The sequence below is a fragment of the Ruminococcus sp. BSD2780120874_150323_B10 genome, from assembly GCF_015553695.1.
Lineage (GTDB): Bacteria > Bacillota > Clostridia > Oscillospirales > Acutalibacteraceae > Ruminococcoides > Ruminococcoides intestinale_A.
Genome location: NZ_JADNHD010000003.1, coordinates 144,636 through 202,306, shown reverse-complemented (window position 1 = coordinate 202,306; position 57,671 = coordinate 144,636). Strand labels below are relative to the sequence as shown.

The 57,671-nt window shown below is 38.7% G+C and carries 60 protein-coding genes and 1 pseudogene (1 of these 61 only partly in view); 26 read left to right on the top strand and 35 right to left on the bottom strand.

All coding sequences use genetic code 11. From position 1 onward, the window contains the following. On the bottom strand, positions 1-57 hold the 5' end (the start) of the coding sequence (gene lepA / locus I2E21_RS03610; RefSeq protein ID WP_243240582.1) for a translation elongation factor 4. The gene continues 1,755 nt to the left of window position 1, outside the view; only the first 57 of its 1,812 coding nucleotides appear in the window; the start codon lies at positions 55-57; its stop codon lies off the left edge, out of view. Positions 58-407: 350 nt separating this feature from the next. After that, on the bottom strand, positions 408-686 hold the full coding sequence (locus I2E21_RS03605) for a hypothetical protein (RefSeq protein ID WP_195410445.1): 279 nt from the start codon (positions 684-686) through the stop codon (positions 408-410). A 455-nt stretch (positions 687-1,141) separates the two neighbouring features. Here I2E21_RS03605 and I2E21_RS03600 point away from each other — a divergent pair, with 455 nt between their 5' ends. Then, entirely contained in the window at positions 1,142-2,023 is an 882-nt protein-coding gene (locus I2E21_RS03600; protein WP_195410444.1) for a hypothetical protein, read from the top strand. 259 nt (positions 2,024-2,282) lie between these two features. Here I2E21_RS03600 and I2E21_RS03595 read toward each other — a convergent pair whose 3' ends face one another. From I2E21_RS03595 to I2E21_RS03580, 4 genes are all read right to left on the bottom strand, one after another. Continuing rightward, positions 2,283-2,750: a hypothetical protein gene (locus I2E21_RS03595; RefSeq protein WP_195410443.1), complete on the bottom strand. Its 468-nt coding sequence runs from the start codon at positions 2,748-2,750 to the stop codon at positions 2,283-2,285. 230 nt (positions 2,751-2,980) lie between these two features. Continuing rightward, positions 2,981-4,309, bottom strand: a complete 1,329-nt coding sequence (locus I2E21_RS03590; protein WP_195410442.1) for an MATE family efflux transporter — start codon at positions 4,307-4,309, stop codon at positions 2,981-2,983. Positions 4,310-4,538: 229 nt separating this feature from the next. Next, the gene (locus tag I2E21_RS03585; RefSeq protein WP_022234327.1) at positions 4,539-4,706 is read right to left on the bottom strand and encodes a hypothetical protein; all 168 of its coding nucleotides are present in this window, start codon (positions 4,704-4,706) and stop codon (positions 4,539-4,541) included. A 138-nt stretch (positions 4,707-4,844) separates the two neighbouring features. Then, a complete protein-coding gene (locus I2E21_RS03580; RefSeq protein WP_195410441.1) occupies positions 4,845-5,798 on the bottom strand; it encodes an L-lactate dehydrogenase in 954 nt (317 codons plus the stop codon). A gap of 290 nt (positions 5,799-6,088) precedes the next feature. Between I2E21_RS03580 and I2E21_RS03575 the strand changes: the two genes are divergently transcribed. Together I2E21_RS03575 and gltA are read left to right on the top strand one after the other, a co-directional pair. Next, positions 6,089-6,931, top strand: coding sequence for a sulfide/dihydroorotate dehydrogenase-like FAD/NAD-binding protein (locus I2E21_RS03575; protein ID WP_022234329.1), 843 nt, complete (start codon positions 6,089-6,091; stop codon positions 6,929-6,931). 2 nt (positions 6,932-6,933) lie between these two features. Then, positions 6,934-8,325, top strand: a complete 1,392-nt coding sequence (gene gltA / locus I2E21_RS03570; protein WP_195410440.1) for an NADPH-dependent glutamate synthase — start codon at positions 6,934-6,936, stop codon at positions 8,323-8,325. A gap of 678 nt (positions 8,326-9,003) precedes the next feature. On the opposite strand, the gene I2E21_RS03565 is transcribed toward gltA, so the two are convergent. The 17 genes from I2E21_RS03565 to I2E21_RS03485 all read right to left on the bottom strand — a co-directional run bounded on the left by I2E21_RS03565 (position 9,004) and on the right by I2E21_RS03485 (position 25,315). After that, positions 9,004-9,834 carry a hypothetical protein gene (locus I2E21_RS03565; RefSeq protein WP_195410439.1) on the bottom strand — a complete coding sequence of 277 codons (831 nt, stop codon included), beginning with the start codon at positions 9,832-9,834 and terminating at the stop codon, positions 9,004-9,006. A 2-nt stretch (positions 9,835-9,836) separates the two neighbouring features. Continuing rightward, positions 9,837-10,541: a class D sortase gene (locus I2E21_RS03560; protein ID WP_178586761.1), complete on the bottom strand. Its 705-nt coding sequence runs from the start codon at positions 10,539-10,541 to the stop codon at positions 9,837-9,839. A 6-nt stretch (positions 10,542-10,547) separates the two neighbouring features. Continuing rightward, positions 10,548-11,144 (bottom strand): hypothetical protein, encoded by a 597-nt coding sequence (locus tag I2E21_RS03555; RefSeq protein ID WP_195410438.1) that lies wholly within the window; start codon positions 11,142-11,144, stop codon positions 10,548-10,550. A 198-nt stretch (positions 11,145-11,342) separates the two neighbouring features. Continuing rightward, a complete protein-coding gene (gene argF, locus I2E21_RS03550; RefSeq protein WP_195410437.1) occupies positions 11,343-12,269 on the bottom strand; it encodes an ornithine carbamoyltransferase in 927 nt (308 codons plus the stop codon). A 1-nt stretch (position 12,270) separates the two neighbouring features. Continuing rightward, complete coding sequence (locus I2E21_RS03545) at positions 12,271-13,443, bottom strand: aspartate aminotransferase family protein (protein WP_195410436.1); 1,173 nt, start codon at positions 13,441-13,443, stop codon at positions 12,271-12,273. Positions 13,444-13,451: 8 nt separating this feature from the next. Next, the gene (locus I2E21_RS03540; RefSeq protein ID WP_022234335.1) at positions 13,452-13,883 is read right to left on the bottom strand and encodes a GNAT family N-acetyltransferase; all 432 of its coding nucleotides are present in this window, start codon (positions 13,881-13,883) and stop codon (positions 13,452-13,454) included. 49 nt (positions 13,884-13,932) lie between these two features. After that, positions 13,933-14,784, bottom strand: a complete 852-nt coding sequence (argB, locus tag I2E21_RS03535) for an acetylglutamate kinase (RefSeq protein WP_022234336.1) — start codon at positions 14,782-14,784, stop codon at positions 13,933-13,935. Between the two features lie 73 nt (positions 14,785-14,857). Continuing rightward, positions 14,858-16,084, bottom strand: coding sequence for a bifunctional glutamate N-acetyltransferase/amino-acid acetyltransferase ArgJ (gene argJ / locus I2E21_RS03530; RefSeq protein ID WP_195410435.1), 1,227 nt, complete (start codon positions 16,082-16,084; stop codon positions 14,858-14,860). Positions 16,085-16,122: 38 nt separating this feature from the next. Further along, positions 16,123-17,157: an N-acetyl-gamma-glutamyl-phosphate reductase gene (gene argC, locus I2E21_RS03525; RefSeq protein WP_195410434.1), complete on the bottom strand. Its 1,035-nt coding sequence runs from the start codon at positions 17,155-17,157 to the stop codon at positions 16,123-16,125. A gap of 303 nt (positions 17,158-17,460) precedes the next feature. After that, positions 17,461-18,837, bottom strand: coding sequence for an argininosuccinate lyase (argH, locus tag I2E21_RS03520; protein WP_022234339.1), 1,377 nt, complete (start codon positions 18,835-18,837; stop codon positions 17,461-17,463). A gap of 162 nt (positions 18,838-18,999) precedes the next feature. After that, positions 19,000-20,223: an argininosuccinate synthase gene (locus I2E21_RS03515; protein ID WP_176781229.1), complete on the bottom strand. Its 1,224-nt coding sequence runs from the start codon at positions 20,221-20,223 to the stop codon at positions 19,000-19,002. 528 nt (positions 20,224-20,751) lie between these two features. After that, the gene (locus tag I2E21_RS03510) at positions 20,752-21,915 is read right to left on the bottom strand and encodes a glycoside hydrolase family 3 N-terminal domain-containing protein (RefSeq protein WP_195410433.1); all 1,164 of its coding nucleotides are present in this window, start codon (positions 21,913-21,915) and stop codon (positions 20,752-20,754) included. 8 nt (positions 21,916-21,923) lie between these two features. Beyond that, entirely contained in the window at positions 21,924-22,214 is a 291-nt protein-coding gene (locus I2E21_RS03505) for an antibiotic biosynthesis monooxygenase family protein (RefSeq protein ID WP_195410432.1), read from the bottom strand. Further along, on the bottom strand, positions 22,211-22,408 hold the full coding sequence (locus I2E21_RS03500; RefSeq protein WP_195410431.1) for a DUF6198 family protein: 198 nt from the start codon (positions 22,406-22,408) through the stop codon (positions 22,211-22,213). Before I2E21_RS03500 ends, I2E21_RS03505 begins: the two co-directional genes overlap by 4 nt. A gap of 322 nt (positions 22,409-22,730) precedes the next feature. Further along, positions 22,731-23,594 carry a dockerin type I repeat-containing protein gene (locus I2E21_RS03495; RefSeq protein ID WP_195410430.1) on the bottom strand — a complete coding sequence of 288 codons (864 nt, stop codon included), beginning with the start codon at positions 23,592-23,594 and terminating at the stop codon, positions 22,731-22,733. Positions 23,595-23,611: 17 nt separating this feature from the next. After that, positions 23,612-24,424, bottom strand: a complete 813-nt coding sequence (locus I2E21_RS03490) for a dockerin type I repeat-containing protein (RefSeq protein WP_195410429.1) — start codon at positions 24,422-24,424, stop codon at positions 23,612-23,614. 33 nt (positions 24,425-24,457) lie between these two features. After that, complete coding sequence (locus I2E21_RS03485; RefSeq protein WP_195410428.1) at positions 24,458-25,315, bottom strand: dockerin type I repeat-containing protein; 858 nt, start codon at positions 25,313-25,315, stop codon at positions 24,458-24,460. Positions 25,316-25,533: 218 nt separating this feature from the next. On the opposite strand from I2E21_RS03485, the gene I2E21_RS03480 reads away from it, so the two are divergent. From I2E21_RS03480 to I2E21_RS03415, 15 genes and pseudogenes are all read left to right on the top strand, one after another. Further along, positions 25,534-26,349: a putative RNA methyltransferase gene (locus tag I2E21_RS03480; RefSeq protein ID WP_195410427.1), complete on the top strand. Its 816-nt coding sequence runs from the start codon at positions 25,534-25,536 to the stop codon at positions 26,347-26,349. 192 nt (positions 26,350-26,541) lie between these two features. After that, positions 26,542-26,970, top strand: a complete 429-nt coding sequence (rplM, locus tag I2E21_RS03475) for a 50S ribosomal protein L13 (RefSeq protein ID WP_022234347.1) — start codon at positions 26,542-26,544, stop codon at positions 26,968-26,970. A 20-nt stretch (positions 26,971-26,990) separates the two neighbouring features. After that, positions 26,991-27,392, top strand: a complete 402-nt coding sequence (gene rpsI, locus I2E21_RS03470; RefSeq protein WP_022234348.1) for a 30S ribosomal protein S9 — start codon at positions 26,991-26,993, stop codon at positions 27,390-27,392. A 330-nt stretch (positions 27,393-27,722) separates the two neighbouring features. Continuing rightward, a complete protein-coding gene (locus I2E21_RS03465; RefSeq protein WP_186936139.1) occupies positions 27,723-28,304 on the top strand; it encodes a xanthine phosphoribosyltransferase in 582 nt (193 codons plus the stop codon). A gap of 158 nt (positions 28,305-28,462) precedes the next feature. Then, positions 28,463-28,954 (top strand): pyridoxamine 5'-phosphate oxidase family protein, encoded by a 492-nt coding sequence (locus I2E21_RS03460; protein WP_195410426.1) that lies wholly within the window; start codon positions 28,463-28,465, stop codon positions 28,952-28,954. 224 nt (positions 28,955-29,178) lie between these two features. Continuing rightward, positions 29,179-30,201 (top strand): hypothetical protein, encoded by a 1,023-nt coding sequence (locus I2E21_RS03455; RefSeq protein ID WP_195410425.1) that lies wholly within the window; start codon positions 29,179-29,181, stop codon positions 30,199-30,201. Positions 30,202-30,226: 25 nt separating this feature from the next. Beyond that, the gene (locus tag I2E21_RS03450; RefSeq protein ID WP_195410424.1) at positions 30,227-30,853 is read left to right on the top strand and encodes a hypothetical protein; all 627 of its coding nucleotides are present in this window, start codon (positions 30,227-30,229) and stop codon (positions 30,851-30,853) included. A gap of 548 nt (positions 30,854-31,401) precedes the next feature. Beyond that, positions 31,402-31,860, top strand: a complete 459-nt coding sequence (locus I2E21_RS03445; protein WP_195410423.1) for a signal peptidase I — start codon at positions 31,402-31,404, stop codon at positions 31,858-31,860. Positions 31,861-31,981: 121 nt separating this feature from the next. Continuing rightward, entirely contained in the window at positions 31,982-32,458 is a 477-nt protein-coding gene (locus I2E21_RS03440; RefSeq protein WP_022233816.1) for a hypothetical protein, read from the top strand. A 12-nt stretch (positions 32,459-32,470) separates the two neighbouring features. After that, positions 32,471-32,644 (top strand): annotated as a pseudogene (locus tag I2E21_RS12530) (SAP domain-containing protein); the annotation flags it as partial. Between the two features lie 12 nt (positions 32,645-32,656). Then, positions 32,657-33,049 carry a DUF6434 domain-containing protein gene (locus tag I2E21_RS03435; RefSeq protein ID WP_347708275.1) on the top strand — a complete coding sequence of 131 codons (393 nt, stop codon included), beginning with the start codon at positions 32,657-32,659 and terminating at the stop codon, positions 33,047-33,049. Between the two features lie 8 nt (positions 33,050-33,057). Further along, positions 33,058-33,687, top strand: a complete 630-nt coding sequence (locus I2E21_RS03430; RefSeq protein WP_195410422.1) for a hypothetical protein — start codon at positions 33,058-33,060, stop codon at positions 33,685-33,687. Between the two features lie 144 nt (positions 33,688-33,831). After that, positions 33,832-34,593, top strand: coding sequence for a tRNA1(Val) (adenine(37)-N6)-methyltransferase (locus tag I2E21_RS03425; RefSeq protein WP_195410421.1), 762 nt, complete (start codon positions 33,832-33,834; stop codon positions 34,591-34,593). Then, a complete protein-coding gene (gene rsmI / locus I2E21_RS03420) occupies positions 34,590-35,414 on the top strand; it encodes a 16S rRNA (cytidine(1402)-2'-O)-methyltransferase (RefSeq protein WP_195410420.1) in 825 nt (274 codons plus the stop codon). Before I2E21_RS03425 ends, rsmI begins: the two co-directional genes overlap by 4 nt. Next, positions 35,414-36,697, top strand: a complete 1,284-nt coding sequence (locus tag I2E21_RS03415) for a folylpolyglutamate synthase/dihydrofolate synthase family protein (RefSeq protein ID WP_022233821.1) — start codon at positions 35,414-35,416, stop codon at positions 36,695-36,697. The genes rsmI and I2E21_RS03415 overlap by 1 nt, the downstream gene beginning before the upstream one ends. Positions 36,698-36,745: 48 nt before the next feature. Here the strand turns inward: I2E21_RS03415 and I2E21_RS03410 are convergent, their stop codons facing one another. Further along, positions 36,746-36,931 (bottom strand): DUF4250 family protein, encoded by a 186-nt coding sequence (locus I2E21_RS03410; RefSeq protein ID WP_022233822.1) that lies wholly within the window; start codon positions 36,929-36,931, stop codon positions 36,746-36,748. Between the two features lie 12 nt (positions 36,932-36,943). Beyond that, a complete protein-coding gene (locus I2E21_RS03405; protein ID WP_022233823.1) occupies positions 36,944-37,801 on the bottom strand; it encodes a helix-turn-helix transcriptional regulator in 858 nt (285 codons plus the stop codon). A gap of 404 nt (positions 37,802-38,205) precedes the next feature. On the opposite strand from I2E21_RS03405, the gene I2E21_RS03400 reads away from it, so the two are divergent. Then, complete coding sequence (locus I2E21_RS03400) at positions 38,206-38,727, top strand: type III toxin-antitoxin system ToxN/AbiQ family toxin (protein ID WP_195410419.1); 522 nt, start codon at positions 38,206-38,208, stop codon at positions 38,725-38,727. A gap of 67 nt (positions 38,728-38,794) precedes the next feature. Here I2E21_RS03400 and I2E21_RS03395 read toward each other — a convergent pair whose 3' ends face one another. After that, the gene (locus I2E21_RS03395; RefSeq protein WP_195410418.1) at positions 38,795-40,705 is read right to left on the bottom strand and encodes a TIM-barrel domain-containing protein; all 1,911 of its coding nucleotides are present in this window, start codon (positions 40,703-40,705) and stop codon (positions 38,795-38,797) included. 194 nt (positions 40,706-40,899) lie between these two features. Next, positions 40,900-41,307, bottom strand: coding sequence for a DUF6465 family protein (locus I2E21_RS03390; protein WP_022234566.1), 408 nt, complete (start codon positions 41,305-41,307; stop codon positions 40,900-40,902). Positions 41,308-41,646: 339 nt separating this feature from the next. Here I2E21_RS03390 and I2E21_RS03385 point away from each other — a divergent pair, with 339 nt between their 5' ends. The 3 genes from I2E21_RS03385 (at position 41,647) to I2E21_RS03375 (ending at position 44,797) form a co-directional block, all read left to right on the top strand. Continuing rightward, a complete protein-coding gene (locus I2E21_RS03385) occupies positions 41,647-42,573 on the top strand; it encodes an AEC family transporter (RefSeq protein ID WP_022234565.1) in 927 nt (308 codons plus the stop codon). A gap of 12 nt (positions 42,574-42,585) precedes the next feature. Next, on the top strand, positions 42,586-43,602 hold the full coding sequence (locus I2E21_RS03380; RefSeq protein ID WP_195410417.1) for a WYL domain-containing protein: 1,017 nt from the start codon (positions 42,586-42,588) through the stop codon (positions 43,600-43,602). Positions 43,603-43,933: 331 nt separating this feature from the next. Beyond that, complete coding sequence (locus tag I2E21_RS03375; RefSeq protein WP_195410416.1) at positions 43,934-44,797, top strand: AraC family transcriptional regulator; 864 nt, start codon at positions 43,934-43,936, stop codon at positions 44,795-44,797. A 410-nt stretch (positions 44,798-45,207) separates the two neighbouring features. On the opposite strand, the gene I2E21_RS03370 is transcribed toward I2E21_RS03375, so the two are convergent. From I2E21_RS03370 to I2E21_RS03355, 4 genes are all read right to left on the bottom strand, one after another. Continuing rightward, positions 45,208-45,912: a DUF421 domain-containing protein gene (locus I2E21_RS03370; protein ID WP_186936111.1), complete on the bottom strand. Its 705-nt coding sequence runs from the start codon at positions 45,910-45,912 to the stop codon at positions 45,208-45,210. A gap of 157 nt (positions 45,913-46,069) precedes the next feature. After that, the gene (locus I2E21_RS03365) at positions 46,070-46,981 is read right to left on the bottom strand and encodes a dihydroorotate dehydrogenase (protein ID WP_195410415.1); all 912 of its coding nucleotides are present in this window, start codon (positions 46,979-46,981) and stop codon (positions 46,070-46,072) included. Next, on the bottom strand, positions 46,981-47,733 hold the full coding sequence (locus tag I2E21_RS03360) for a dihydroorotate dehydrogenase electron transfer subunit (protein ID WP_195410414.1): 753 nt from the start codon (positions 47,731-47,733) through the stop codon (positions 46,981-46,983). Before I2E21_RS03360 ends, I2E21_RS03365 begins: the two co-directional genes overlap by 1 nt. A gap of 33 nt (positions 47,734-47,766) precedes the next feature. Then, positions 47,767-49,026, bottom strand: coding sequence for a transglutaminase domain-containing protein (locus I2E21_RS03355; protein ID WP_195410413.1), 1,260 nt, complete (start codon positions 49,024-49,026; stop codon positions 47,767-47,769). 144 nt (positions 49,027-49,170) lie between these two features. Here I2E21_RS03355 and I2E21_RS03350 point away from each other — a divergent pair, with 144 nt between their 5' ends. Both I2E21_RS03350 and I2E21_RS03345 read left to right on the top strand, forming a co-directional pair. Then, positions 49,171-50,385 carry a hypothetical protein gene (locus tag I2E21_RS03350; protein WP_195410412.1) on the top strand — a complete coding sequence of 405 codons (1,215 nt, stop codon included), beginning with the start codon at positions 49,171-49,173 and terminating at the stop codon, positions 50,383-50,385. Between the two features lie 10 nt (positions 50,386-50,395). Next, positions 50,396-50,608, top strand: coding sequence for a hypothetical protein (locus tag I2E21_RS03345; RefSeq protein WP_022234557.1), 213 nt, complete (start codon positions 50,396-50,398; stop codon positions 50,606-50,608). An 89-nt stretch (positions 50,609-50,697) separates the two neighbouring features. On the opposite strand, the gene I2E21_RS03340 is transcribed toward I2E21_RS03345, so the two are convergent. Further along, positions 50,698-51,252 (bottom strand): adaptor protein MecA, encoded by a 555-nt coding sequence (locus I2E21_RS03340; protein WP_195410411.1) that lies wholly within the window; start codon positions 51,250-51,252, stop codon positions 50,698-50,700. Between the two features lie 214 nt (positions 51,253-51,466). Between I2E21_RS03340 and I2E21_RS03335 the strand changes: the two genes are divergently transcribed. Next, positions 51,467-53,002, top strand: coding sequence for an alpha-amylase family glycosyl hydrolase (locus I2E21_RS03335; RefSeq protein ID WP_195410410.1), 1,536 nt, complete (start codon positions 51,467-51,469; stop codon positions 53,000-53,002). A gap of 167 nt (positions 53,003-53,169) precedes the next feature. Here I2E21_RS03335 and I2E21_RS03330 read toward each other — a convergent pair whose 3' ends face one another. The 3 genes from I2E21_RS03330 to I2E21_RS03320 all read right to left on the bottom strand — a co-directional run bounded on the left by I2E21_RS03330 (position 53,170) and on the right by I2E21_RS03320 (position 55,680). Then, a complete protein-coding gene (locus I2E21_RS03330) occupies positions 53,170-54,498 on the bottom strand; it encodes a GHKL domain-containing protein (RefSeq protein ID WP_195410409.1) in 1,329 nt (442 codons plus the stop codon). Between the two features lie 7 nt (positions 54,499-54,505). Further along, entirely contained in the window at positions 54,506-55,237 is a 732-nt protein-coding gene (locus tag I2E21_RS03325) for a LytTR family DNA-binding domain-containing protein (protein WP_195410408.1), read from the bottom strand. A 173-nt stretch (positions 55,238-55,410) separates the two neighbouring features. Next, positions 55,411-55,680: a hypothetical protein gene (locus tag I2E21_RS03320; RefSeq protein WP_195410407.1), complete on the bottom strand. Its 270-nt coding sequence runs from the start codon at positions 55,678-55,680 to the stop codon at positions 55,411-55,413. Between the two features lie 501 nt (positions 55,681-56,181). Between I2E21_RS03320 and I2E21_RS03315 the strand changes: the two genes are divergently transcribed. Next, a partial coding sequence (locus tag I2E21_RS03315) for a phosphomannomutase/phosphoglucomutase (RefSeq protein ID WP_195410448.1) occupies positions 56,182-57,671 on the top strand: 1,490 nt, incomplete at its 3' end.

Here is a 57,671-nt window from a genome sequence, read left to right as displayed (position 1 = left end):
GTGGTCAATATGAGCAATTATGCTGAAATTTCTAATTTTGTCCTGTGGAAATGACAATTCTATCACCTTTTCGCAGATATTTGCAGGTAAGCCTGCACCTGAATTAACAGACTGAACGCCTGTCCGAATATATACATATTTATAATAACACATTTTGCATTTGTTGGCAATAAATTTGTGATTGTACGGAAAGAAATACAACTTTTTTGTTGCCAAAAAATAATAAATTTTTAGGTTCTTTATCAAAAGGAGAGGTAATTATTGTTTAGCACACAATTTCGCCGAGCAATCATAAAATTTAGGTCAACCTTTAAAAAGGCTTGACCTAAATTTTTAATCCAAACCTCAGTTACTCTGTTCACTCCAAAATAAAAGCTGTCTTTCCCACAAGAAAAACAGCTTTTTTATTATACATATTTATATTTTTTTCTGTTTGTCACAAAGAATGATACGCTTATAATCAGCGAGCAAATTTCGGCGCCGACAACGGCAAGCCAAATTCCGTTGAGGTCAAGTAATAACGGAAGAATAAAGATAAATGCGACCTGAAAAACCAGCGTTCTCAAAAATGAAATTATAGCGGAAACAAGACCGTTGTTCAGCGCTGTAAAAAATGCCGATGCAAAGATATTGATACCGCTTATAATGTATGACAGCGCAAACAGGCAGATTGCATTGGTTGTCATATCGTGCAGTTCTTTGTTGTATCCTACGAAAATTCCTGCCAGAACAGAGGAAAGAATTTCTGCACAGGCGGATAAGTTTTTTGTAGGTAAAATGCTCCAATAACTGAATCATATTTCACTCTCCTTTATTTTACATAAAAACAGCCCGGTTATATTATCAATAACCGAGCTCACCCGACATCTTATCGACAGTGTTCCAAAATAGAAACGGTGTTACGACACCCTGTCCTCCGATGACTTTATTCATTGTTGTACAGACATTTTAGTATATTTTTATACCAATGTCAAGGGTTTATGCTCAATTTGACCTTTAAAGCAGAAAAGTTTTTAACGTTATTTTAATGGTATGTTAATAATATTGTGGATGGGAAGTATTGAAAAAAGAGCTAAAAGGTAGTATTATTAAGTTACAGAGAAATACAGATAAAAACAAGACGATTTTAAGGTGCTTTATTATGATTTCAGTAAATGATTATAACTACACATCACGCAAGCCGAGGTTTCAGCTTGCTTATAAAATTCTCAGCGGATTTCAGTTTGCAATCATTCTTTGTTCGGTGATAAATGTTGTTAGTTTACTTTTTACGCATCATTTTCATTCCTTTTTAGGTAGCTTGGTAAGTGTAACGGTGCCGCTTTACAAATTTTATTTTTCATTTTCTCAAGATTATTTGTACTTGGTAGAAAGTTTCGTGGTTATCGGTATTATAACATTTCTTTCAATTATGTCGCTTATGGAGTGTATTGGTAAAACCGACCAAAGCATTATAATTCCCACAAAGTATATGGTAATGAATTTTATAGTGGTTTCCATACTGGAAGTTAACACACTTAGAAATGGCGGCGAGTTATCGGAAAAGGCTTGTCCTAACATTTCCGTAGCTGTTTTTGGAAGTGCTGTTTATTTAATATCTTGTTTTATAGTTATGCTGCTGAAAATCTTTGAAAATAATGATTACTTTACAGAGATGCGATGGCATCATCATGGTGAGTTCTCGCTTTGGAATTATGCTGTGTTTGCTAAGAAAAAACGAATTGTTTATATGTTTGAGGCAGCACCGGCACTTGCTGCATTTTATTTTTATTATCACAGCTATAATAGTTTCTTTTTAAAAACAGTAGATCTAATCGAATTGAACGGTGCTTATATCTTTGTTGCTTTTGTTGTTATACTTACATTTTTCGGAAATATGTATTCATTAAAAAAATACAAAAAATCTCAGCTTGAACCGGATCCGCCGGAAAGCTATTTCAAAAACTATTACTTAAGTCAGATAATTTCATTTGTATTGTTTGCAATTTCATACTTTGTAGTGCTTTTGCTGTTTAAACAGTAAGTATAAAAGGTTCTATTCTAAATGTTGGGGTAACATTAATATTATGGCTTAACACACACAGTTTAGTTTAATAAATTTTTTAATTCGGGACAGAAACTATTAATTTTGTTTTACTTTGTTTCCCGACCGATAATCCGCTAAACCATCATTTCTTACAACTATTTACAAAAATCATAAAAGAAAAATGCAGTCCGTTTATATGGACTGCATTTTCTTTGGGTAATTATTTATATGAAGTTTTAGGAAAAGGTTTAGTAAATCAGTTTGTAAAGAGAGATTTTCTCTTGCCGTAATATACAGCGTAAATTAAAAAAAGTATTACTGCCGCAATCATTGATGCAACAATTAAGTAAAAATATATTCTTAAAAAGCCAATTTCAACAATATTTGTCACCGCATACGCTGCCGGTATTAATACCGAAACACCCAAGCAGGTGTATAATAGTTGGAGTGCGTCTTTTTTAAAACCTGCGAGTTTTTGTCGGGTTATTACAATCAGTATGGCATACATCACAAAAAATATACCGAATAATATGTCATAGGTCTGCATCATAGGATGCTGGGCATATATTTGAGCATTGTTAAATATAATTTGTGAGCCGTTGATGACAGCGTGGGTTTTGCCTATAAAAAACGGAACAGCCACAAAAAGTGTAATCGCTGTCAGCGTGAAAAGTGCAAAATAAATTGTAAATTTATGCCATTTGAGTTTATAATTACCTTTCATAATATTGCTCCTATACTGTTACTTTATGAATATATTATAACATTCGGACTATGACAATATAGTGACAAAAAATAGAAAATTAAAAAAAGTTTTTTGCTTTTTGGGGAGAAAATTTTAAAAAACTGACTTTTTGGCATAAAAGTTGAGCCTAAATTTTTAATCCAAACCTCAGTTACTCTGTTCACTCCAAAATAAAAGCTGTCTTTCCCACAAGAAAAACAGCTTTTTTATTATACATATTTATACTTTTTTCTGTTTGCCACAAAGAATGATACGCTTATAATCAGCGAGCAAATTTCGGCGCCGACAACGGCAAGCCAAATTCCGTTGAGGTCAAGTAATAACGGAAGAATAAAGATAAATGCGACCTGAAAAACCAGCGTTCTCAAAAATGAAATTATAGCGGAAACAAGACCGTTGTTCAGCGCTGTAAAGAATGCCGATGCAAAGATATTGATACCGCTTATAAGGTATGACAGCGCAAACAGGCAGATTGCATTGGTTGTCATATCGTGCAGTTCTTTGTTGTATCCTACGAAAATTCCTGCCAGAGCAGAGGAAAAAATTTCTGCACAGGCGGTAAGGATAACTGCGGTTGCCGACAGCAAAATAAGGCTTTTTTTGAAAAGGCTTTTCAGCTCATCGGTATTTCCTGCGCCGTAGTGGTATCCGATAATCGGAGCAACTCCGACCGAGTAGCCGAGGTAAGTGCCGACAAAAATAAATCCGACATACATTATAATGCCGTAAGCTACAACGCCGTCGTAACCCGCATATTTAACAAGCTGTAAATTGTAGAGCATATTTACAAGCGACATTGAAATGTTTGTTACCATTTCGGAAGAGCCGTTTGTGCAAGTTTTAAGTATCGGTTTAAGTTCAAGTTTGGTTTTAACAAGCTTCAGCGGCGACTTGTTTTTGCGTGCAAAGTAGAATATCGGGATCATTGCGCCGATAAATTGGCTTATACCGGTTGCAAGCGCAGCGCCAAATACGCCCAAGCCGAATACATAGATAAATAGGAAGTCAAGCACCATATTTGTAAGTCCTGCGGCAAGAGAAACTCCAAGTCCCATTGCAGGTTTTTCGGCAACTACAAGAAAACTTTGAAAGCAGTTCTGAAGCATAAAGAATGGGAGAGCGAACAAAAGAGTTTTGCCGTAAACCGAACAAATATTAACCATTTCGCCCTCTGCACCCAAAAGTTCGGAGATTTGTCTTATAAACAAAATACCGATTGCCGCTAAAACAATACTCGCAATTACCAAAAAATAAATCAGCATTGAAAAATAGCGGTTGGCAAGTTTTTTGTTGCCCTCGCCAATGGTCTTTGAAACAAGAGCACTGCCGCCTGTACCAATCATAAATCCCACAGAGCCGAGCATCATAAGTGCCGGCATAATCAGATTAACTCCCGCAAAAGACTCACTGCCCGCAACATTTGATACGAACAGTCCGTCAACAACCCCGTAAACAGATGTAAAAATCATCATTGCAACAGTTGGAATTGTAAAACGGATAAGTTTTTTGTAGGTAAAATGCTCCAATAACTGAATCATATTTCACTCTCCTTTATTTTTACATAAAAACAGCTCGGTTATATTATCAATAACCGAGCTCACCCGACATCTTATCGACAGTGTTCCAAAATAGAAACGGTGTTACGACACCATGTCCTCCGATGACTTTATTCATTGTTGTACAGACATTTTAGTATATTTTTATACCAATGTCAAGAATTTAAAGAGTTTTAACACAAAATCATATTTTATTTTTAAGTATATTCGATTATTTCTCAAAATTGTCAATTGTGTAAATAATGCACGCAATTCCGGAAATCATCGAGAACAAAACTGCTCCTGTCATTGCCTCATTAACAGATGCTCCGACAAAAAAGCCGACGATTCCGGCAATGACCATAATGATAACAGACACTGCGGTTCTAAACTTTTTCATATGTCTTTACCTCCCGAAATTCCTGTTTATACTTACATTATAACATTCGGAAAAATTTAAGTCAAATAAAAACAGTCCGTTGAGAGCGGAGTTTTCTCCCGACGGACTGTTTATCGAATTTTTAATCTTTGTATTTATTTACAAAATACTTTTATAGGTGTCGTTTAAAATGTTATACGAATTTTCAAGATATTTTTGTTCTGACGGAGTAAGTTTTAGTTCAAGCATACGCTTTGCGCCCTCACTTCCGATTATTGCCGGATTGCCGAGGAAAACATCTTTTTTGCCGCCGTATTCACCCCGTAATCTAACGGATACCGTGAGTACGGAGTTTTCGTTTTCAAGCACGGCTCTTGCTACACGCACTATTGCCATTCCTATGCCGTAGTATGTCGCTTTTTTGGCGGCGATAATTTCGTGTGCGGCGGTACGGACTTCTCGGGTTATTCGGTCTAAATCCTCCATAAAATAGCTTTTGGAATTGTCTGAAAGAACATCGCAAATCGGTTTTACCGCAATTAGAGCCTGCGACCAAGGTACAAATTCACTGTCGCCGTGTTCGCCGATTACATAGGCGTGTATGTTGCGTGGGTCAACTTCAAAGTATTCGCCCAAAAGATACCGAAGTCTTGCGGTGTCAAGGGTTGTACCCGTGCCGATTACTTTTTCGGCTTTAAATCCCGAAAGTTCGCAGGTAATTCTTGTCATAATGTCAACGGGGTTTGTAGCGACAATAAATATGCCCTCAAATCCGCTTTCCGTTACCTGCGGAACAATTTTTCGGAAAATTTCGTAATTGCCTTTTAACAGCTCAAGTCTGCTTTGCGACGGTTGCCGCTGACTTGCACCCGCACAGATTACAACGATGTCGGCATCTTTACAGTCGCTGTAATTTCCTGCGTAGATTTTTGTGCTGGCAGGCGAAAAAGCAATGCCGTGGTTTAAATCCATTGCCTCGCCTCTGGCTCGCTGTTCGTTTATGTCGATGAGTACAAGCTCGTCACAAAGGTTTTGATTCAGAGCCGCATATGCAAAACTCATACCGACCATTCCTGTACCGACAAGTGCGATTTTCTTTTTGTTTGTAAACATATTATTATCCTTTCTGACTTATAATGTAAAGTTGGAGTGATTTTGTTTTGCTTTTTGCAAATCGGATTTTTTGCTGCAAATTTGAAAATGTATCAAATATATTTTTACAATAAAAGATGAATTTATACGGCTGTATGTACATTGTTTTGGAAAAAAGTGCTTAAGAATTATGATGGAAAAAGACGAATTTGTATTGAAAATTTAATGCTATTGTGATAAACTAATATTAAGCATACAATGCGATTTTATGTGTTGGATTTAAAAAGATTATACGAAGGGATAGATTTGAGATGTATAAGATAGTTAAAAAGAAATCACTCAACCCTACCGTTACTCTTATGGAAATTGACGCTCCGCTTATTGCAAAAAAAGCACAGCCGGGTCAGTTTATTATCCTTAGAGTTGACGAGGACGGTGAGCGTATTCCGCTTACTGTTGCAGGTTATGACAGAGAAAAGGGTACAGTTCGTATTATTTTCCAGATTGTCGGTGCTACAACAGAAAAACTCAACCACTTAAATGAGGGCGACTGCCTTCACGATTTTGTGGGCCCGCTCGGTGTTCCTACTCATACAGACGGCTACAAGAAAGTTTGCGTTGTAGGCGGCGGCGTGGGCTGTGCAATTGCACTTCCTATCGCTGAAAAGCTCCACGAGCTCGGCGTAGAGGTTCACTCTATTGTCGGTTTCAGAAACAAAGACCTTGTTATTCTTGAAGACGAATTCAAGGCTTGTTCAGACAAGTTTATTGTTATGACAGATGACGGTTCACACGGCAGACAGGGCGTTGTTACAACTCCGCTCGAAGAGATGATTAAAGCCGGCGAGAACTACGACCTTGTAATTACTATCGGTCCACTTATTATGATGAAGTTCGTTGTTAAGACAACAAAGCCTTACAACATTCCTACCACAGTTTCTATGAACCCGATTATGATTGACGGCACAGGTATGTGCGGCGGCTGTCGTCTTACGGTTGGCGGCGAAACAAAGTTTGCTTGCGTTGACGGCCCTGATTTTGACGGCTTCCAGGTTGACTTTGATGAGGCTATGAAGCGTGGCGCTATGTACAAGGAATTTGAGCGTAAGGCTTACAGCGAAGCTTGTAATCTGTTTAAGAAGGAGGTTGAGTAATTATGCCGAATATGTCACCTAAAAAAGCTCCTATGCCTACACAGGAGCCTAATGTAAGAAATAAAAACTTTCTTGAGGTAGCTACAGGCTACACAGAGGAAGTTGCAATCGAAGAGGCACAGCGTTGCCTTAATTGTAAGCATAAGCCTTGCGTATCGGGCTGTCCGGTACATATTTCAATTCCTGATTTTATTAAGGAAGTTGCACAGGGCAACTTTTCGGGTGCTTATGATGTAATTTCAAAATCAAGCTCACTTCCTGCAGTTTGCGGCCGTGTTTGCCCACAGGAAACACAGTGTGAGTCAAAATGCGTAAGAGGTATTAAGACCGAACCTGTAGGTATCGGCAGACTTGAGAGATTTGTTGCCGACTGGCACAATGCTCAGACAGATGTTGTTGTAAATAAGCCGGAGCCAAACGGTCATAAGGTAGCTGTAGTAGGTTCAGGCCCTTCAGGTCTTACTTGCGCAGGCGATCTTGCAAAAATGGGTTACGATGTAACTGTTTTTGAGGCACTCCACCTTGCAGGCGGCGTTCTTGTTTACGGTATTCCCGAATTCAGACTTCCAAAGTCAATCGTTCAGAAAGAAGTTGATACACTTAAGGCTCTCGGCGTTAAGGTTGAAACAAATATGGTTATCGGCAGAGTTATCTCTATTGACGAGCTTATGGACGATATGGGCTTTGAGGCAGTATTTATCGGTTCAGGTGCAGGTCTTCCGAGATTTATGAAGATTCCGGGCGAGAACCTTTGCGGCGTTTATTCCGCAAATGAGTTCCTCACAAGAACAAACCTTATGAAGTCTTATAAAGAGGATTCCGCTACACCTATTATGCACGCTAAAAAGGTTGCTATCGTAGGCGGCGGTAATGTTGCTATGGACGCTGCCCGTTGTGCAAAGCGTCTTGGTGCAGATGAAGTTTACATTGTTTACAGAAGAAGTGAAGAGGAACTTCCTGCAAGAAGAGAAGAAGTTGAGCACGCTAAGGAAGAGGGCATTATCTTTAAGCTCCTTAACAACCCTGTTGAAATTCTCGGTGATGAAAACGAGTTTGTAACAGGTATGAAGTGCGTTGATATGGAACTCGGTGAGCCTGACGAAAGCGGCAGAAGAAGACCTGTTGTTAAGCCGGACAGCGAGTTTGTACTTGATGTTGACGCAGTAGTTATTTCTATCGGTACATCACCAAACCCACTTATCAAGGCTACTACAAAGGGCCTTGAAACACAGAAGTGGGGCGGCATTATCACTGATGAGCACGGTCTTACATCTCGTGAGGGCGTATATGCAGGCGGTGACGCTGTAACAGGTGCTGCTACAGTAATTCTTGCAATGGGTGCAGGCAAAACAGCCGCAGCAGCTATTGACGAGTACATTAAGAGCAAAGAGTAATTCTTATATAAAAAACATTTACCCGATTATAGCAAAAGCTATAGTCGGGTATTTTTTGTGTGTTTCATCTCTAAGATTAATAATTAAGGCTCTTTATCAAAAGTTGGTGTAATTATGGTTTGGTAAAATAATTAAAAAATTTAGGTCAAGCCTTTTTAAAGGCTTGCGGGTTTGGGCAGAGCCCATAAAAAGTTTCCCTTACATCAAATTATCGGGCGCAAACAGCAAAGCTGTTTTCGTGCTAAGACAATGTTTTGAAAACAGGCGATAGCCTTAAAAAGGGGAATAGATAAAATAATGTGCCGTCATTGCGTAGCAATGACGGCACAAATTATAGGGAGTATCTTTTCTCTGTTGCTGTCGCATTGGCTTTCGCCATTGTGTTCAAGCCGCCAAACGGCAAGCCATTTGGCTATCAAAATTTGCGATAGCATAAAGTATTTGTGGGCGTTGCCCACACCCACAACCTTTGAAAAGGTTGACCAAACTTTTTACTTCGGGACGGAGAGTTTAGTTTTTGCTTTACTTTGTTGCCCGACTGAAACTTAGTCATAATTTATAATTTTGTCATTTTCTTAAAAAGTTAGTCTGATTTTCCCCACCCCATCACTGCAAAACAGCAAACAAAAACCCGATTATAGCCTTTGCTACAATCGGGTATCTTAATACTTTTCTAAATCAGCTTACCGCTTTTTTATAAAGCTTTTTATAAACCAAGAACAATGCCACCGATACTATTAAAAAGAACAGTGAGCACGCAAGCACGCACATTATAATGTTATTTGCACACGATACAAACAGCATATATGTTGCTCTTGACGCTATGTTAAAGGTTTCAATCTTCTTTGACAGCAAAATTACTATCGGCAATACCAATGTTGTCAAAAATGTGGCGGCTGTTGCATAATAAATATGGCGCACTGCCCTATGTTTCCATTTTGTTGATAATACAAATATTACGCAAATCAGCGCCGAAAGCACTGCACATATTGCAATTACAAACGGCAACAGCTTTTTAACATTCTGAAATCTGCCCGCTAATGTTCCGAAAAACGGCAATTCCAGCGACTGCTTATAAATTTTAGCCGCCTCTTTTATAAGGTATTCCCTGTTTTCGCTCGAAACACTGTCGGCGCTTATGCCCTTTTGCTCTATATAATCGTCAAGCGCTGTATTAAACGCCTGTTTAAAAGCTGTTTTATCAATCACACTGCCCTCGCCCGAATAATAATCCTGTATATACTTTTCAGTATCATCGTGAATCATTATTTCATCAAGCAAGCCGTTGAAAAAGTCCTCTTCAAGTCCGCTTGCATAACCGAGGTCGGTCAAACTGCTTGTTATCTCGTCCTTTTTCTCAGTTATGTAATTGCAGGTGTTCATATTGTCAAGCATAAAGCTGTCATTAAACAGTGTAAACTGCAACGAAACAGCATACGCAAGCACTGTTAAAAGCACCGCAAGCACAAGTGAAAGCAATATATTAACTATCTTTTTAACTGTTGACATATTCAGCCCTCCTTTGATGTTTTATCAATCTGAGGACCTGAAACATATTTTGCATACACAAAAAATCTCTGATCTGTAAGACCAAGCTCGTCAAACGGATAACAGGTATACATTATGAGATTTTCTTCATTTGCGTTTAAATCATACGCAGAGGTGTCTGTCGCTTTCTTTACAGCCGTATCGGTAATTTCGTATGTGTAATTGCCGTAGCTTGTCTTAATGGTAACAGTCTGCCCTGCCTTAGCGTTTTTAAGTCCGTTAAAATATGTATTGTTGTGTCCGGCAACAAGAATTGTTTTTCCGTAACCCGGTATAAAACTGCCGTTATATATGCCTACGCCGTTTCGCAGCGCAACATTTCCGTCACCGAAGAAAAGGTTATTGTCAATAGAGCAATCCTCTATGATAAGTTCGCCGAACTGCTCACCTGTCTTTGGGTATTGGATTTCACTTATAGGCAGTTTTTTATTTGAATCGGTTTCATTTTCGTTTTCTGACACCGGCACAAATATATTGTTATATTCTGTGGAATAATCTCTTGCAGAGTCCGAAAACATAAGACCTGCTGCCGAAATTAAAGAAGATGACGGCATAAGTACAAGGTAGCCTAAAAGATAAATTACCACAAAAAATATAGAGGGAAGAATTAAAAAACCCTTCCCACCAATTTTTTTATGCCTGTGTCTGGTATTTTTCATATCAGACATTTACAATCAAGCTCTTTCTCTTTTTTTAACAGAAAGAACAACTGTAGCACCTGCTGCAAGAGCAACTGCTGCGCCTGCAACTGTAGCAACAGCGAATGTGTTTACATTAGCGCCTGTTGTAGCAATAGCATTGCTTGTAGTTGTTGTGTTACCCTTACTGTCAGTTGTAACCTTTGTGCTAACAATTGCGTTGCCGTTCTTGTCAGTAGCAGAAACAGTCTTAGTTGCCTTGTCGTAAGAAACTGTAACACCGATTACATTAGCAGCCTTCTGACCATAAGTGAAGAGCTCCTGCTTCTGAGCTTTGTTAAGATCCTTAACAGTTGAAGCACCCTGTGACTTAAGGTAATCTACAGCATCATTGATGTCCGCAATAATCTCCTTAGATTCTGCGTCTGTCATGTCAATAGTGTTGAAGTAGTTTTCAGCCTGGTTGAGCATCTCATCAGCATTAGTAACAAAACCACCGTTGTAGCTTGTGTTTACTTCTGAAAGCTTGTCAAGTACAGCCTGTTCTGCGCTGTTGATACCAGCGGCAAAAGCCGGCACACTAGCCATAGCAATAACTGTTGCTGATGCAAGGATTGCAGATAACTTTTTCATTATTTATACCGCCTCTCTAAAGTATTTAGCAAATCGTTGAACAAAATTATATATATAAAATTTTGCCCAATTATCTACTTATTATATTTTAATACAATAATTCTTTTTTGTAAATACTTTACATTAAATTACTGTCGAATCTTAGTTTTTTTATTTTTTTGCAGTAAACAAAGTTGTTTATCTTGCTTGTTTTTGGTATTATTCACGAATTTTCTTGTCTGACATACATTCAACAAGAACAGCTTTTTGCGCATGAAGTCTGTTTTCTGCCTCTTCAAAGATTTCATTGGCATGCTCTTCAAATACATCGGCAGTGATTTCTTCGCCACGGTGAGCAGGTAAGCAGTGAAGAACCATACACTCCGGATTTGTAACAGACATAAGCTCTTTGTTTACCTGATAGCCGGCAAATGCCTGTTCACGGATCTTCTTCTCCTCTTCCTGTCCCATAGATGCCCAAACATCTGTATAAACAACATCAGCGTTCTTTGCAGCCTCCATTGGGTCTTCAACAATTTCAAATTTGCCGTTGCCGTACTTTTTACCGAATTCAATAATGTGTTCAGGCGGCATATATCCCTTTGGGCAAGCTGCAGAGAAAGACATACCTGTGCTGAGTGCGCCGACAATGAGAGAGTTCATCATATTGTTGCCGTCACCGATAAAGCACATTTTAAGTCCCTCAAGTTTACCCTTGAACTCACGAATGGTCATAAGGTCAGCGAGTACCTGACAAGGGTGGCAGTAGTCTGTAAGACCGTTGATAATCGGAATAAAGCCGTACTCGGCGAGAGCCTCAACTTCTTCCTGCTTAAATGTTCTTATCATAATACCGTCAAGAAAACGGGAAAGAACTCTTGCGGTATCCTGTACAGGCTCGCCTCTGCCGATCTGTAAATCATTGGATGAAAGGAAGAGCGGATAACCGCCGAGCTGTGTCATACCTACTTCAAAAGAAACTCTTGTTCTTGTGCTCGACTTCTCAAAAATCATACCAAGTGTTTTGCCGGCAAGAATTTTGTGCTCAATGCCGTGTTTCTGCTCATATTTAAGCTGGTCAGCAAGGTTAAGTGTATTGATGATTTCATCTGTTGACCAATCTTCAAGTTTAAGTAAATGCTTCATTTTAATTCTCCTTTAATGTTTTTTCAAGAATATCAAGCGCAAGGTCGATTTCTTTTTTTGTAATGTTAAGCGGCGGCAACATTCTTAAAAGTGACTTTGCGGTAATGATAATAAGTCCGTTTTCAACGCATTTTGCCGCAATGTCGTGTGCGTCGCCGTCTTTAAGCTCAATGCCAATCATAAGTCCCATTCTGCGAACAGCCTTTACGCCGTCCATTTTGAGGACTTTTTCTTCTATATATTTACCCTTTGACTCAACCTCGGAGAGAAACTCCGGCTTTGAAATTTTATCAAGCACATAGTTTGCACCTGCGCAAACAACAGGGTTTGCACCGAATGTTGTGCCGTGAGTCGAAGGTGACATTACATCTTTTAGTTTTTCGCCGCAAACGCATAAGCCGATCGGAAGTCCGCCGCCAATGCCCTTTGCAACTGTGAAAATGTCAGGTTTTACTTCAAAATTCTGGAAAGCGAACAGCTTGCCTGTTCTGCCTGCACCTGTCTGTACCTCGTCAACAATAACAAGAATATCCTTTTCGTTACAGAACTTAACAAGGCTCTGAACATAGTCTTTGTCAAGGATATTTACACCGCCCTCGCCCTGAATAAGCTCAAGCATAACTGCGCAGGTTTTGTCTGTTACGGCATTTTCAAGAGCGTTCATATCGTTGGCGTCAACATATGCGAATCCCTGTGTAAACGGGAAAAAGTAGTTGTGGAACACATCTTGTCCTGTAGCCGAAAGTGTGGTTACTGTTCTGCCGTGGAAAGAATTGTTGAGTGTAATAATCTCATTGCGGTCAGCACCGTACTTATCAAAGCTGTATTTTCTCGCAACTTTAATGGCACATTCATTAGCCTCCGCACCGCTGTTTCCGAAGCATACCTTTGAAAAGCCTGTAAGTGTACAGAGTTTTTCGGCAAGATTACTTGCCTGCGGGCAATAAAAGTAGTTTGACATATGCTGAATTGTGTTTGCTTGTTCGCTTACGGCTTTTACCCAGCCGTCCTCGCACCAGCCGAGGCTGTTTACACCGATACCCGATGCGACATCAACATATTTTTTACCGTCCTCGTCATAAGCAGTTGCACCCTTGCCGCTTTTTAAAGCTACATTGTATCTGCCGTAGGTGTGCATTATGTACTGCGAATCTTTTTCCTTTGTATTCATCATACCACCCCTTAAGTGTTATCTACATCTTCGTTATTAAAGGAAAAAACAAATATATCCTCACGCTTTTTAAATCCGAAATCCTGCCAGAAGCTCTGACCCGTGGTGTTGTTCTGATAGCAGAAGATATGAGTTTTATCAATCCCTTGGTCTTTAATCGCTTTGATAGCGCTTTTTGCAAGTTCGTGACCGATTCGGTTTCTTCGGTAATCGGGCAGAACCGCCATATGGTGAATAAATCCTCGTCTGCCGTCATGACTTGCAAGTACAGTACCTACAATTTTACCGTCAATTACGGCAACCTTGCTCATACCCTCGCTTCTTGTCAGATAAGATTCTATTTTTGCTTTTTCGTCAGCCTTAGACAAGGCTCTTTTTGAGGTAATCTGCCAGAGGGCAAATACTTCCTCGTAGTCATCGATTGTCATTTCTCTGATTGTCATATCTGTTTTTCCTTATCAACTGCCCGTAGGCAAAATATTTGCAAATCTATTAATAGAACATTGTGCCGATACCCTCATCACTGAACATTTCAATGAGGATAGAGTGTTCAATTCTGCCGTCAATAATGTGTGCTCTGCTTACGCCGCTTCTTACAGCCTCAACACAGCAGTCAATTTTCGGAATCATACCGCCCTTTATGATGCCCTCACGCTTGAGCATAGGAACTTCGCTGACATTTACAACAGATATGAGCGAGTCTTCGTCGTTTACATCTTTTAAAAGACCTCTGATGTCTGTCATAAGAATGAGCTTTTTGGCACCGATTTTTGCGGCGATGTGAGCTGCGGCAATATCCGCATTTACATTATAAACATTTCCGTCATAACCGCTTGCAACGGTAGCCACAATCGGAATATAACCGTTGTTGATAACATTCTGCAAAGGTTCCGGATTTACTTCTTTAATCTCGCCCACATAGCCGAGGTCTGCACTTGTAACAAGTTTTTCCGCCATAAGCATATTGCCGTCAAGACCGCAAAGACCGATTGCCTTTCCGCCGTGTTTTTCCATAAGCTGAACAAGGTTTTTGTTTACCTTGCCTGCAAGTACCATCTGTACAATGTCAATAGTTTCATCGTCGGTAACACGCATACCGTTTTCAAACTTGCTCTCTTTGCCGACTGCCTTAAGCATTGCATTTATTTCAGGGCCGCCACCGTGAACAAGCACAACATTAACGCCTACAAGGCGCATAAGTGCAATATCGCTCATAACGGCGCTTTTGAGTTTATCGTTTATCATTGCGTTGCCGCCGTATTTTACAACAATTGTTTCACCGCTGAATTTACGAATATACGGCATAGCTTGTATTAAGACTTTTGCTCTTTTATTAATATCCATTTTTCATTTCCCCTGATATAAATTTAATGCCCGTTTTTCAGATAAATTATGGTTTGTCAAATTACTTTGCCAATTAGGTTCTGTAGTCTCCGTTGATTTTTACATAATCATAAGTGAGGTCACAACCGTAAGCCTCGGCATAGCCAAAACCGTCATTTAATGATACAAGAATGTTGATTTCCTTTTCAAGCAGAATTTCCTTTGCTTTTTCTTCCGAAAACTCAACTCCTGCGCCGTCCTTGCATACAAGAATATTGCCTTTGGCGGATTCAAAAGAAACATCTACCTTTTTAACATCAACATCAGCGCCGCTGTAACCGATTGCACAAAGAACTCTGCCCCAGTTTGCATCTGAGCCGAACATTGCGGCTTTTACAAGGCTTGAACCGATAATGCTCTTTGCAACTTTAACAGCGTTGGGCTTGCTCTTAGCACCCTCAACCTTGCAAACAAGAAGTTTTGTTGCGCCTTCGCCGTCACCCGCAAGTTTCTTTGCAAGTGCTCTGAAAGCTGCGGTAAGCCCGCTTAAGAATGTATAGTAATCTTCGTTTTTGTTGGTAATCATTCTGTTGCCTGCCTTGCCCGATGCCATAATAGCAAGGGTATCGTTTGTAGATGTATCGCCGTCAACGCTTACCATATTGTAACTGTCCTCAACAGCCTCACGCAGAGCCTCACGCAGCATATCCGAAGAAACAGCCGCATCTGTTGTAACAAAAGAGAGCATAGTACCCATATTAATGTGAATCATACCGCTGCCCTTTGCAATGCCGCCGATTGTAACGGTCTTGCCGTCAAGCTCCATCTGCATAGCCATTTCTTTTTTTACCGTATCGGTTGTCATAATAGCCTCGGCTGCGTCTGTGCCGCCCTCTTTTGTAAGGTGACCTTTCATATATACGCAAGCCTTTAAAATAGGCTGAATAGGCAGAGGCTGACCGATAACGCCTGTTGATGCAACGATAACATCTTCCGCTTTTACACCGAGAGTTTCGCCTGCGATAAGGCACATATGATTTGCAATGTCATATCCGTTTGCGTTGCAGGTGTTTGCATTGCCTGAATTTACGATAACAGCCTGTGCAATGCCGTCTTCGAGGTGTTTTTTGGTTACCTCGATAGCCGAACTTTTAACAAGGTTTTTAGTATAAACAGCCGCCGCAGTACAGGGAGTGTCGCAATAAATCAGCGCAAGGTCACGCTTTGTTTTATTTGACGGCTTGATTGACGCACAAATACCGGCTGCTGTAAAGCCCATAGGAGAAGTAACTGTGCCTTCGATAAATCTGTAGTTTCCCATAATAAAGCCTCCGTTTTATAGTTTTGCTTAATTATTAATTAAAAAGCAGGCGGAACGATTATAAGTCCTGTCTTTTCGTCAAGTCCGAAAATAATGTTCATATTCTGAATAGCCTGACCGGCTGCGCCTTTAACCATATTGTCAATAGCTGCGCAGGCAACAAGTTTGTTTGCTCTTTTATCGTGATGAATGGAAACATCACAGAAGTTTGAATAGCGTACATTGTGAATGTCGGCGCATTTGCCGTCGTTAAGAAGTCTTACAAAAAATTCGTCTTTGTAAAAATCCTCATACGCTTTTCTGATTTGCTCAAAAGTAACGCCCTCGTTAATATCCGCATAAACAGTGGCAAGAATACCTCTGTTTACAGGTAAAAGGTGCGGCACAAATGTGATTGTTACATCTTCGCCCGAAAGTTTTGAAAGTGTCTGCTCAATTTCGGGTGTGTGGCGGTGGCAGGCTACCTTATAAGCGTGAAATCCCTCGTTAAGTTCAGGGAAGTGATTGCCTTGTGTAGGTTTTCTGCCTGCACCTGTTACGCCGCTTTTGCAGTCACAGATGATACCCTTTGTGCTTACAAGTCCGTTTGCGATTGCCGGAGCAATGGCAAGTGGGGAACAGGTAGTGTAGCAGCCCGGGTTTGCAATTAATTTTTTACCTTTAATTTTATCTCTGAAAAATTCAGGAAGTCCGTAAACAGACTGTTCGTGTAACTTTTTGTCAAGAAAAGTACCGCCGTACCACTCTGTATATTCTTCTTCGCTCTCAAGACGGAAGTCTGCGCCGAGGTCAATGAAAGCCTTGCCTGCGCTTATGCACTTTTCGGCAAGTTCCTGTGAAAGACCGTGGGGAAGTGCGGCGAAGATAACATCGCTTTTCTCAACAACAGCGTCTTGGTCTTCACAGACCATATCGTTTAAAAATGTATATGACGGATAAACATCGCTTAACTTCTGACCTTCAAAAGAAACCGAGCTGATAGCTGAAATTTCAGCCTCGGGGTGACTTGTCAGAAGTCTTACAAGCTCGGCGCCGGCATAGCCTGTTGCGCCTACAATACCTGCTTTTATCATTTTAATCAATCCTTTATGAATATATATCTAACAATTCTTATACTGATACTAATAGTCTATATCTAAATCAATCCGCCAAACATTAACTAAAACAAACAAATAAAAGTTTGAAGTTTCCAAAGGTCACTGACCTTTGGTCGTCTAAGGAAAAAGGATTCTTAAGGGAAAAGGGACTCGAAATCCCTTTTCTCTTGAGCGTGCTTTCTTTTGGAGCTTTTCTTTTCACGCAAAAGAAAAGCGGAATTGGCAGGAGGTTTAATTTAAGACAAAAATTGTTTTCAACAACTGCATTTATAAAATCAATTATAAATTCTTAGCAATTTCAGCCACACGCTTTGCCTGTGCCTTTACATTTTCAGAGGCAGGGCCGCCGAATGCTTTTCTTTCGTTTGTACAAGTTTCAAGTGAAATTGCTCTGTAAACATCATCGTTAAATACATCACAAACCTTTTTGTACTCCTCAATCGGGAGGTTTTCAAGGTCTGTACCAAGCTCAATGCATCTTGCAACGAGTTCGCCTGTTGCCTTGTATGCATCTCTGAACGGTACTCCGTTCTTTGTGAGCCAGTCTGCGCAGTCGGTTGCGTTAATAAATCCGCCTGCTGCCGCTTTACGCATATTCTGCGGAATAACTTTCATTGTGTCGAGCATTGGAGTAAAGGCTGTAAGGCACATTTTAACTGTATCAACAGCATCAAAAATTGCCTCTTTGTCCTCCTGCATATCTTTATTGTATGCAAGGGCAATGCCTTTCATAATTGTAAGTAAGGTCATATTGTCGCCGAAAACTCTGCCGCTCTTGCCACGTACGAGTTCTGCGATGTCAGGATTCTTTTTCTGCGGCATAATTGAAGAACCTGTTGAAAAAGCGTCGTCAAGCTCAATGAATTTAAATTCCCAGCTGCACCACATAATGATTTCTTCTGAAAATCTTGAGAGGTGCACCATAATAATAGAAAGAACAGACGCAAACTCAATGCAGTAATCTCTGTCGGATACACCGTCAAGCGAGTTGTTTGTAATTCTTTCAAAACCGAGCAGCTCGGCTGTAATTGTTCTGTCGATAGGGTATGTTGTGCCTGCTAAAGCACAAGAGCCGAGCGGCATTTCGTCCATTCTCTTAAGGCAGTCCTCAAGTCTTGACACATCTCTTAAAAGCATTTCGCCGTAAGCTAAAAGGTGGTGACCGAAAGTAATCGGCTGTGCTCTCTGTAAATGAGTGTAGCCGGGCATAACGGTTTCGCTGTACTTTTCCGCCTTATCGGCAATAACCTTGATAAGGTCAACAACGAGCTTTTTAACATTTACAACTTCCTTTTTAAGGTAAAGTTTAATGTCAACGGCTACCTGGTCGTTACGGCTTCTTGATGTGTGAAGTCGCTTGCCGTTGTCGCCGATTCTCTTTGTAAGCTCGCCCTCAATAAAGGTGTGAATATCCTCTGCTTCCATATCAATATGGAGAGTGCCGTTTTCTATGTCTGCAAGGATTCCCTTAAGACCCTGAACTATGTCGTCAGCCTCTTCCTGTTTGATAATGCCGCATCTGCCGAGCATTGTTGCGTGGGCAATACTGCCCTCGATATCCTCTTTATACATACGGCTGTCAAATGAGATTGAGCTGTTAAAATCGTTAGTGGTTTTTGAAAGTTCCTTTTTAAATCTGCCTTTCCAAAGCTGCATATAATCACCTCGGGTTAATGAATGATTGTTAATTTGTGTATTATTTATAATTGATATTGCTGTTTAAAAATATCCGTATAAACAACTGTCAGGGACAGAGAATTTCCCTGTCCCCGAACCGGAATAATTATTTTAATTCATACAAAAGTCTTTGAGTAAAAATTACTTAATAAGACCCTTTTTAGCACGAACCTTGATTGGAAGACCGAAGAGGTTGATGAAACCTGCACTGTCATTCTGATCGTAAACCTGATCCTCGTCAAAGGTTGCGATTTCTTCATCATAGAGTGAATATGGGCTTGTAACGCCTGCGTCAATGATGTTGCCCTTGTAAAGCTTTAACTTAACATCACCTGTTACATACTCCTGTGTGCTGTCAACGAATGCCGAGAGAGCCTCACGGAGAGGTGTGTACCATTTGCCGTCATAAACGAGTTCTGCAAATGTGTTTGAAAGGTTCTTCTTGTAGTGAAGTGTATCCTTGTCAAGGCAGATTTCCTCAAGCTTGTTGTGAGCTGCATAGAGGATTGTGCCGCCCGGTGTTTCATAAACCCCACGAGCCTTCATACCTACAAGACGGTTTTCAACGATATCTGTGATACCTACGCCGTTTCTGCCGCCGATTTTGTTAAGCTCTTTAATAAGCTCAACAGAGTCGATTTCTTCGCCGTTAAGTTTTGTAGGAACGCCCTTTTCAAATGAAATTGTAACATACTCTGCCTTGTCGGGAGCCTGCTCAGGAGAAACGCCGAGTTCAAGGAAACCTTCCTTGTTGTACATAGGCTCATTTGCAGGATCTTCAAGGTCAAGACCTTCGTGGCTTAAGTGCCAGAGGTTTTTATCCTTAGAATAGTTTGTTTCACGGTTAATCTTGAGCGGAATGTTGTGCTTTTCAGCGTACTCGATTTCGTCCTCACGGCTCTTGAATTCCCAAGTTCTCCAAGGAGCGATAATCTTCATATCCGGAGCATAAGCCTTGATAGCAAGTTCAAAACGAACCTGGTCGTTACCCTTACCTGTGCAGCCGTGACAGATAGCGTCAGCGCCCTCGGCTTTAGCGATTTCTACAAGTCTTTTAGCAATGATAGGACGGGCAAATGATGTACCGAGGAGGTACTTGCCCTCATAAACTGCGCCTGCCTTAACGGTAGGAATGATGTAATCGTCAACAAACTCCTTGTTAAGGTCTTCAATATAAAGTTTAGATGCGCCTGTCTTAATAGCCTTTTCCTCAAGACCGTCAAGCTCTGTGCCCTGTCCTACATCACCCGAAACAGCGATAACCTCGCAGTTGTCGTAGTTTTCTTTTAACCAAGGAATAATAATAGAAGTATCAAGTCCGCCTGAATAAGCGAGAACAACTTTTTTAATTTTATTGTCAGCCATTTTAATTTCCTCCATAGAAATGATTTATATTACTCTTACATTATACGCTTTCTGACGGAAAAATCAAGTGTTTTTTGAATAATTATTCAATACACCGTAAAATTGTGATAAATGCACTTAATTCAAAATAAAACCCAAGGTTTTTACAGCAAAATCAACCTTGATTTCAACATAAATCTTCAATATATGTATAAAAAAGCATATATGCAGAAATAATGAATATTCATTTTTTACGCTTGATTTTGCATAAAATGTATATTTTAATGAATATTCAATGCAGATATTCATTTTGACTTGCGGCAAAGCAAAAAATAAACAGCCGATTGGATATTTAATCAAAGTAAAACAGGTCTTCAAATTTTTTGCCCAATGAAATGCATAAAATCAGAGCAAGTTTTGTTGTCAACTTTATTATACATATGCCAAGTAAACTTGTTAATAGATTTTTTGATTTATTTATATCACTAATATATCACTAAATACAAGCAAGTAAAAAAGCCCGACTGTTTTTACATAGTCGGGCAAGAGTTATAAAATTGCAAGATTTCTTTTCCATATCAAAATTCTTTTTACAGACTCGTCGATTCTGTCTGCTGTAATTTCTCCGCTTTGTACGGCATTAAGCAATGCGGTATATTCGCTTTCAATATCGCCGCAGCAGAGGAAGTCATTGCCTGCTTTAAAAGCGACAACCGAGAGTGGTTCGTAAATGTCAAGGGCGTCAACGGCAAACATATCGAGGTCATCGGTCATAACAACTCCGTCAAATTTAAGCGTATCTCTTATAACCTCATGCACAGGCTCAGAGAGCGAGGCGGGATTATCGCTGTCAATCGAATTTACTGTTACGTGCGACACAAGAATACTGTCTGCGCCTGCGGCTATACCTGCCTGAAACGGCAGAAAATCATTGTTCTGCAAGTCCGAGAAAGTTCTGTTGTCTGTAGCGCTTGAGTAATGTGTGTCGCCGTTATCTCCGTATCCGGGGAAGTGCTTTAATACAGTGCCGAGTTTTTTCTCTTTGCTTGCTTTTACAACAGTATCCACAAATCTGCTTGTGCTTGCGGCGTCACTTGAAAACGACCTGTAATACATAAATGAATAGGGGTCGGAAGTGATGTCGCAGACAGGCGCCATATTTACATTTACGCCGAGCGAAAGCAGAAACTCCGCCTTATCGTATGCGTCGTCTTCAATAGCACTCCAACCGCCGTTGTTAAATGTATCGCTCGGTGAAAGGTATGCGCTGTCCCTTAGCTTTGGATTATCGCTCGCTCTTACAACCGTTCCGCCCTCTTCATCTGTGCCAATAATAAGCGGAATTTTGGCATTGGACTGCATAGCGTTTATATCGGCATTCACTTCTTCTTTTGTCTTGCCGTCAAAATCTACACCGAACAGCAAAACGCCGCCGATGTGGTATTTGTTTATTGCGTCGCTCATATCATTACCACGACAATTTACATAAAACAGCTGTCCGACTTTTTCTTCAACCGTCATTTTTGAAATCATATCGTCAATGTCTGAATATGTGTCGGGAGGAGCGGTGGTTTCTGTCACTGTTGCCTGACTGTTTTGCTCGTCATTTGTCGACTGTGCTTTTGAAGCTTCGCTCGTGTTCTGACAGCCTGCAAGCACTGTTGCCAACATTGCCGCGGTGAGAAGTGATGTAATTGTTCTTTTGATTTTCATTTTATCCCTCATTTAAAAATTTCGACAGTCGTATTTTCTACAAAGCTGTCCTTAAAAGTCTTCATCTTTTGCATATGCGGTGTGTTAAGATGTTCTTTTTGCAATTTTTCGGACTGCCATTTTTCAATAAGCAGTACCTCATTGCTTTTTCCGAATGACGGCACAAAGTAATCGTATTTTATACAGCCGTTTTCATTTTGTACAATCTGCGGAAAGCCCTCGTTTTTAAGAGCTGTCAAAAAGTCATTAACCATACCGTTTTTAACGGAATATTTTACGATAAGCGTGATTTCTTTCATTTTATCTCCTTGTCGGTCTTTTTAAGTGTTTTGTAAGTTTCAAAATAAAAGAATTTGTCTGTATATGTACCTATTATACCAACGACTTTGCCCATTGTAAAGGCTGCAAGTACAGTTCCTATGCTAAGTCCGTCAAGGTAGCCGAGGCAGAAGAAAGTAAGCGCAGCGGTTATAAAAATCTTCCGATATAACAAATTATTATGCACACTGACAGCAGGCTGTCAGTGTGCATAAAACAAAATTTGAAAAAACAGGCGGTAGCCGTTGTAACCGGAAATGCCCAAAATATAGGCAACGCATTGCGTTGCCTATGAAGGTTAAGTATGTTTTCTTTTATTGCTCTCGCATTGACTTCCGCCCATTAGTTCAAGCCGCCAAACAGCAAGCTGTTTGGCTATCGTTAGATTGCATAAACGGAAAGTATTTGTGGGCTTTGCCCACACCCACAACCTTTGATAAGGTTGACCAAACTTTTATAATACTTTGCAAAATTATTTTGCTAAACCATAATTTTAATTATCGTTTTGCTATTGCCCGCTGTAAGGTGGTAACATCCCTTACATCACGGTGACCGTCAAAGTTTGTATCTGTGTAATAATACTGGAGCGAATCAAGCTCAACCGATCCGGAAATGTACTGTTGCAGAAAAGTAACATCGTTTACATCTACTGTGCCGTGAAGGTCAATATTGCCGAATCTCAATATGTATATATTCGAACCGACAGTACCGCCTCCGCCGCCGACTACATAAGCTTTGCGGTAAGAAAATGTAGTGCAGTAAACTGTTGGTTCATTAATTTTAGTAGACAGATAAATTTCCACGCAGCCGTCCTTATCCGGAACTACGCCCGTTACAGCGCCGCCGCTCTGAAAGTACAAGGCGGAGTCATAATAACCGCCGCCGTCTGCTTTTTCGTATTTGAACTTATAATCATGACTGCCGATACTTGAGTATTCCATTGTATGCGAGCCGTCCTTGTTAAAATAATTCGGATCTAACTCGTGAAGATTTATTTTTGCTTTAACATACCTTCCGCCTTTATTGTCAAATGTGTAACTTGCGTATGTGTTTCCCGAACCGCTTACAAAATAGCGGGCGTATTTTTCGGAAGACGGCATAAAGAGTGTTTTGTCACCGCCTATACAATCGGCAAATTTCATTGAGTAGTTTTTTTGAGTATGGCCTCCCGTAAATAATACTCCGTTTGTATAATCGGACGGAATATTGTACGCAGAAACCAAAAGCGTGTTGTTGCCGATGTTTTTTGCCGAGTTGTAAATCTCAACACCCTTATGCGGCTTAACGTTTTTTGCGTTTGCGGTCACTGCTGCACCTGCAGTCAGCACCGCACAAAGAATTAAACATACAAATTTTTTCATTTTATACTCCTTTATAATTATTTGGTAATAGTTTGTTGTAAGTCTGTAACATCTTTAACATTTGTTTTACCGTCACGGTTTATGTCGGAATAAAACATCTGAAGTTTATCAAATTCCGCATTGCCCGCAAGGTATCTCTGCAAAAGGGTTACATCGTTTACATTTGTACTGCCTTTAAGGTCAATATTGCCAAAACAAAGCATCGGCACATACATATTTATTATTCCGCTGTAATTAGGCAGGTAGGTTGAAAATGCGGTTTTCACACCGGGTTCTGCTTTTATATAAATTTCCACACAGCCGTTCTCGTCGGGTGCAACACCGTTTACCGCACCGCCGCTAAAGAAAGTGAGATTGGATCCATTTTCCCTAAGAGTGTAGGTTGCTCCGTTTCCGTCTGTATCGGTATATGAACCGTCACTGTTAAAATAGCTTGAAACATCGCTTAATTTTACCCTTAGTTTTACATATTCGCCGCCTGTATTCGCAAAGGAATAGCCTGCATAAGTATTTCCGGTGCTACCGCCGTTTGCCGAAACAAAGCGAGTATAGCTTTCGCTTGACGGCATGGAAATAACGGTATTTTTACCTATGCAATCTTTGTATTGTACAGCATATTGTTTTCCTGTGTTTTTGCCGTAAAAACACACTCCACCAAGCGTATTTTTGCTAAGATTATAAGTAAACACATTTAAGGTGTTGTTTTCAAGTTTTACCCCTGAATCAAGCACCTGAACGCTCTTATTCTCCCGAACAACTGCCGCATTGGCAGAAACTATTGAGCATGTTGCCATAACAGCTGCAAGTGCTGTACTTAAAAGTTTTTTCATTGATTTCCTCCTCGCTTTAAAACTAAATTAAAATTAATATCCATAGTATTCGGCAACGGCTGTCTGCAAAGCGGTAACATCCTGAACATTTATTTTGCCGTCACGATTAATGTCGGCATGGTACATTTGCAGAGAATCAAACTCTGCATTGCCCGAAAGGTACTGCTGGAGCAATGACGCATCGTTTACATTTACGCTGTAATCTAAATTTATATTGCCAAAAGTAAGCTTATATATCTCTCTGCCGTTTGTTCCGCCGCCACCGCCGCTTGTCAGCCCCACATCAAGGCCGTATTCTGTAAAGTAATTCACACTATGGTTTACCTTTGTACTCACATAAAATTCCACATATCCGTTGCTGTCGGGAACTGCACCGGTAAAAACTCCGCCGCTCTGGAAAAACAAAACAGATTCATAGTAGCCGTCCTTTACCGTTTGACGAGTAAAATTATATGTATGTCCGTCTTGGGTGTGTGTGCCGTTACTTTTAAATTCATTTGGATTTATATCCGACAGCTTGGCTCTTACCTTAACATATTCTCCGCCTGCCTGTCTTAAATCCAAATTAGTAGTTCCGCCCATACTGCTTGAAAGACAAGTCCAAATATTATATTTTTCGTTAGACGGCATAGTTATTGTTTTGGGTGCCGATAAATAATTCTTAAATATATATTTGTATCTTTTTCCGCTTTTTTGACCGTCAAGTACAAATCCGCCGTCTGAGCCTGTATTCTTCATATTGTATGTGTAAATACTTATAGTGTTGTTTTTAGTTGTTATTTTTGAACTCAAAATTTGATAATCCTTATTTTGTTTTACCGCTGCGTTGGCAGATACCGCTCCACCTGCCGCCATTAAAGCAACAAGTGCGATACTGATTAATTTTTTCATTATTTATCCCCTCAATATAAAATTTTTGTAAAATAATAAATATTACATACAGTCAAGTAATATTATACAATATTTTAAAAGATAAAGCTATAACGCAAAAAGCCGAATTTTTAATTCGCTTATAGAAAAGTTACTGCACTTTGCACATACAACTCTGTTTTAACTTGTTATCACAAAGAATTTATGCTATTATTCTAATAATGAAAGGCGGTAATAATATGTTGAATTTCTGCTGTCCTGTCTGCAAAGAAGAATTAAAACTTGACGGTCGAACCTACAGATGTATAAATAACCATTGTTTTGACTGTGCAAAGCAGGGTTATGTCAATCTTTTGCAGAGCAACAAATCCAAAAGCAAGCGTCACGGTGACGATAAACTTATGATAGAGGCAAGGACCGAGTTTTTAAATACAGATTCGTACAAGCCGCTGTGTGACCTTATGTGCGAACTTTTGCAAAAATATATTCCACAAAATGCCTGTGTGCTTGATGCCGGCTGCGGCGACTGCTATTATACAGGAAAAATTGAAAAAGCTCTTGCAGACAAAAACGCAAGTATAGCGGGTATTGATATTTCAAAATTTGCTCTTATTGCAGCGGCAAAACGCAGTAAAAATATTCGTTTGGCTGTAGCAAGCGTATTTGCTTTGCCGACAGCGGATTTTTCCTGCGATGCGGTGCTTAATGTATTTTCACCTTTTGCGCCGGAAGAGTACAACCGAGTTTTAAAAAGGGACGGAGTGCTTTTGCGTGTAATTCCGCTTGAAAATCACCTTTTTTCTCTCAAAAAGGCGGTATATGACAATCCGTTAAAAAATCCGAAAGAAAACACCGATATTGACGGGTTTATTCTTGCCGAAAGCAAAGAACTTAAATACAGCATAACGCTTGATGATAACAGAGAAATTGAAAGCCTGTTCAAAATGACTCCGTACTACTACAAAACATCTCGTACCGACCAACAAAAGCTGGAGAAATTAAACTCACTTACGACCGAAATCGAATTTTGCGTGCTTGTCTATAAAAAGCTGTAATCGTGATAAATACTAAGGTTTTAGAAAAATATTTTTTGAAATTACACATTAGTATAAGAGAGTATAAAAGAGAATATAAGCGAATTTTAAAGTTTGTGTAACGGTAAATTAAATTTTTGCAAAAAAGTGTTGACAATGCAAAATAAATGTATTATAATTCTAAGGCACAAGTAAATTACAGGAGGATTTGTTATGTCAACATATTTAGCTAAAAAAAGCGAAATTGAACGCAGCTGGTATGTAATTGATGCAGCAGGCAAGCCACTTGGTAGAGTTGCTACTCAGGCAGCAGTTCTTTTAAGAGGTAAGCACAAAGCAACATTTACACCAAATGTAGATTGCGGCGATCATGTAATCATCATCAACTGCAAGGATGCTGTATTAACAGGCAACAAGCTCACTCAGAAGAAGTGGCAGCGTCATACAGGCTATATCGGCCATCTTAAAGAAACAAGATACGATACTCTTATGGCTACAAAGCCAACAAAGGCTATGGAGCTTGCTGTTAAGGGTATGCTTCCAAAGAACACACTCGGCAGAGATGCTTTGCTCAGACTCAGACTCTTTGAGGGTGCAGAACACAATCATCAGGCTCAGAAGCCTGAAATGGTTGAAGCTTAAAAGAAGGAGGCAAATTAATAATGTACGATAAGACACCTTATTTTTACGGCACAGGCAGAAGAAAAAGCTCTGTTGCAAGAGTAAGACTTTACCAGGGTACAGGCAAAATCACAATCAACGATCGTGACATCGACGATTATTTCGGTCTTGAAACACTCAAGCTCATCGTTAGACAGCCTCTCGCCTTAACAGAAACAGATCAGAAGTTCGACATCGTTTGCAGAGTAGCAGGCGGCGGCGTTACAGGTCAGGCAGGTGCAATCCGTCACGGTATTTCCAGAGCACTTCTTCAGTACGATTCAGAGAACCTTCGTTCAACACTTAAGAAGGCAGGCTTCTTAACTCGTGACCCAAGAATGAAAGAGCGTAAGAAATACGGTCTTAAAGCAGCTCGTAGAGCACCACAGTTCTCAAAGAGATAATCTTTGTTATACTCGCTTTTTACAGCCTTTGCAATTTGCAGAGGCTGTTTTCTTTTGCCCCACAGTGGTATCCTCACAGCTTAGCTGTTGCGGTAAAAGCTAAAAACAGTCCACCGGACTGTTTTCTTTACGCTTTCACAGTTCTCAAAGAGATAATCTTTGTTATACTCGCTTTTTACAGCCTTTGCAAATTTGCAAGGGCTGTTTTGTTTTATCAAATACCTTTTAGGCCTTTTATTTTCTTAGAAATAAGTATATAATTTATAATATTATGCATTAAAAATTTCTTTGCGGACAAGGCAAGGAAACATAAAGGAAAGAGATTAAAATATGAATTTTTTGGAAGAGAGAATTGTAAAGGACGGAATTGTTAAAGAGGGCAATGTTCTCAAGGTTGACAGCTTTTTGAACCATCAAATGGATATTGATTTGTTCAACCGAATGGGTGCGGAATTTAAGAAAAGATTTGCGGGAAAAAATATAAATAAAATAGTCACCATTGAGGCGTCGGGCATAGGTATTGCCTGCGTTGCAGCTATGCATTTTAATGTGCCGGTTGTTTTTGCGAAAAAAGCAAAAAGCATTAATATTGACGGCGATATGTACATAGCAGAGGTTGAGTCTTTCACGCACAAATGCAAAAATCAAGTGATTGTTTCTAAGAAATTTTTAAGCGAAAACGACCATGTTCTTATTATTGATGATTTTCTTGCCAACGGTTGTGCTTTGCAAGGTCTTATTTCTATTATAAATCAGGCAGGCGGCACGGTAGAGGGCATTGGAATTGCAATTGAAAAAGGTTTTCAGAACGGCGGCAATATAATTCGCAATCTCGGCTATCAGCTTGAATCCCTCGCAATCGTAGATTCGATGGACGCAGCAACAGGCACTGTTAAATTCAGGGAACAATAAATAAAAATCCAACCCCGACAGGCGATTAAAATACAGCTTGTCGGGGTTAAGTTTTTTCAGCACCAAGTGCCTACAAAATAAATAATAAGAATACATTATATTTGTTGATTTGCAATAAAGAAAATTTTTGCTATAATAGTAGCAACGGAGGCGGTAAAATGTTTCGTAAAATGAGAAGATTTAAACAACAGCTTAGTAACGATGAGGCTTTGGAAATATTAAAAAACTGCAAAAGCGGTGTGCTTGCCGTGAGCGGTGATGACGGCTACCCATATACTGTTCCGTTGAACTTTGTATATAAAGACGGCAAGATTTACTTTCACTGTGCAAAAAACGGACATAAACTTGACGCAATTAAGCAAAACAAGAAAGTTTCTTTCTGTGTTATTGAAAAAGATGAGGTCGATTCGGAAAAATTGACAACTTTGTTTAGGAGTGTTGTAGTTTTTGGTAAGGCCGAAATTATGGAAAATGAAGAGAAAATCAATTCGGCAATGCTCTCTTTCGGCTTAAAATATAACAATGATATTAATGCGGTGAAAAAGGAAATCGAGCGTGAACGGAGCGGACTTTGCTGTGTCGAAATCACGATTGAACATATAACGGGAAAACAGGCGATAGAGCTTGTAAAGACTAAAACTATATTGTAATTATGTTTATATTATAAAATAATTTTAATGTAATTTTGTAGCAATGCTAAAATTTGTAACTTTTGTATTGACAAAGCAAAACAAGAATAATATAATAATTGCGACAAGTTAGTTTTAACTAACTTGTCGCAATTATTAGCTTTTTCCAAAGAAGTATCTCCGGAGCGTTATTTTTTTGGTACATAGTTAGCGGTAACTAACTCAACTTTTATGGAGGAATATTTATGAAAAAAAGAACTAAATTATTATCAGCTGTAACTGCCGGTACAATGGCACTTGGTGTAATGTGCTTTGGCTTTGCGCAGTGGAGTACAGAAATTTCTGCAAACGGCACAGTATCTGCAAACGGAAAGTGGGATGTAAAAATTACTGATGCTTCAATTACTAAGATCAGCAACGGTGTTACACCTTCTTTGGAAGCTGTGACGGTTGAACAAACTGCTCAGGTTGTAGAATACAATGTTATTTTAAAATATGTTGGCGGTGTGAACGATCCTAACAGCAAGCCTAACGGCGCATATATGTATGTAATTGACGATAAAAATCCTCAAACCGTAAACATCACTAAAGATGAATTAGCGGAGTTTACTGCACAACTTATGATTCCGAGAGATAAAAGATATTACACAACTGCCGTTATTCCGGGTGATAGCGGTCTTACAAACTTTAAAGTGGATGTTGATGAAAGTAAATCATCTCTTATTAATTATTACAGACCAAATGTGCTTGACACAACTACATATTCATTACATTTAAATGATGACGGTGCCAATGAGGGTGTTGTTGTAGGTAAAGCTATAGGTTGGTTAATCGGTGGATTTTATAAGGATCTTGACGGTAGCGTTCAGCTTACTTATAAAGCCGCAAATGCTGCTTTGGAAAATGCCGAAAGTTCAACAACTTATCCGGCACAGTTTACTGATACAACAGCGGATTACGGTAATGTGAACTTTAGTGTTGATGATGCTTGGGCTGAATATTCACTTACAATTACAAATAACGGTACGGTAAATGCAAATCTTTCAAATTGTAAATTTAATATTACAGAACTTTCTGACGAATTTGTAGTTGATACACCGAATCTTAATAATAAAGTGCTTGCTCCGGGTGAGAGTTGCACTGCTACATTTGTTGTAAAAGTGAAATCAGAAGGCGAGCTTTCTGCTGATGCACAACCGTTCTCTGTAGAACTCACTTATGTTCAGGATACAGTAGATGAAGCGCCAAGTGCAAGTGTTTCAAAATAAAATATACTTAGCAGGGTGAGAAATTATGAAAAAGATAAACTTTTTCTTGATAAACAGAATAGCACTGATTTCTTCTATCCTTTTTGTATTCTTATTTCTGTACTCTGCTACTGTAAATGCATATACCGATACCTCTAAAAATTATGAGGTATCGGTGAGCAGAGCAGAAATACAATCGGAATATGGCATAGTGGGAGAAAACAGTATATTATTTGATAAAAACACTATTTCCCCAAAACTTGGTGATTTTAAATTCCCGGGAGCATATGCCAAAATTTATATTGAAGTTAAGAATGCAGGAAATTCTCCTGTAACCCTTGCAGATTTATATGTTGAACAACCTTCGCTTGATTATATTGAATTAATTATGCCGGAGTTTGAGAAAAACGAAATTCTTATGCCGAATGACAGCAGTGGCTTTTCAATTATAGTAAGATGGCGCAATGATTCAAGCTACAATACCGAAAATAAAGAAAACGGAAATTTCAGCTTTAAATTATTGTACACTTCTGAAAATGATAAGGATGTAATTAATAATACAAGTGTAAAAACAGGCTTTGAAAAGTTTGAAATTCTATGTTTAGCTGCAGTGATTTTAATTTCATTTGTTATTTATATCGCATCTTCAATATACAAAAATAAATTAAGGTAAATATTATGAATGATTTTTTAAAGTTTATAAAGATTAATGTTTTCCTAAAAGAAAAAAATTCCAGAAAAGATTGCGTTTTGTGGAGCTTTGTTTTTTCCGTACTTCAACTTAGTCTTTTGTATTCAGGCGGCTTTGTTTTAGGTTTTTGTAAAAATGATTACCTGAACACAGTTGATGCTTTAAAAAATTTTTTACTTACCTTTTGTGTAGTATTAATGGCCGAGCTTTTTAGAGCAATCGTAATTTTTGCTTTAAAAAAAGCTCGGTTTAACAAATATATAAATTGTGTAATTACTGCGATTGCTTTTGCTGTTTTCAATTTTGTGATTCTTTACTATAGTGGTGCTTATGGTGACAGTACAATAAATTTTGTAATGTATGATTTTCTTGCGTTGATAAATTCATTGTTACTGACAGCTTTATGTTATAAGAGCGGTGCGTTGGCATCATTTTTGTTTTCTTTTATTACTGAAGTTTTGATAATAATTATTCCTTTTAAACCCGTTATAAACGAAAAAATGGAATTATTTATAAAGATATTGCTTTGTATGATTTTTCTTATAACTCTTGATTGTGCATTTTCAAAAGAAAGTGTTGATAAAAAGCGAAATTATGTAAGCAGAAAATTACACAATGCATTTACAATGGCCGGAGTTGCGGCGTTGTGTTTTGTAATTGCTTTTATATGCGGATTTTTAAGTGTTTCCCCTGTATCTGTTGCTACAGGTAGTATGGATCCCGAAATAAAAATAGGCGATGTTGTAATTGTATCTAAAAACGATAAAGATATTTCAGTAGGAGATATAATTCAATTTAGGAGAAACGGTAAAACTGTAATTCACAGAATTATATCCGAGCAAAAGCAGACTGAAAATACAGTTTATATTACTAAGGGTGATGCAAACAATACAGCGGATGACGGATATGTAACAGAAGATGACATAGTAGGAAAAGTTATTTATTCAGTGCCGAAAATCGGTTATTTGACTTTATGGCTTCACTCGTAAAAACGGTTCTCGTTTAGAGAGCTGTTTTTTATTGTAATAAAAAAACAGCTATGCTATAATATTTGTAAATTACAGATTGAAATGAAATATTGATTAAAAAACGGAAAGACAGGTATTTAAAATGAAACTGTTAATTAAACAAAGAGTTTTTTCGTGGACGGATACTTACGATGTTTATGATGAGTATGACGAGCCGAAATATTTTGTAAAGGCTGAAATGTTCAGACTTACGCATCAGATTCATATATATGACAGAGAGCGAAATGAAATCGGTATGATTAAACAGCGATTTTTTACGCTTATGCCGACTTTTGATATAGAAATAAACGGACAGCCGTTTGGCAGTATTGAGAAAAAATTTACCTTTTTTAAACCGAAGTATAACCTCGACTACAACGGTTGGCGCTGTGAGGGCGATTTTATGTCTTGGAACTACAGCGTTTACGAGGCTTGCAGTATGGTTGCGCAGATTTCAAAAAAGCTGTTCCGTTGGGGAGATACTTATGTTATCGACTATGCAGACCCGAGAAACGAAATTTTGGTGCTTATGCTCGCAATTGCAATAGACGCCGCAAACTGTACGCAGAATAATAATTAAGTGAGGTATTGTATGAGCGATGGACCGAAGCTCGACAAAAATCTTGACGGCAAGACATTCAGAGAGTTTTATTATTTAAAGGAAGAACTTGTCGATTTTTGTCGCTGATACGGTTTACCGACATCGGGCGGAAAACTTGAAATAACACAGAGAATAGCACATTTTCTTGATACAGGCGAGGTTATCGCCGCAAAGAAAGTGCAGAAAAAGGCACAGATAATCGGCAACATTACAACTGACACGGAAATTGAGCCGAATTTTGTTTGCTCGGAAAAGCACAGAGCGTTTTTTAAGGAACATATCGGCAACGGATTTTCTTTTAATGCTGCATTTCAGAAATGGCTTAAAAGCAATACGGGCAAAACTTATGCCGATGCGATTACTGCGTATTATCGAATACTTGAAGAAAAGAAAAACGGTAAGACAAAAATTGACAAGCAGTTTGAATACAATACATATATAAGGGATTTCTTTGCCGATAATCGGGGCAAGAGCCTTGACGAGGCTATTAAGTGCCGGAAATATAAAAAGCAGTTGCCGGGACATAATCGTTATGAAAAAAGCGATCTTGATGTATTGGAAAAGGAGTAATTATATTTATGGAATTTAATGCTTATTGGGAGTTACTTTTAGAAATAAAAGAAAATTCAGATGTTGAGCAGTATTACGATGAGATGCTACGACCCCTTTTTAAAGATGTAATAAAGCATATAAATAATGTTAAAGTTGTACCTACATATGATACCCGTAATTATAGAAAAGAGAATAATAAGTATGATGTAATAACCGGTTCAAAAGAAAATTTTGTATGGGCTGATTATATATTTGTTCCGGCAAAATATACTCATATAAATCCTTTAAAGCCGTATGTGAAAGTTGAGTTTAAAAGACCTAATTTTATTATCGATAAAAATACTAAGAAAATACAGTATTGTTCAATTATTGATACTGCAAGAAATTTAGGTTTAAACAAATTTAAGAATGAAATAGAGGGAGAGTTAGAAGAAACTCCGTTGATTCTTACTGATGGAATAGAATGGTATTTTTTAAATTCAATAGAAGATTTATTAAAAAATAACAATGATAATATAATATCACTTTTAAAAAAGGAAAATATTATAAGAAAGGGCAGTAGTATTTTTTACGCAAAAATAATTGAAAATCCTAGTGAGAAATTTACTATGCTAAAAAACAACTTGGCATCATTTATAGAGAAAAACATAAAATAAAAATTATAATATAATACTGTTCCGTAGAAAAAGCAATTTTTGCTTTTTATTGAAGTTTTACCCTTACAGTAGTATAATAAAAATGTTAAGCTAAATTTTACAAGGAGAGGGCAGAGGGCAAAGCTTTCCTTTGCCGATTGTATAATGGAGAATTTGCACCTTGAGCCGTTGGGCAACGGCATTGAAATATATGTTACCAAAAGCTACAGATATTCGACAGACACTATTTTGCTTGCGAATTTTTCAAAGCCCGCAGGCAGTAAAAAATGTGCGGAACTTGGCACAGGATGCGGTACAATTCCGCTCTTGTGGTGCAGGGACAATAAAAACTTAAAAGTAGACGCTGTTGAAATTCAGGAAAATGCCTGTACGCTTGCTCAAAAAAGCGTTGAACACAACGGACTTTGCGATAACATTAACATTATAAACGCTGACTTATGCGACCTTAAAGGCAAGCTGAATTTTGGCTGTTATGATGTTGTTGTGTGCAATCCGCCATATAAAATCGGCGGAGGAGGAATCAAAAATCCGACTTCGGCAAGGCTGATTGCAAGACACGAAAGCGAATGTACGCTTGATGACATTTGCTCGGCGGCATCAAAGCTGCTGCAGTTTGGCGGCAGATTTTATATGTGTCAGCGCCCCGAAAGATTAGGCGATGTTATGGAGTCTATGAGAAAATTTGACATAGAGCCAAAGACCTTGCGACTTGTACAGCAGAGAGTGTCAAAAGCGCCGAAACTGTTTTTGCTTGAGGGCAGACGAGGCGGAAAACGGGGTTTTTTAAATGTATTGCCCACACTTTTTATAGAGGACGAAAGCGGTAATTTTTCAAAAGAAATGCTTGAAATTTACGGAAGCTACAAATCAGATCATTTAGAAAATACAGAGGACAACAAGCTATGAGCGGAATTTTATATGTTACGGGTACACCGATAGGCAACCTTTCCGACCTGTCGCCGAGAGCAGTGGAAACTCTTGAATCGGTAGATTTTATTGCGGCGGAAGACACAAGGGTTACGCTGAAACTTTTAAATCACTTTGGCATAAAAAAGCCGATGGTCAGCTATTTTGAGCACAATAAAAGAGAGCGTGGAGAGATTATCTGCGCAAGAATAGAGCAGGGCGAAAACTGCGCCATCGTTACAGATGCGGGTATGCCGTGTATTTCGGATCCGGGCGAAGATTTGGTAAAGCTCTGCGAAGAGCGTGGCATAAAGACGGTTGTAATTCCCGGCCCGAGTGCGGTTATTTCTGCGCTTGCCGTTTCGGGCCTTAGCACGGGAAGATTTACTTTTGAGGGCTTTTTGAGCGTAAATAAAAAGAGCAGATCAGATCATTTGAAAAGCCTTGCAAACGAGCACAGAACAATAATTTTTTACGAAGCTCCGCATAAATTGCCGCAGACTTTGCGTGATTTGTATGCGAGTTTTGGCGACAGGAAACTTACAATTGTGCGTGAGATTACAAAAATTCACGAGGAAGTTATCCGTACCACAACCAAAAATGCGGCGGAAAATCTAAGCGACGGCAGTGTTAAAGGTGAAATTGTGCTTGTGCTTGAGGGTGCGCCGCAGGTTGACGATACCGAAGAGCTTACACTTGAATATGCGGTTGAAACCGCTAAGAAGTTGATTGAAAACGGTGCAAGGGCAACAGATGCCGCAAAAGAGGCGGCGGCGCTGACAGGCTTTAAGAAGAACGAAATTTACAAGGAGCTGATCTGATGACATACGAACAGGCTATTGAAAAAATACATTCACTGCTGACATTCGGTTCTCGCCCCGGACTTGACCGAATGAGAATTTTTCTCGAAAAACTCGGCAATCCGCAGGATAAACTAAAGTATATTCACATTGCGGGTACCAACGGCAAAGGTTCGGTTTGTGCAATGCTTTCGGCTGTGCTTGTTGAGGCAGGTTACAAAACAGGTCTTTTTATCTCTCCGTATATAACGGATTTTCGAGAGAGAATACAGATTAATAACCGTATGATTTCAAAGGAAATGCTCACCGAGGCGGTGGAGAAAACATTTCCGATTATTGAGGAATTGCGTAATGACGGCGTTATTATTACAGAGTTTGAGTATGTAAACGCTTTGCAGTTTTATATTCACGCAAACGAGAAATGCGACATTGTTGTGCTTGAAACAGGTATGGGCGGACTTCTTGACTGTACAAATACAATTTTGCCGCCGCTTTGCTCGGTAATAACAACTATCGGACTTGACCATACGGCAATTCTCGGCAACACTATCGAAGAGATTGCGTGGCAAAAGTGCGGTATTATAAAAAACGGCTCGATTGCCGTTACTTCCAAGCAGGAAGAAAACGCAATGAGCGTGATTGAATGTACTTGTAAAAGCAGAAATGTTGAACTTTTCAAAAGTGAAAGTGCAAAAATAAAAGTGATTTCAGAAAGCCTTGAAAGCACTGTTTTTGAATATGACGGTACAGAGCTTGAATTGCATTTGATTGGCGAACATCAGTTGGAAAATGCAAAAACCGCATTGACCGCATTAAAAGCACTTTGCGACAGCGGTAAAATCATTGTAAGCAAAAATGCATTAAAGGCAGGTATGGCAAAGGCGGTAAACCCCGCAAGACTTGAACTTATGGGCAAAAATCCCGTAGTTTTGCTTGACGGAGCACATAATCCGAACGGAATTGAGGCGCTTAGCAAGGCGGTCAAAAAGTATCTGCCAAATCAAAAGCGGCTTTGCCTTATGGGTATGCTTGCCGATAAGGACAGTGCAAGCTCAATCAATCTGCTTGAAGGACTTTTTGAAGAAGTGTTTACGGTAACGGTCAACAATCCGAGAACTTTATCGGCCGAAGAACTTGCCGAAAAATGCAAACAGCATTTTCCGAAAGTTGAGGCATTCGATAATAACAAAAAGGCTCTCGAAACGGCGCTTGATAAGGCAAAAAATGAAAATATGCCGCTCGTTATCTGCGGTTCACTTTACCTTGCAGGCGAGCTAAGACCGTATTTATTGAAGAACGGTTAAAAAAACGCCCGACTTCGGCTTTCGCTGAAATCGGGCGTTCGTTTAGTTTTATACAAATTTATTAAGCTCTGCGTTGTAGGTATAATCTATGGCGGAGAGCTTTTTTACGATTTCATCTTTACTGATGTTTGCGTCTTCGCAAAGAGCATCAAGTGACGGATAGAAATCTCTTAACTTTGTGTTAATAAAACTTAATAAAATCATTGGGTCTGACGGTAAATTTAATTCTGACATAATGTCCTCCTGTTAATTGTTTTTATTTTTAAAGAATGAGCATATCCAATAGTAAAGCGGAATGGTGAGAAAAACTACCCAGCCGACTGTCCATCCGCCGAATATGTTAAAGTATCCCATAAGAATGTATGCCATTGCCGCAAGCACGGGAAAGGCAAAGTGGTCTGCCTTGCGTTTGTAAATTGCGTCAACAAGCGAATAGTAAAGCGGTATTGTCAGCAAAACTATCCAGCTAAGCGCCCAGCCAAAGCAAAAACCGCTGAATCCCCACCAAAGGAATACAACAAGCGCTATAGCGAAAAAGGGAAACGAATTCCAAAATTTTTTATGCTTTCCTCCTGCAAACATTTCGTCGGTCATATCGGCATCGTGCATTATATGACCGTCTTTATCGGTATAAACTCTCTGTTTTCCGTTTTCGTTTACAAACACTCCGTCCTTGCCTATATCAACCTTAGTGCCGTCTTTGTCTTGTACATGTATTCCGTCTGCAAAGCTGATGTGTACCTTGTCGCCGTTTTTCGCATCAACATGGATTCCGTTTTTAAAAGATACTTTATCCGCTTTTATATACTCTGTGCCCTCATCGCCTGTGTGGGGGTGTGTGTTGTCTGCGCTTTCCTCCGATACGGTTTCCTGCTCGGCTTCGGATTTTGAGGAATTGTTCGATTCTCCTTTTAAAAGTTCGTCAAGCGATACTCCGTAAATTTCGGCAAGCAATATTAGGTTATCCGTGTCGGGAGATGCCTCTGCCCGTTCCCATTTTGACACCGCCTGTCTGCTTACTCCTATTTTATTTGCAAGTTCTTCCTGACTTAAGTTGTGTTTCTTCCTGTATTGTAAAAGTCTGTTTGCAGTTTCTATGTCCATATTTCCTCCTTTGAGAGTTTGTGACGATCGTTCTGCCTCTCACTTTATCCAAATTATACACCGCAACCACTGTTTTTTGCAATACATTTTAGTTTTCATTTCCGCAACCGTCGGTTGCATAGAAAATTTTGCATGCAATATTGCGTTAATAATGTATATAATTGCTAATATGTCAATATTGTTAGCTTGACATAATTAATAATAAAATGTATAATAATATTGATAAACGATGATTGCTCGTTTTATTGGCGCTCACCGCCACAAAGGGCAGACTTAGTTATTGGTGCTCACCGCCATAAAGGGCAGACTTAGTTATTGGCGCTCACCGCCACAAAGGGCAGACTTAGCAATCAACAAAAAGGAAGAGGTTTTCCTCTTCCTTTTACTGATTTATGAGGTGTTTTATGTCAGAACTTAGTACTCCTTATTTTTATTATGTAGAAGATGAATATATAAATTTTCTCAAGAAAAAAGAAATTGAAAAAAGAAATTTTACCAGAGTGCCTAATGTACATTATTGGAATACTAAAAAATTTGTTTTTGGCGCTGTGCTGGAAATAAATAATATGTTATATTTTGCGCCGGTTACATCATATGCAAAATCGCAAGAAGATTTAATCCTTTTACGAGATAAAAAAGATAATAAAATTCTTGGATCAATACGCTTTAATTATATGATTCCCGTACCAAAACAATGTTTGCATAAACTTGAGATTAAATCATTGCCCACTGAAAAAAGCAGAGTTCATACAAGTAAAGAATTATCGTTTTGTAGGAGAAAGAGAGATAATATATATAAAACTGCATTAAAAACATATAAGAGAGTAACGGAAAAGAAAAATGAAGAACTTGTTGCAAATAGTTGTGATTTTAATTTACTTGAACAGGCATATCAAGAATATTGCAATAATAAAATCAATACATAAACATAAAAGTTTTACAAACAACAAATGACAGCTATCAATAAATAATAGCTGTCATTTTTATTTTAAATCAACCTATATAAGTAAGGTCTTCGGTGTTGAGTTCGCTTGTACGCATTGCAGGTTTGCAAAGCGGAATTTGTTTGCCTTTCTTAATAAAGAGAGGTACTTCGTTAAGTGCAACTTCAATGAAGTGTACGCCCTTTTCCATAGGCTTGGTTTCTACATTTTTACCGCTTAGTTTAACAAAAGTCATATCTTCAGGGAGATATACATATCTGCCGCTTACATTCTGCTCATAAACAGGGCAAATCATACATTCGTTACCGAGCATAACCTGAGTTTCACACTCTCTTGCCATTTTATCGTCGGGATAATCAAAAGCAAGCGGGCGGAAAATCATATCGTTGTTTTCGCTTGCCTTTTTAAATGTATCGTAAAGATAAGGGATAAGTCTGTAGCGAACGGTTACAACATCTCTGAAATCTTCGGAGTTTTCAAAGTTGTAACATTCCTGGTTTACTGTACCGAGAGCGGAGTGGTTACGCATAAGAGGGGTAAATACTCCGAGAGCAAGGAAACGAAGAACAAGGTCACGGGTTGCGTTTTCGTTAAATCCGCCGAGGTCGGCGCCGCAGTAGAGGAAACCGCACATATTTGCGGACGGGAGCATTTTAAGGTTAAGAAGAATGTGTGACCACCATGAATGGTTGTCGCCAAACCAGATACCGCTTGAACGGTGTGCACCGATGTAAGAGGCTCTTGAGAACATAAGAATTTTGCCGTCGCCGAATTTCTTTGCAAAGTGTTCTCCTGCGGCTCTTGTCATATTTGCGCCGTAAATGTTATGAACTCTGTCGTGGCAAACAGGCTTGCCGTCAATCATATGATAGATGCTTGAGTAATCCTCGGGGCTGTTGGAAAGTCCGAGGAAAGTATCTTTGAGGTTAAAGAATTTTGAAAGGTCGAGGTTTTCGCCCTCAAGTGATTTTGCCTTATTAAGCGCTTTTTCAAGTCCTTTTGTTGAATAGAAAATAGCCGGCTCGTTCATATCGTTCCAGAAACCGTCAATGCCTGCGTCTGTAAGTCTGTCGTATTTTGCGCCGAACCAGTCACGAACTTCTTTCTGCATAAAGTCAGGGAAACCTACAATACCCGGCCATACGCCGCCTTCAAAAATCTCGCCGTCCTCGGTTTTGCAGAAGTAATCGTTTTCAACGCCTTCTTCGTAAACATCGTAGCCTGCTTCTTTTTTTACACCTGCGTCAATGATAGGGATAAGGTGAATACCTTGCTCTTTCTTTTCTTTTACATATTCTGCAAAATTCGGGAATTTGTCTTCGTCAACTGTGAAGTCCTTGTAGTCTTTCATATAGTCAATGTCAAGATATACGCAGTCGAGCGGAATCTTTGCATCATCATAACCTTTGATTACGCCGTCAACGGCAGCTTTGTCGGGATAACTCCAACGGCTCTGCTGATAACCGAATGCCCAGAACGGCGGAATGTAACTCTGACCGATTGCACTGCGGAACTCTTTTACAATGTCAATCGGCTTATTGCTCTCGTTTTCGATAATGTAGATGTCAAAATCTGTACCGTCAACAGTGATTTCTGTGCGGCTTGGTTTTGTGTAACCGATGTCCCAACGGATTTTTGCGGGGAAATCAATAAAAATACCGAAAGTCTTGCTGCCGTTTAACATAAGAAAGTTGTGTGCGGCGTAGAGTGAACTTTTTGTTTCTGTGTGGAATGGGTCATCGCTGCAAAAGCTCTCATATACCCAGCCACGCTTGTTAATTCCTCTCGGAGCTTCGCCAAGTCCGAAAACTATGTCGCTGTCCTGCATATCAAAGCTAAAAATGAATTTGCCGTCAATGATTTTGTAATCAACGGGGAATTTATTTATGTCGATTCCGGCAAAATCTTTTACAACAGCGTCTGTACGGATAGGGGTGCCGCTTGTGTACTTTGTAATCATTTAATATCGCTCCTTTGTAATGAAATTATTACCTCGGTATGACCGTCTGTGCCAAGGATTTGATACATTTTCATTATATAGGCAGAATTGTAAAAAATCAATCTAAATATTAAATATTCACCAAAATATTAAAGAAAAAGCAAAAAAAGAGCCATACCTAACAGTATGACTCCTAAAATTTCAGTAATTTTTAATTAGCAGAAGAATACATCCATTGAACTTTCTTCGCCGTCGGCAACAAAGTAAGCTTTGTTTTCGTCAGGCTTGAGGTAAATTGAAATTTCCTTTACATCTTTACCGTATGTAGCTTTAACATTATTAATAATGTCTTCTACCGAGTTCTGCTTGTTGTTAAACTCAACAATAAAGTTTACCTTTGTTTCAGTTTTAACTTCTGCAGGAGCTTCAGCCTTTGTCTTAGCAGCCTTTGCTGCGGCAGCTACGGCAGCAGGTTTCTTTGGAGCAACCTTTTTAGGTGCGGTTTTCTTTACAGGAGCTTCCTTTACGGGAGCAGTTTCTTTTACAGCAGTTGCAGTAGCCTTTGTTTCTACCTTTGCATCCTTGGCAGCTGCCGATTTTGTAGCAGTTCTTCTTGTTGCCATTGTAAAATCCCTCTTTCTTAAAATATAAATAAATACATAAAATCACTGTGAAATAACAATAAAAACAACTATTTTTATTTATATATATTATACAATTCAAAGTACAAAAAGTCAATAAAAGCAAATAATTTCAGCGGATAATACATATTTGTAAAATTATTTGCTTTTCATTGGTTAGTTTGCACCATATGCTCGACATAATTTTGTACAAAATGATATTTTTCTATGATATTAATTTTTTATATACCTCCAAAATTCAGCTGTATTACTGCGTAAGCATTGAAAAAATGAGTTATTGTGCTATACTTAAATGTGTTTTATTTTTAGGGGGAAAAGGAAATGTTAGAAAACTTTATTGTAGTTGCACAACAGGTACTTGTGCTGTTTATTTTGATTTCGTTGGGCTTTGTTTGCGGTAAGAAAAAAATCATTACCGATGTATCCGCAAAGCATATAAACAACCTTGTTTTGTATTTTGTTACACCGTGCGTTATGGTGTCTGCTTTTCAGCGTGATTTTACACCTGAACTTTTGGGCGGACTCGGAATTATGACGATTTGCGCAACAGCCGTTATGGCTGCAACCATACTTTTGGTAAGCCTTATTTTTAAGGGTAAGGACAGCAAAAAAAGAGTGTTGAGATTTGCAACAGTTTTTTCAAACTGTGCGTTTATGTCGTTCCCGTTGCAGGAGGCTGTGCTCGGTGATGACGGTTTGTTTTACGGCGCAGTGTTTGTAGCTGTGTTCAACATTCTTGTATGGACATACGGACTTGTATGTATGAGCGGAGATATTAAAGAAATTTCTGCCAAAAAGCTGATTACCAACCCGGGTATTATCGGTGTTGTAATTGCGATAATTATTTTTGCGCTTAACATAAAGCTTCCGTATATGGTAGGTCAGCCTGTTGAATATATGGCGGCTTTAAATACACCGTTGCCGATGATGATTATAGGTTACTACCTTTCCGAGGCAGACCTTAAAAAAGCATTTTCAAATGTATCTGTTTATGTTGCAATGGGTTTAAGACTTGTTTTGGTACCTGTCATAACCGCAATTGTGCTTTATCTGTGCAAGGTGGAAACAACTCTTGCGGTTGCCTGTGTAATCGCATCTGCCGCACCGACTGCCGCTACAACTACAATGTTTGCGGTAAAATACAATAAAGATACCGAACTTTCGGTAAGTATTGTGGCGGTTACTACAGTATTTTCAATCATAACTATGCCGCTTGTAATTGCGTTTGCGCAAACACTGACAGCATAAACGGAGGATATTATGCCAAAATCATCGGGACAAAAGCTTAAGCTTTTATATCTGCGTGACATTCTTCTAAAGAGAACCGACGATAACCACGGAATGACTGCGACTGAAATTATTGACGCATTAAGTGAATTTAATATAAAGTCCGAGCGAAAAAGTCTTTACGATGATATCAGCTCTCTCCAAATGTACGGACTTGACATTGAAAAAATCAAATCAAATACCACAAGGTATTATGTCGCTTCAAGAGATTTTGAGCTTGCGGAGCTTAAACTGCTTGTCGATGCAATTCAAAGTTCAAAATTTATTACACGCAAAAAAAGTATGGAGCTTATCGGAAAAATTGAGGGACTTGTAAGTAACTTTCAGGGAAAAGAACTTAAGCGTGATGTCTTTATTACAAACAGGGTAAAAGGTCTTAACGAAAAAATATATTATGTTGTCGATACACTGCAAACTGCGATTTCCAATGACCGAAAGGTCAGCTTTTTGTATATGAAGTGGGATATAGGGCAGGGTGCAAATATTGTAAAAACCGCAAGGCGTGACGGCAAGAGATATGTAATTTCACCGATTTGGCTTTGCTGGGACGACGAAAATTATTATATGATAGGTTACGACAGCGAGGCGGATAAGATAAAGAATTACCGAGTAGATAAGATTGAAAGCGTTGAAGTACTTGAAGACAAGCGTGAACCTAATGACGAAATACAGAAATTTGACGGCGCCGAATATACAAGAAAGATTTTCTCGATGTACGGCGGAGAGGAATTTGAAGTTACAATGCTTGTTAATAACGAACTTGTAGGCGTAATTGCAGACAGGTTTGGTGACGATATTTTTATTGTAAAAGAAAACGATAATCAGTTCAGATTCAGTGCAAAAATTTCAATAAGCAGTCAGTTTTATGCCTGGGTATTCGGACTGGGCGGAGGTGTTAAAATCTTGTCACCGCAAAGGGTGGTAGACGGATTTAAAGAACATCTTAATTCTGTAAATAATAATTATTCGGCAGATAATAATGACAACTGACAATGTCTGATTTTTAAGCTCTTTATATACAAAATTGTTTTTATGGCAGTGATTTTTGTTTTATTGAAAATCACTGCCGCTTTTTGATATAATAATAATCATACGCACAAAAAATAAAATTTTATTATAGTAAAATTTTATCTTAATAAAGATATTGAGTATAATTAATTAAAAATTATGATAATAAAAGATAACAAAAAGTAAAATTTTACATTCGGATGATTAATTTGTATAATTTTGCTTTATTTTGTTCTGTATTGTATTGACAATAAAACATTTTTGTATTATTATATTTATAAAACAAAATAATATTATAAAAGGGGTAATATCAGTGGCAATAAGATTTTTGAACTCTGTAACATCTACAAGTTCAAGCTTTCGAGTTTCGTGCGGAGAGCTTGTTGTGGATGATTTATGGAGCGTTCATCACGAAGTAGAGCTGGGTGTTGTCAGGAGCGGTTCTATTACAATTGAAACCGCAATCGGTGTTGAACAGCTCAACAAAGGCGATATTTTCTTTATCGCACCAAACCAGAAGCACAGATTTGACAACAACAACAATGTGTATATTGAGATTATGCTTTTAAATCTTAATGACGGTGCAAATCTTACACAGCAGTTTATTCCGAATGCAATTATAAAGAGCATAGTAGGCGGAAACTGTACTAAGTTTTTCTCTTTTAAGCCGGGGGAGGATTACTACAATAATGTTTCCGAATGTTTTGAATCTGCTTTTAGGGCAGAGGTTGACAAGCCGAGAGCATTTTATCTTCTGGCAACAGGTAAATTTTATGAACTTTACTATTATTTGTTTGAGTCAGGAAAGTTAGAAATTTACGATATTGAAACACAGGGCAAAAAGGATAGGGCTTTGCGCAGAGTTACAGAGTATATCAACGAGAATTTCTGCAATCTGCTTACTCTCGACATTATTGCAGAGCACACAAACTTGAGTAGATATTACATTTCGCATCTGTTTAAAGAGCTTTTGAACACAACTTTCATTAATTATCTTAATGAACTTCGTTTGTCAAGAGCGGCACTTTTGCTTACAACAACCGATACTCCTGTTATTGAAATCGCAGGAAAATCAGGTTTTAATAATATTTCTAACTTTAACAGAGCGTTCAAGATGTACTACGGCATTACACCGTCAAAGTACAGAAAATCAGAGCGCAGTAAAGCTAAGGTTTAAAATTTTAATTTAACAGGCAGTCAGTCTTATGGGGTTATAGAAACTGACTGCCTGATTTTTTGTGTTTTTTATTAAAAATTGGGGTAATTTACGGTTTAGCGGAATATTCGTAAAACAATTATAAAAGTTTGGTCAACCTTTAAAAAGGCTTGACCTAAATTTTTTAATTATTTCCCTGTCATTTAGAACATAACTGTTTATTATAAAAACAAAAAGCAAAAGCCCGACCGAAGTCGAGCTGATTGCTTATAAAAAAGAGAGAGGAAAATATCTATGAAAAAATGAGTTATTAACTTTGTAATGTAAGTTTTATCAGTAGTTGTCTTACACATATATAATACCATACGAACAGTGACAACAGTGTGACAAAATATTGGTAGTTTTCCGAAATTTAAACATTTTTTTAGAAATTAATCAAAAATATCGTTTGTCGGGTTAGATTTGACCTTTTTGTGTACTTTCAGAGTGTTGTTATTGTCGCAAAAAGCAATGAAAACTTCGCTCGTTTTTATATTTTGCTTTTTGAGTTCTTTTTTTAACCACTCAATATTATTTCCCGTGGCTTTAAGATTTCTTTCCAAAACCTTGCCGTCCTGTATCACTACCGCCTCTACACCGGATTGAAGAACCGTAATTTTCATATCATCGGGAGTGAGCGGTCGATTTTTGTCTTTCGGTAAAATTGAAAGCTGACCGTTGCTTTCAAGGATAACGGTTTGTATCTCATCAAAATTAAAATATCCCTTTGAACGGCACATTACCAAAATTTCATTTATATCTATCTTTGCGGTACTTAAGTTTTTGTTGTAAAATTTGCCGTTATCGTAAATTATAATAGATTTGCCCGTAATGAATCTTCTTAGAAGAAGCGACTTTTGCGATAGGAAAGTCAACATAATTGCTATAAGCGAGTAAATAACCATAGCCATTACACCGTCATAAATATCGGTAAATTCGCCTGTCGCCAGTTCGGCGGCGATTGAACCTATTGTAATACCGTTGATGTAGTCAAACATATTAAGCTCTGACATCTGCTTATTTCCCATCAGCTTTGCAAGCAAAAACAGGACTGTAAGCGAGATCGGTGCGGTTATAAATACTCTGAAAAAATCCATAATAACCTCCTGTGCTATGGTTATTATGGATTTCTTTTTATATTTTATTCGTTTTTGAATTTTATGTTAGGCGATATATAATTTAGCTGAGGAATTTCGTTTAAATGATTTAAAAATTCAGGTCAAGGTTGACCAAACTTTTATAAAACCTTACCGATTACCAAGGCTTGATTGTGCCTGTGAGTTCTGTAACGCTCTTCATACCGTTTTTATCAAGGTATTCATTAATTCCCTCGGCAATTTTAATCGGTGCGTATGGGTCTGAGAAGAACACTGTGCCAATCTGCAATGCGCTTGCGCCTGCAATCATCATTTCAACTGCGTCTTGCCATGTGCTGATGCCGCCCATACCGATAATCGGAATTTTAACGGCATTAGAAACCTGCCAAACCATTCTTACTGCAACGGGGAACACTGCAGGGCCGCTCATTCCGCCTGTATTGTTGCGGATAATCGGGCGCTTTGTGTTTATGTCTATTCTCATACCTGTTAGTGTGTTAATCATTGAAATTGCGTCTGCGCCGTTTGCCTCTGCCGACTTAGCAATCTCGGCAATATCTGTAACATTCGGACTTAGCTTTACAATAAGCGGTTTTGTGCAGTGCTTTCTTACCGCACTTGTAATTGAACCTACCGATTCACAGCTTGTACCGAACTGAACGCCGCCGCTCTTTACATTAGGGCAGGAAATATTCATTTCTATCATATCAACATCAGTTGAAGAAAGTTTTTCTGCCATTTCGCAGTATTCTTCCGGTGTGTTGCCTGCAATATTTGCGATAACTCTTGTGTTTTGCTGTTTAAGCCAAGGAAGATCGTCGTTTATAAATACATCTACGCCCGGATTTTGAAGTCCGACGGCATTTAAAATACCCGACGGAGTTTCTGCGATTCTTGGCGGTGGGTTGCCGTCACGCTTTTTTAATGTAATGCCCTTGCACGAAATACCGCCAAGTTTTGAAAGCGGATAAAATTCGCCGTACTCCTTACCGAATCCAAATGTGCCCGAAGCGGCGATAAGCGGATTTGAAAACTCTACTCCGGCAATTTTTACAGATAAATCAGCCATTAAAATACAACCTCCTCTGCGTTGAATACAGGTCCGTTTTTGCAGACATGCTGCATAATTTCTTCACCGTTTTTGCGTACCTTAACGGCGCAGACAAGACAAGCGCCGATTCCGCAAGCCATTCTTTCTTCAAGTGAAATCTGACAAGGCTTGTTAAATTCTTTGCAAACTTGAGCAATTGCCTTAAGCATCGGGGTAGGACCGCAGGCGCAAACCTCGTCAACTTCATTTATCTTTTCTTTAAGTACATCTGTAACAAATCCGTGTACGCCTGCACTGCCGTCATCTGTTGTAAGTACAAGCTCGGCGCCTGCATTTTTAAAATCATCTTGTAATATAATAAGGTCTTTGTTACGGAAACCCGTGATAACAAGCGGATTTTCGGTTTGCTTTGCTGTATAGAGCATAGGAGGAACACCGATGCCGCCGCCGATAAGGCAGTAGCGCTTGCCTTTTTCAATATTAAAGCCGTTGCCAAGCGGAGCAAGAATATCTACAGCTTCACCCTTTTTCATTTCTGACATAATCTTTGTGCCCTCGCCCTTAACCTGGTAAACAAGGCGGAGTACGCCGTTTTCGCTGTCGCACACCGAAATAGGTCTGCGCAGAGTTTTTGACGGAACATATACATGGGCAAACTGACCGCATTTTGCAAGCGGTGCAAGTTCGTCATTTTTTACACGCATATCAAAAATTCCGTCTGCAATTTCTTCATTTGACAAAAGCTCAAAGGCTTTAACATCATATTTCATATATTTCTCTCCTTTTGCAACAGAATGATTTATTTAATTAATATAGTTTAACACTATGGTAATAACACGCAGGGTATCGTTTTTATATGCATAGCTTGAGGTGTCAAGCTCGACTTCTCCCCAAAGCATATTGTTGGCGCTTTCAATGTAGTTTACTACATAACCGTCTTGTACAAGTGTTGAATAAGCGTCTTCAAAGTCAAGACTGTCATCAACAATTATGTTGAAATAATTGTCACCGTTTACGGCGGAATTTGCAAGTGCATTTGAAATTGTATTGTCATTTTCTTCATCAAACGCATAGAGGATAGGTGCAGTTTGATTATAATAATTGTACTCGGTAGAATTACATTCGGGCACATAGAGGTTGCCGATAAGGTTTTCGTCGTTATTATAATTATCGGGTTCTATTTCATCAAAAAGGTCATCTGCTCTGTGCGAGGAATACATTTGCTCGTCTGTAAGATTAAAGTAGTAGTAGTTGGAAAACTCATCTTCCGAGTCGTTCCATGTTACATCGACCTGATACCAATTACCGTCAATTTTTGCGCAGTTCCATTCGTGTCCGACATCACCGGTCATTCCTGCAATACTTACACATTCAATGCCGAGTTTGTTGCACAAAAGCTGAAATGCCCTGGCATATCCTTCACATATGGCTTTGCCGTCAACAAGAACTCCGTAGGCGTTACTGACATTTCCTTTTGTGTTATTGTTGTAGGCAGCCTCGTCATCATATACGCAATTTGCAATAATATAATCGTTGACATACTTTTCACGCTCATACTCCGAAGAATACATAGTTGCGTTGTTTACAAAGTCGTTGAGTGCCTCGTTAAATTTTTCTTTTTGTGTTTCAAGCGTTGTGCCTGAAGAAATAAAGGAAAGTTCTACATATGTTGAACCGTCGTAATCGTAGTAAGAAAATGTGTTTTTTATCCAGAATATATCGGGGTGGTCGTTTTTAAAAGCTATTATTGCCTCGTAAATATCTTTTTGCGTAAGCGTGCCCGTACATTGTATTTCTGCGGGAACGGGTTTTTGACATTCGTTTTCAATTTGTGCGTAAAGATTTTTAATGTGTTCGTTTGTTATTGCCGAATAGCTGTACGATGTTTGCTTCGGCTCCGGTATCTCTGACAAAAGCGCTTCACTTTCGCTTGTCGGCTTAAAATCAGAATTGTCGAAAATCTTAAATTTAAAAGAACAGCCGGCAATTGAAAAACATAGCGCCAAAGGCAAAGCAACCGCAAGTGCTTTCTTTGCAACAGTCTGTATTTTATGGATGTTCAAAAAATCATCTCATTACATATAATATATCATTTATAATTTTACTTTATTTTGGCTTTATAGTCAATTCAAAATTTATTTTTTGAAAAATTGTTGCAATTAGTGCAACTTTTAGGATTTTTTTATGCATAGTTGGAGGTGAATAATTTGATTATTTTTAACAAAGAAAAGTACGAGGGTATTGCCGCAGAAGATAATGCGGGGATTGTGGGCGAAAACCTTGTGAGTAAAGTTGAATTTACGGTGAATGATTTTGTCGGCAAAAATACGATTGCCGCAATTCATTTAAGATTTAAAGACGGCAGTGTAAACACGGTTGCACCGCAAACCGTAAAAACTGTTAACAACAGCACATATATAATGTGGAAAATCGGGAAAAACGATATTTTCTGTCACGGCTGGGTTGAGGTTCAGCTTGAATTAAGAGAGGAGGAAACCACTTTGCAGACCGATATTGTAAGATTGTTTGCGGGAGAATCCATACCGATTGAGGACAAGGGATTCACCAATCCCAACAGCGAAACGCTTGCATTGAGAGATGAGACAAAAAAATGTTGGGATAAAATTGCAGAGCAAAATAAGCAGATTGAAAACAATATAAAAGTTATTGCCGACAGCGACATTACTCTTAAAGAAGAAAAAGCAAATAAGGTTACGCTTAAGGCTGATGTTACGGAAGAGAGCTATCCGAGTGTTGCATATCTTGAAAACTATTATTATGATTATAATGATGTTGATGATGAGATACAAAACCTTAAAAGCAGTATCGATACAAAGCTCAATTTAAAAGCGGATAAGGCGGATACTCTTGCCGGTTACGGAATTACCGATGCCTATGATAAAACGTATATAAACCGATCATTAAACCTTAAGCTTGACAAAAGGCCATTCGATACGGAACCAAAATATAATAGTCCTAACTATGTAACGAGCGGCACTGTGTATAACAGTGTTAATTCGCTTAGGCAGACCGTTGTGCAGAACAAAGCCGATATAGAAAAATCGCTTGCAAACAAATATGATGCGGCGAATAACGAAATCGGTTCGGGAGAATTATCTCCGGCGCAGACAATTTATGAGGGCAGTGAGGGAAACTTCGTTTACGCAAAGAACGGCGACGCAGTTACTGTGTCTGTAAATATTACAAGTATGTTGGCGGATAAAAACTATTTACAAATGTCGGGTTTGCCGTTCCCGTCAAAAGCAGAAAGTAGACTTGCAAGTATTGCCGTATATTCTACAAAGAATAACTTGCGTAATGTGAGAATAGACGGTTCGTGGATTTACATAAGTGCACCGTCCGATAAATTTGTTGAAGATGAAAAAATGAATTTTGTTGTTACATATATTATTCGCAGATAGGAGGATTAAAATGGAGGTTACAGAAAAAATTACGCTTGATATGCTTACAAAAGAGGGAGTGAGCGTGTTAAGACAGAAATTTATAAACATTAACGATGTTGAGGTACAGGTTGGTGAAAATGTCCGCAATGCTTTTACAAACTGTGAAGATGACAGAAAAATTTTAAAAGAACAGCTTTCGGAAGATTACTACAACGCAGTTATGGCAGTCTGGGGACTTTAAACATCACAAAAGCGCAATCGTGTTGCAGACGATTGCGCTTGCTTTTTTTGTTTGAGTGATTTTGTTTAGCAGGTATGCATAGTATAATTTTACAAACATTTTCCAATAACGGCAATTGCGTTTGAACGACAGATTTCTTGTGCATTTTCCCGCAGATTTGCGGCAAAAATATTATCGCCGCACCGTACACCGTATTCGTGCAAAATACGCTTAAATCTTTTTGGTACTGCCGGATAATCAAAAATAAGGTAGTAAACTCCGTCTTTTTCATAGGCAGAATTTTTGTTGCAGCACACATTCTGTTTGTAAAGCAACTGAATTACATCAAGAAAATTCTTGCTGTTGCCCACATCGTAGCAGCTGCATTTTTTACCGTTTTGCAGTCTGTATTTTTTCCTTTTTTTATCCTCAACCGTCAGCAGCAGCATACAACCGTCAACAGTCGGAAGCGCCTCCACAATTATTCGTTTATCTTTTATTTCTATATCTGTTTTAAAACAGGCTATCTGCAAAATTCGCATAAGTATCTTTCTGGAATGGCTGTCATACAGGCTTAAAGTATCATAATCAAGCGAAAAATCTCGCATATCTTCATCGCAGAGAGTTATCAGTATTTTATTGCTTTTTATTTTATCAATCGTCAAAAAATCTCTCTCCTCACATTGTGCTTTGCCGCAAAATTATTCTTATATATATTATGATGAAATGCCGTTTCCTGCAAGTAATTATTTTTGGAAATATACCAAGCAAATTATAGTAATATTTTTGTTAAAACGCATAATATGCTTGTCAAAAATCCTCAATAATGTTACTATGTTATTGTAATAATAAAAATTAACAAAAGAAAGGATGTTTTCTATGCCGCAATGGCTCAACGATTCGGTTTTCTATGAAATTTACCCGCAAAGCTTTTATGACACCAACGGTGACGGTATCGGTGATCTTAACGGTATCATCGAAAAACTCGACTATGTAAAAGGGCTCGGCTGTAACGCAATCTGGCTCAACCCCGTTTACGATTCACCGTTTATGGACGCAGGTTATGATGTTCGTGACTACAAAAAGGTTGCTCCCCGCTACGGCACAAACGATGACCTCGTAAGACTTTTTGACGAGGCTCACAAAAAAGGAATGAAAATTCTCCTTGACCTCGTTCCCGGCCACACATCGGACACTCACCCTTGGTTTTTAGAGTCTAAAAAAGCTCAAAAGAGTGAGTATACAAACCGTTATATCTTTACAAAATCAGTATGGGACGCACCGCCGCAGTACAGAATGATGTGCGGTATCTGCGAGCGTGACGGTAACTATTTGGTAAACTACTTCAGCTCACAGCCTGCTCTCAACTACGGTTTTCACGAAATCACACATCCGGAGTGGCAACTGCCGTGCGACCATCCGGACTGCCTTGCTACAGTAGAGGCAATCAAGGACATTATGCGTTTCTGGCTTGATATGGGCGCAGACGGTTTCAGAGTTGATATGGCAGACTCGCTCGTAAAGAACGATGATGAAAAGGTTGCAACAGCAAAAATCTGGCGTGGTATCCGTGAAATGCTCGACAAAGATTATCCTGAGGCTGCAATGGTAGCCGAATGGTGCAATCCCGAAAGAGCAATCAACAACGCAGGTTTCCATATGGACTTCTATCTTGACCACCACGGCAACGGTTACAGCAGACTTTTCCGTTACGGTGACGATGAGGGCAATAAGGGTATTTTTAATCCAAACGGCAAGGGCGATATTAAGAACTTTACAGACGAATATCTCCCTGCTTATGAGCTTTCAAAGAATAACGGCTACATTAGTTTTATGACAAATAACCATGATATGCCGAGAATGACACACTACTTCGGTATGGATGCAATTAAACTTGCGTATGCAATGATTTTCACTATGCCGGGTGTTCCGTTCCTTTACTATGGTGACGAAATCGGTATGAAATATCAGGAAAACCTCGTAAGCAAAGAGGGCGGATTCAGCCGTACAGGTTCGCGTACACCAATGCAGTGGAACAGCGGCAAAAACCTCGGTTTTTCTGCAAGCGATACACCTTACCTCCCTGTTGATACAGACGAAAACGCACCTACAGTTGAAAATCAGCAGAACAACCCTGACAGTATTTATAAGGTTGTTACAGACATTATTGCCATTCGTCACGCAAACGATGACCTTCACGGCAACGGTGATTTTGAAATGATTTTCGAGCCGGGTAAATTCCCGTTCGGATATAAGAGAGGCAAGTTTGTAATGCTCTTTAACCCACTCGGCAAAGACAGCGAAATCGAAATCAATGCTAAGGACGCTAAAAAAGTATATGAAATCGGTACAACAGAGGTTGCTGACAATAAGGTAAAAATGTCGGCACAGAGTTTTGTTATGCTTGAATTTTAATAGATTTATTTAAAAGTTACGGCGGCAATCCTATTTGGATTACCGCCGTTTTTGTTGATGATTATTTGTCAAAGTTGGAGTAAATTATAGTTTAGCAAATTGCTTAAAGTTATCCCAATATTTAGAATAGAACATTGTTAATTAGGCTGTCCGGCTTGAATTAAAATTTATGCATTAACATCTACATATTTTAATGTCATATTAACGCAAAACTTATTATCGACATCAACAGCTTCAAAATATCCGCCATAAACCTCTGCCATATTTCTCATTGAACGCAGTCCAATTCCTCCGCCTTTATGTTTTGTGGACTCATAGCCTCGGTCACTTTTCTTTAAATCTCCGCAAAAATTATTCGTTGCAGCAATATAAATATAGTCGCCCTTATAGTCGATTGACAAATCAAAATATTTTCTGCCCTCGCTTATTGTTTTGCATGCGGAAATTGCATTTTCACTTAAGTTTCCTAAAATACCGCAGAAGTCAACTTCGGGTATTTCGGATTTAGGAGGCATATTTATTTTCCAAGTAATATCTATTTCATTGTCAATTGCGCTTTGGCGATAATAATTCAGCACTGCGTTTATAGCGTTACTGCTGCATAATCTTACGGGAGCAGTAATATTAAGTGCCTGATAGTACTTGCAAAGGTATTTTCTCAATGAGTCCAAATCGCCCTCGTCAAGCAAACACTGCGCAAGATGTACCGAGTGTTTTAAATCGTGTCTGGCTTTTGCGGTTTGATTAATATATGTTTGCAGAGATTCGTTATAGCTTGTCTGTATTTCAAGCATAAAGTTCTGTTCTTCAAGCTTGGTCTTTTCAATTGTAGTTTTACTGAATATGTAAAACAGCGCAAATACCAATATATACAGCAAAAATATAATACTGTTAATCATTAACGCCTTTATGCCAATCATTCCCACACGCAAATTCAAATATGTGATCGGTATGGAGTAAATATTTAACAGAGTTACAATAATCGGTAAAACCATAAATGAATACCAAAGCTTTTTATATTTAATGTTATCTATCATCCAGGAATAATATTTCAGCATAGGATACGCAAGTATTGCCATAAAGAACAAACTTATTCCCATAAACAGCAAATCAAACGAAAAACTTATTCCGTAATCCATTTCCGGCTTATAAAACGATTCAATTTCATAAGTAAACAGTGAGAAAGTCGAAAACAGACATATAACGCTCAAAAACACAAACAGAGTTTTGGCAAAATCTGTTTTTACCGTATACCGTAACAGTAAAAAGCAGATTATCATATCGGGCATAAGCACCGTGTTTATCGTACGAATGTTAAAAAGTACCGTTATTAAAGAAGATACCGTTGCAATAATTACAAAAGCCCCCGCCAAAAGCAAAGCAATTTTTTTAACCGAAAATTTAAGCTGATTTTTCATCGGCAAATAACACATTATACTTGCGGGAATGATTATAGAAAAAGAAAAAAGTCCCTTTAAAAATTCTACCCTATCCATATTATCCTCAAATCCGCTGATTTTCCCTTAATTTTTTAAACATATGATCTCTTACCCGTTTTTCTATGATACTTTTTTCACGCACTTTTATCGAAAATCTTGTACCGTTGCCCATTATACAAAGAGCACCGTCAATGCGCTCAATATAATCCGCATTAAGAACAACGCCACGGTTTACGGGTATAAATCTTTCGTCATTATCGGTAAGTTTTAAAAATTCATTCATAGTCATTCTTGTGCGGTATGTCATACCGGACACAACAGAAATATTCAGATAATGTGCATCGGATTCAATAGACATAATCTCTTTGACAGAAATCATTACGGATTTTCTGTCGCAAACAATCCGAATAAATTTTGCTTTATCTTTTATGTAAAAAGCCGCTTCGTCAAGAACTTTGTAAATTTGTTCGGGCATATACGGTTTTATTATATAGTGAAACGCATGAACAGAAAAAGCCTGCATCATAAAGTCGGAACTTGTAGTAACAAAAACAATTAGAATATCTTTGCTGATTTTTCTAAGCTCCTCGGCAAGCTCAATTCCGTTAATAGGGCTCATATAAATATCTATAAATGCCGCATCATATAGATTTTCACTGCATTTATTTAAAAAATCTTGTCCGTTTAAAAAACAATCTACCGAGCCTTGTTCACTTCTGATTGTAAAATATCCGTTGCACACACGGGCAAGAATATCCATATATCTTTGTTCATCGTCAATTACGGCGATTTTCATTATCACACCACCAAAAATAAATAACCTTTTTATAATTATAACACAAAACTTAAGAAATGTGCATTATTATAAAAAGGTTTGCTAAAAATGTATTATATGCCAAAAACAGTCGCCTAAGCGACTGCCTCTGGATTTAGAAGTTTTGAAATTAACGTGAAAACGTGAATAGCTGTTTAATTATTAATCTCTGCATCTGCAGTGTCGCCAAAGAAGTTAAAACGGAAGAGTTTGCTCTCGTCGTTTTTATTCTCGCAAATAATGCTTGCTTCGGCAATCTTACCGCCCTCAATGAGTTTTGTAAGACCGACGATCTGGCAGAGTTTGCTTTTAAGATTTAATCTGTCGCCTTCGTTAGTAACGAGAAATACATTACCCTCGCAAGTATCAAGAACAGCGAGAAATTCGGCTACATCAATATTGTGTAAACTAAGAATAGGTGTCATAAAAAATTCCTCCAAAATGATAATATAAAATTGTTGTGCCATTTACCATTTGGCAAAATAATTATTTATGTTCGACCTAATTAAACCTTACTCGAGTAGTCTGACTGTATAATCAGTCGATAGTCAAGCGGACTGTTTACTTGACAATTATTATTATAATCACAATTTCATAAAAGTCAACAATTTTTTTTATAAAAATTTGTTGCAAAGTCAAATTAAATGTGAACAGCTTACAAAGTAGTGTGTATAAATATATATATTATGCACAAAAATCATTTGATAAACAAATTTGTTTGCTTATTAAAATTATAATGCTGTTAGTGAAAATAACTACCAAAAGGGAAAGTTAAGCGTCAAAAAATCACTTTTTTTACAAAAATAAAATTATTATATATTGAGATTTTTGCGGCTATGGGTTATAATTAATGCAGTAATTTATAATAAGGGTATGCTTTTTTAGAATGAAATATCCGAAAATACAATAAAGGAATGGTACTTTAAATGTTAGACAAGTTTTATAAGCAGTTTAAAAGCGGTACAGACATCAGAGGCGTAGCAAGCGAGGGCGTTGAGGGTCAGCCCGTAAACCTTACCGATGATGTTGTGGCAAGAATGGCAGACGGCTTTGTGCTTTGGCTTTCAAAAAAGGTCAGCAAAGCGCCTGAAGCTCTTACAATTTCTATCGGTCGTGACAGCCGAATTTCCGGCCCGCATATAGTTTCAATTTGCAGTGAGCGTTTTAAACGCTGCGGAGCAACCGTGCTGGATTGTTCGCTTGCATCTACTCCGTCGATGTTTATGACAACCGTTGACCTCGGTTGTGACGGTGCTTTGCAGATTACCGCAAGCCATCACCCGTTTAACAGAAACGGTCTAAAATTCTTCACCCGTGAGGGCGGTCTTGAGGGCAGTGATATCGAAGAAATCCTTGAGTATGCACAAAACGGCGAATCACCTGCCGAAAATTCTTGCGGCGAAATCAAAAAAGTTGATTATATGACCGATTATGCAAAGGGCCTTTGCAAAAAAATTAAAGAAGAAGTAAATGCGGAGGATTACGATCATCCGCTTAAGGGCTTTAAGATTGTAGTTGATGCAGGTAACGGTGCAGGCGGTTTTTATGCCGATAAGGTACTTTCTGTACTCGGTGCGGATACAACAGGCAGTCGCTACCTTGAGCCTGACGGAATGTTCCCGAACCATATTCCGAACCCTGAAGACGCAACAGCTATGGCGTCAATCTGCGAGGCGGTAAAAGAGGCAAATGCCGACCTCGGCGTAATTTTTGACACTGATGTTGACCGTGGCGGCGCAGTAGACAACAAGGGCAATGAAATTAACCGTAACCGCCTTGTTGCTGTAGCGGCTGCCATTGCACTTGAGGGTAACGAGGGTGGTACTGTTGTAACCGACTCTATCACTTCTTCCGGTCTTAAGGAATTTATTGAAAACACACTCGGCGGTCAGCACTACCGCTACCGCAGAGGATACAAGAATGTTATTGACAAGGCGCTTGAGCTCAACGCACAAGGCATTAACTGTCCGCTTGCTATTGAAACCTCAGGTCATGCCGCAATGAAAGAAAACTATTTCCTTGATGACGGCGCATATCTCTGCACCAAGATTATTATTAAAGCGGCTCAAATGCGCAAAGAGGGCAAAGAGCTTGACGAACTTACTGCGGCGCTTAAAGAACCTGTTGAAAGTAAAGAAGTCAGATTCAAAATTCTTGAGTCCGATTTCAGAGCCTGCGGCGAAAAGATTATCAATGACCTTACCGCATATGCAATGGCGCAGAACGGCTGGAATGTTGCAAACGATAACCGTGAGGGTATAAGAGTATCATTCGATAAGGATAACGGTGACGGTTGGTTCTTGTTAAGACTTTCAGTGCACGACCCGATTATGCCGCTGAATATTGAGAGTGATTCGGTAGGCGGCGTAGATATTATTTACAACAAACTTAATGAGTTTTTAAAGACTACAAGCGG

Coding starts and splice junctions, on each gene's coding strand:
- argJ (WP_195410435.1), bottom strand. CDS start 16,084: ATGGGAAACTACAGATTTATCGAAGGCACAGTTACTTCTCCTATGGGC.
- I2E21_RS03560 (WP_178586761.1), bottom strand. CDS start 10,541: ATGTCTGATATGAAAAATACCAGACACAGGCATAAAAAAATTGGTGGG.
- I2E21_RS03450 (WP_195410424.1), top strand. CDS start 30,227: ATGAAAAAGATAAACTTTTTCTTGATAAACAGAATAGCACTGATTTCT.
- I2E21_RS03485 (WP_195410428.1), bottom strand. CDS start 25,315: ATGAAAAAATTAATCAGTATCGCACTTGTTGCTTTAATGGCGGCAGGT.
- gltA (WP_195410440.1), top strand. CDS start 6,934: ATGCCGAATATGTCACCTAAAAAAGCTCCTATGCCTACACAGGAGCCT.
- I2E21_RS03395 (WP_195410418.1), bottom strand. CDS start 40,705: ATGATTACAAAGTACACAAGCGGCACCCCTATCCGTACAGACGCTGTT.
- I2E21_RS03410 (WP_022233822.1), bottom strand. CDS start 36,931: ATGTCAGAATTAAATTTACCGTCAGACCCAATGATTTTATTAAGTTTT.
- I2E21_RS03465 (WP_186936139.1), top strand. CDS start 27,723: ATGAATTTTTTGGAAGAGAGAATTGTAAAGGACGGAATTGTTAAAGAG.
- rpsI (WP_022234348.1), top strand. CDS start 26,991: ATGTACGATAAGACACCTTATTTTTACGGCACAGGCAGAAGAAAAAGC.
- argH (WP_022234339.1), bottom strand. CDS start 18,837: ATGCAGCTTTGGAAAGGCAGATTTAAAAAGGAACTTTCAAAAACCACT.
- I2E21_RS03455 (WP_195410425.1), top strand. CDS start 29,179: ATGAAAAAAAGAACTAAATTATTATCAGCTGTAACTGCCGGTACAATG.
- I2E21_RS03555 (WP_195410438.1), bottom strand. CDS start 11,144: ATGAAAAAGTTATCTGCAATCCTTGCATCAGCAACAGTTATTGCTATG.
- I2E21_RS03590 (WP_195410442.1), bottom strand. CDS start 4,309: ATGATTCAGTTATTGGAGCATTTTACCTACAAAAAACTTATCCGTTTT.
- I2E21_RS03440 (WP_022233816.1), top strand. CDS start 31,982: ATGAAACTGTTAATTAAACAAAGAGTTTTTTCGTGGACGGATACTTAC.
- I2E21_RS03565 (WP_195410439.1), bottom strand. CDS start 9,834: ATGTCAACAGTTAAAAAGATAGTTAATATATTGCTTTCACTTGTGCTT.
- I2E21_RS03595 (WP_195410443.1), bottom strand. CDS start 2,750: ATGAAAGGTAATTATAAACTCAAATGGCATAAATTTACAATTTATTTT.
- I2E21_RS03400 (WP_195410419.1), top strand. CDS start 38,206: ATGTCAGAACTTAGTACTCCTTATTTTTATTATGTAGAAGATGAATAT.
- I2E21_RS03380 (WP_195410417.1), top strand. CDS start 42,586: ATGCCAAAATCATCGGGACAAAAGCTTAAGCTTTTATATCTGCGTGAC.
- I2E21_RS03390 (WP_022234566.1), bottom strand. CDS start 41,307: ATGGCAACAAGAAGAACTGCTACAAAATCGGCAGCTGCCAAGGATGCA.
- I2E21_RS03370 (WP_186936111.1), bottom strand. CDS start 45,912: ATGGATTTTTTCAGAGTATTTATAACCGCACCGATCTCGCTTACAGTC.
- I2E21_RS03360 (WP_195410414.1), bottom strand. CDS start 47,733: ATGAAATATGATGTTAAAGCCTTTGAGCTTTTGTCAAATGAAGAAATT.
- I2E21_RS03575 (WP_022234329.1), top strand. CDS start 6,089: ATGTATAAGATAGTTAAAAAGAAATCACTCAACCCTACCGTTACTCTT.
- I2E21_RS03385 (WP_022234565.1), top strand. CDS start 41,647: ATGTTAGAAAACTTTATTGTAGTTGCACAACAGGTACTTGTGCTGTTT.
- rplM (WP_022234347.1), top strand. CDS start 26,542: ATGTCAACATATTTAGCTAAAAAAAGCGAAATTGAACGCAGCTGGTAT.
- I2E21_RS03515 (WP_176781229.1), bottom strand. CDS start 20,223: ATGGCTGACAATAAAATTAAAAAAGTTGTTCTCGCTTATTCAGGCGGA.
- I2E21_RS03320 (WP_195410407.1), bottom strand. CDS start 55,680: ATGACACCTATTCTTAGTTTACACAATATTGATGTAGCCGAATTTCTC.
- I2E21_RS03425 (WP_195410421.1), top strand. CDS start 33,832: ATGGAGAATTTGCACCTTGAGCCGTTGGGCAACGGCATTGAAATATAT.
- I2E21_RS03605 (WP_195410445.1), bottom strand. CDS start 686: ATGACAACCAATGCAATCTGCCTGTTTGCGCTGTCATACATTATAAGC.
- I2E21_RS03345 (WP_022234557.1), top strand. CDS start 50,396: ATGGAGGTTACAGAAAAAATTACGCTTGATATGCTTACAAAAGAGGGA.
- I2E21_RS03460 (WP_195410426.1), top strand. CDS start 28,463: ATGTTTCGTAAAATGAGAAGATTTAAACAACAGCTTAGTAACGATGAG.
- I2E21_RS03545 (WP_195410436.1), bottom strand. CDS start 13,443: ATGATGAATACAAAGGAAAAAGATTCGCAGTACATAATGCACACCTAC.
- argB (WP_022234336.1), bottom strand. CDS start 14,784: ATGGATATTAATAAAAGAGCAAAAGTCTTAATACAAGCTATGCCGTAT.
- I2E21_RS03510 (WP_195410433.1), bottom strand. CDS start 21,915: ATGAAAATCAAAAGAACAATTACATCACTTCTCACCGCGGCAATGTTG.
- I2E21_RS03330 (WP_195410409.1), bottom strand. CDS start 54,498: ATGGATAGGGTAGAATTTTTAAAGGGACTTTTTTCTTTTTCTATAATC.
- I2E21_RS03480 (WP_195410427.1), top strand. CDS start 25,534: ATGTTGAATTTCTGCTGTCCTGTCTGCAAAGAAGAATTAAAACTTGAC.
- I2E21_RS03415 (WP_022233821.1), top strand. CDS start 35,414: ATGACATACGAACAGGCTATTGAAAAAATACATTCACTGCTGACATTC.
- rsmI (WP_195410420.1), top strand. CDS start 34,590: ATGAGCGGAATTTTATATGTTACGGGTACACCGATAGGCAACCTTTCC.
- I2E21_RS03325 (WP_195410408.1), bottom strand. CDS start 55,237: ATGAAAATCGCCGTAATTGACGATGAACAAAGATATATGGATATTCTT.
- I2E21_RS03495 (WP_195410430.1), bottom strand. CDS start 23,594: ATGAAAAAATTTGTATGTTTAATTCTTTGTGCGGTGCTGACTGCAGGT.
- I2E21_RS03365 (WP_195410415.1), bottom strand. CDS start 46,981: ATGGCTGATTTATCTGTAAAAATTGCCGGAGTAGAGTTTTCAAATCCG.
- I2E21_RS03430 (WP_195410422.1), top strand. CDS start 33,058: ATGGAATTTAATGCTTATTGGGAGTTACTTTTAGAAATAAAAGAAAAT.
- I2E21_RS03600 (WP_195410444.1), top strand. CDS start 1,142: ATGATTTCAGTAAATGATTATAACTACACATCACGCAAGCCGAGGTTT.
- argC (WP_195410434.1), bottom strand. CDS start 17,157: ATGATAAAAGCAGGTATTGTAGGCGCAACAGGCTATGCCGGCGCCGAG.
- I2E21_RS03335 (WP_195410410.1), top strand. CDS start 51,467: ATGCCGCAATGGCTCAACGATTCGGTTTTCTATGAAATTTACCCGCAA.
- I2E21_RS03505 (WP_195410432.1), bottom strand. CDS start 22,214: ATGAAAGAAATCACGCTTATCGTAAAATATTCCGTTAAAAACGGTATG.
- I2E21_RS03540 (WP_022234335.1), bottom strand. CDS start 13,883: ATGACAATCAGAGAAATGACAATCGATGACTACGAGGAAGTATTTGCC.
- I2E21_RS03445 (WP_195410423.1), top strand. CDS start 31,402: ATGATTTTTCTTATAACTCTTGATTGTGCATTTTCAAAAGAAAGTGTT.
- I2E21_RS03585 (WP_022234327.1), bottom strand. CDS start 4,706: ATGAAAAAGTTTAGAACCGCAGTGTCTGTTATCATTATGGTCATTGCC.
- I2E21_RS03490 (WP_195410429.1), bottom strand. CDS start 24,424: ATGAAAAAACTTTTAAGTACAGCACTTGCAGCTGTTATGGCAACATGC.
- I2E21_RS03580 (WP_195410441.1), bottom strand. CDS start 5,798: ATGTTTACAAACAAAAAGAAAATCGCACTTGTCGGTACAGGAATGGTC.
- argF (WP_195410437.1), bottom strand. CDS start 12,269: ATGAAGCATTTACTTAAACTTGAAGATTGGTCAACAGATGAAATCATC.
- I2E21_RS03405 (WP_022233823.1), bottom strand. CDS start 37,801: ATGGACATAGAAACTGCAAACAGACTTTTACAATACAGGAAGAAACAC.